This is a genomic window from Campylobacter rectus (assembly GCF_004803795.1).
GTDB classification, from domain to species: Bacteria; Campylobacterota; Campylobacteria; order Campylobacterales; family Campylobacteraceae; genus Campylobacter_A; species Campylobacter_A rectus.
The window spans coordinates 1,265,244-1,322,914 of record NZ_CP012543.1 but is presented as its reverse complement, the minus strand read 5'-3'; the positions used below and the strand labels follow the sequence as shown (position 1 = coordinate 1,322,914).

The following is a 57,671-nucleotide window of genomic DNA, read 5'->3' as shown; positions in this document are numbered from 1 at the left end:
GTGGCTTGAAAACGTGCCGTTAAAATCGTAAATTTGACGCCTCAAATCAGCCTTGCTAACGCCGCTTAAAGAGACGTTAAAGTCCTTAAACTCGAGCCAATAAACGTTCGCCGTTACGCCGTCGTCGGTGTCTTTAAAATTTGAGCTAACCGCTAAAAACGGGCTATCCAGATAAAAAACGTCGTCTTTATAAAAAAGCATCGACTCGCTGTTTAAAAATTTGACGCGCTCGAGTAAAATTTCGTCAAACAGCCTATCGATCCAGACGATGTTTTTGGAAAGATCTAGCAGCGCGGCCTCGGAGCTATCCTTGGCGCTTTGTTTAGGTATCTCTATATTTTGCGCGCGTAAAATTAATTTTTTATCGAGTTTTATATATAATTGCTCTATTTTAAAGTCGCCCGCGTCGATATTTTCTATCTTGACGCCGTGCTTTAGGACGGCTATAAATATGACGAATATCAAAACCGCGGGGATCAAAATGCGCCAAATTTTCTTCATTATCAGCGAGATGATTTTCATATTTTTTCTGAGCTTTCTTGTTTATCTTAGCTGCCCGGTGAGCGTGAGCGAGGTCATTTTCGTGCCTCAGGGCAGCACGCTTGGGATTATATCATATCTAAGCGAAAAAAATACGGACGCGAATAAAATAGATGCCGTGATCTTGCGCGTTATGGGGCACGTGCAAGCAGGCTGGATAGACCTGGGTGCGGCAAAGCTTAGCAAGCTTGATTTTTTATATAAACTCACGACCGCAAAGGCTGCTCTAACGCAGATAACGCTGATTCCGGGCGAAACGACGGCCGTATTTTTGCAAGAGGTCGCAAAAAAGCTAAATTTGAGCGAGGCCAAGCTAAATGAATTTTACTCCAAATTTGCTCCGCTAGAGGACGGCTTTTTGGTACCCGAAACCTACAAAGTACCGCTTGGCATAAACGAAGAGCAGCTAGCGGCGCATCTGGTAAATTTATCTAAAAAATCCCATGAAAAAACGGCGACTGAGCTACTCGGTAACTACGACGAAAAGCGCTGGAGCGAGTATCTCGTGACGGCCTCGGTCGTACAAAAAGAGGCTGCGAACGAGGATGAGATGCCCCTCGTCGCATCCGTCATCCAAAACCGCCTAAAAAAAGGCATGAAGCTGCAAATGGACGGCACGCTAAACTACGGGCTCCACTCGCACGAGACGGTTACGGCCGAGCGCATACGAAGCGATAAAAGCAAATTTAACACCTATCTAAACGAAGGTCTGCCGCCAAGCCCAGTCTGCACCGTGGGTCTAGCGGCGATACGTGCGGCGATAAGACCTGCGCAGAGCGAGTTTTTGTACTTTGTGCGAGATAAAAAGACGGGCAAGCATAAATTTAGCGCGACGTACGAGGAGCACGTGGGCGCGATAAACTCTCAAAAATAACGAGCCAAAAGGCGTTTTAATATAAATTTGGATAAGATTTTGCGAAATTTAACTAGGAGGAAAGATGAGCGACATCGTCTATACTAGAACCGACGAATCCCCGCTGTTTGCTAGCTACTCGTTGTTTCCGATCTTGCAGGCGTTTTTGCGCGCGGGCGGTATAGAGATAGCCCAGGCCGACATTGGGCTAGCCGCGCGGATCATCGCCGCTTTTAACGACAAGCTGCCGCCTGATCTGCGAGTGAACGACGACCTTGAGATGCTGCGAAATTTGACGCAAGAAAAGCGCGCGAATATAATCAAACTACCAAATATCTCTGCAAGCTTGCCTCAGCTAAACGCTGCCATCGCCGAGCTTCGCGCTAAGGGCTACGATCTACCCCCGTACCCCTCAGATCCAAAAACGCCGGAGGAAAAAGACGCGGCCGCCAGATACGCCAAAGTGCTAGGAAGCGCTGTAAATCCGGTGCTGCGCGAGGGTAACTCCGACCGCAGATGCGTCGGTGCGGTAAAACGCTACGCCCGCGAAAACCCATATAAAATCACCCCTTTTGAAAAAGATAGCAAAACCGAAGTCGCCTATATGAAAGGCGGAGATTTTTACTCCTCCGAGCGTTCGATTAGCTTTGAAACGGATGAAAATTTACGCGTCGAATTTATCTCAAAAAGCGGCGAAAAACGCGTGCTAAAAGAAAATTTAGCGGTAGAAAAAGGCGATATAATCGACGCTAGTTTTATGAGCGCTAGTAAGCTAGACACCTTTATAAATGAGCAAATTGCGGACGCGAAAGCTAAAAATTTGCTCTTTAGCGTGCACTTAAAAGCCTCGATGATGAAGGTGAGCGATCCCGTGATTTTCGGGCATTTCGTGAAGATTTTTTTCTCGGAAGTTTTTGAGGAGTTCGCAGGCGAGCTAAAAAGCGTAAACGTAAGCGAAAACAACGGGCTAAAAGACATTTTTGCGCGGATTTTAAATTTACCTCAAGCTACGCAGGAAAAAATCAAAGCCAAATTTGAGGAAATTTACGCAAATAGGCCAAATTTAGCGATGGTAAATTCTGCCGCAGGCGTTACAAATTTACACGTGCCTAGCGACGTTATCATCGATGCTTCGATGCCCGCGATGATGAAAAACGGCGGCAAAATGTGGGACAAAGAGGGCATAGCCAGGGAAACCAAAGCCGTGATACCCGATAAAACCTACGCCGTGGTTTATGAAGCAGCGATCGCGGATATCAAGGCAAACGGCGCGCTAGATCCTGCTAAAATCGGCAGCGTCTCAAACGTCGGACTGATGGCTAAAAAGGCCGAGGAGTACGGCAGCCACGATAAGACCTTCGTGATGAGCGAAGCGGGCGAGGCGCGCGTGCTAAATGCAAAAGATGAAATTTTATTTAAATTTGAGTTAGAAAAAGGCGATATATTTAGGATGACGCAGGCTAAAGACGTCGCCGTGCGAAACTGGGTCGAGCTAGCGCTCAAACGCGCGAAAATCACGGGACAAAAGGCGATATTTTGGCTGGATGAAAACAGGGCTCACGACCGAGAAATCCTAAAAAAAGTAAGAGCGCAGCTAGATAGTGCGGATACCGACGGGCTTGATATAGAGATATTGTCTCCCGCGGTCGCTTGCAAAAAGTCGCTTGAGATCATGAGGCGCGGCGAGGACTGCATCAGCGTCACGGGCAACGTCCTGCGCGACTATCTGACCGATCTTTTCCCGATCTTGGAGCTTGAAACCAGCGCCAAGATGCTTTCTATCGTACCCCTACTGGAGGGCGGAAGTATCTTTGAGACGGGAGCGGGAGGCAGCGCACCTAGGCTCGCCGAACAGCTGCTGGAGCAAAATCACCTAAGCTGGGATAGCCTGGGCGAGTTTTTGGCTCTGGGCGCTAGTCTCGAGCAGTTAGCTAGCTTTAAGCAAAGCCCTGAGGCGCAAATTTTAGCTGACGCGCTAAATGCGGCCGCCCAGCGCTATCTAAAAGAAAACAAGGTCCCGCGGTTTGAGGTCGGGCAGCTAGATACGCGCACGAGCCATTTTTATATCGCGCTTTACTGGGCGAGCGAGCTTGCCGCTAGCGGTACGCAGCTGGGCGATAAATTTAAACTCGTCGCCCAAAATCTCGCGCAAAACGAGAGCGCGATAGTGGCCCAAATAAATGCGGCGCAAGGACGAAAGGTCGATATCGGCGGATACTATAAGCCGGATGATAAAAAGGCGAGCGCGGCGATGAGGCCGAGCGCGACGTTTAATCAAATTTTGCAAAATCAAATTTTATAAAAAAGGAAAAAAATGAAAATTTCAGTTATCGGAGCCGGAAACGTAGGCGCAAGCGCGGCTAGCGCTATTTTGCTAAGAGGCATAGCAGACGATATCGCGCTAGTGGATATTTTCGGCGACGTGGCGCGCGCAAAGGCGATCGACCTATCTCAGAGTGCGGCGGTTTTCGGCCTGGATGCGAGCGTCGCGGGCGGTGATGATTTTGAGCTGATCGCGGATAGCGACATCGTGGTCGTGACCGCCGGAAGTCCTAGAAAAGAGGGGCAGACTAGAGAGGATTTGCTGCTAAAAAACGCAGGCATCGTAAAAGGCACGGTGGAGAAAATAGCTAAATTTGCCCCAAACTGCGTCATCATAAACGTAACAAACCCGCTCGATGCGCTCACGTATCTAGTCTATAAAACTAGTGGTTTTGATAAAAACAGGGTGCTAGGGATGGCTGGCGAACTAGACTCTGCGCGCCTAAAATACGAGATCTCTCAAAAAACCGGACTAAAAAACAGCGCATTTAGCGCGCACATAATAGGCTCTCACAACGACGATATGGTGGCGCTTCAAAGTAACGTGAGCGTGGATCTGGGCGGCGAATTTGACGCGGTAGCGCAGGAGGCTAAAACTGGCGGCGCGAAGATCGTTAAGCTGCTTGGCACGTCGGCGTATTACGCTCCGGGCGCGGCTGCGGCCAAGATGTGCGAGGCGATAAAAACGGATAGCGAGCAGTGGCTAAGCTGCTGCGTGATAGAGGGTGAGTGCGCGGGCGGTAGGCTGGTTAGGCTCGGCAAAAACGGCGTTCGCGAGATAAGAGAGCCAAGCGCGGAGGAAAAAGCAGCACTTGAAAAAGGCGAATCGCAAACGGCTGTAAATATCAAATTTTTAAAAGAGAGCGGGGTAATCGCGTAGCAAGGAAATTTGGCATATTTTGTCACCGATGGGCAAATTTACTTTATATCGAAATTTTTTGATTTACGGTAAAACGGCGAAATTTGATTTCAATTTGCGTCGTCGTTACCGTAAAATTTGCCTGTTCGGTGCATCGTAGATTTTGGGCGCGACGGTTAAAATTTTTATTTGGCTCAATTAAACTTAATCGGATTTTTAGCTGCGACTTGCGTTGCTACTTACAAGACCTCTTATCAATTTCAACAGTTTCTGATATAAGTTTTCCTGTGTAGTTTTAGTATTATATCTAAACTCTACTTCGCTACACTCGTAGCCTTTCAGGAGGCAGTAGCAACGCAAGTCGTAGTTCTTGTGTTTAGCTTCACTTCGTTTGCTAGTGATAGGACGCGCTCTCTTTGAGAAAAAGTTTTCTATACCGTTGATATGATTTTTACCGTTAATAAGGCTTCGCTCGTTACTTTTCAAGAACATAGTACCCATCGTAACTTACTGCTCCTTTGCATAAGCTTAAGTTAAAGAGAGCCATTTTTTTTTAGCAAACCGTAAAAGTTTCGGCAACCAAGCATAAGGTTTGCCGCCCGGTCGCTGCGTCTTTAAAATTTTTAAAAAAGTCGAATTTTAGTCGTCACGGTAGTTGATTTTATATCTCGCTTACGATTTTTAAAAACGCGAGTTTCTATGATCCGTCGCCGCTTTTGCGCAAATTTTAAAATCCGACGGCGTAAATTTGACGGTTTGTTATGATGCATACGCGGGCGAAAATTCGGCTATCGAATTTTAGACGGCATTATAGCCTTGCCGATGAATCTTTTCTAAATTTTACTTTGCTTTCCGCACTTTACGCCGAATTTACCGTGGTCGCCATCTAATTAGCTTGATTTTACAAGTGCTAAATTTCATGGTTTTATAAAATTTTCAAATTTATCCGCAAAGCCGCCAAATTTAAAAAAGCTAAGATCAAATTTGCAAGCCTGTGTCAAATTTTCTCGCAAAAATCTCTTAAAAAATAAAAATTTTCCTTTAGTGTGTATTTTAAAAGCTAAATTTAACTAAATTGCTATAAAATTATCGTTATGAGTTAAATTTGATAAGGAAAAATATGCTGATACGAAACGACGTTCCCGTTTGGGTCGATATCTCGCGCTGTAAGGCATGCGATATCTGCGTGAGCTGCTGTCCTGCGGGCGTGCTGGCGATGGCCGTAGAGCCGCGCGCGGTGCTAGGTAAAACGATCGAAGTGGTGTATCCGGAGGCCTGTATCGGGTGCAGAGAGTGCGAGCTGCACTGCCCGGATTTTGCTATTTACGTGGCGGAGAAGGGGTTTAAATTCGCCAAACTGACCGCCGAGAGTAAAGAGCGCGCTACCGCCGTAAAAGAGAATAAATTTGAAAAATTAGAGGCGGAGCAATGAGCGAATTTTTAAATAATAACGGCGATAAAAGAGAAATCATCGCTAGCGGCAACGAGCTAGTCGCGCTTGCGGCGGTGGAGTGCGGGTGTAACTTTTTCGGCGGTTATCCGATCACGCCAAGCAGCGAGATCGCGCACGAACTAAGCGTCTTGCTGCCAAAGCACGGCGGTAAATTTATCCAGATGGAGGACGAGATCGCGGGCATCTCGGTAGCTCTTGGAGCCTCGATGAGCGGGGCAAAGGCGATGACCGCAAGCTCGGGCCCAGGCATCTCGCTAAAGGCCGAGCAGATCGGGCTTGGCTTTATCGCGGAGGTACCGCTAGTTATCGTAAACGTCATGCGCGGCGGGCCTAGTACGGGGCTGCCTACCCGCGTAGCGCAGGGTGATCTCCTGCAGGCAAAAAACCCGACTCATGGCGACGTAAACAGCATCGTTATCGCGCCATCTAGCCTAGAGGAGTGCTATACGCAGACCGTTCGCGCGTTTAATCTCGCCGAGAGGTTCATGACGCCCGTGTTTTTGCTACTGGATGAGACGATCGGGCACATGCACGCAAAGGCCGTGTTGCCACAGACTAGCGAGCTAGAGATCTACTCGCGCAGACAGTTTAGCGGCGATCCGGCGGACTACCGCCCGTACAGGGCCGCGGCGGACGAGCCTGCCGTGCTAAATAAATTTTTCGGCGGTTACCGCTATCACGTCACGGGCCTGCATCACGGCGAGACGGGATTTCCGACCGAGGACGGCGCGGTCGTGGACTACAACATCAAGCGCCTTTTTAACAAAATAAACGCGCACGCGCACGAGATCGAGCTTTACGAGGAGTTTATGCTAGATGACGCGAAGATTTGCATTATCGCGTTTGGCTCCGTGGCTCGCGCGGCAAAGGAAGCGGTGCTAAATTTACGCGAAAAAGGCGTGAAAGTAGGGCTTTTTAAGCCTATCACGCTATTTCCGACGCCAAGTGCGAAACTACGAGAAATATCGGCTAAATTTAGCAAAATCTTAATCTGCGAGTTAAATTTAGGCCAGTATACGGGCGAGATAATCAAAGCCACGCTAAGAGAGGACTTTAAGACGCTGCTAAAAGCCAACGGCCGCCCGATCAGCCCGCAAGAAATAGCGCAAAAAATAGGAGAATTTGATGGCATTTAACTACGATGATTATCTACGCACGGACAAAACGCCGACTCTGTGGTGCTGGGGCTGCGGCGACGGCGTGATACTAAAGGCGCTAATCCGCGCAATCCATAAGCTAGGTTGGGATATGAACGACGTTTGCGTGGTCTCTGGTATCGGTTGCTCGGGACGCTTTAGCTCCTACATCAACTGCAACACCGTCCACACGACGCACGGGCGTGCTATCGCCTATGCTACGGGTATCAAGCTTGCAAACCCGGATAAACACGTCATCGTAGTAACCGGCGACGGCGACGGGCTAGCGATAGGCGGCAATCACACGATCCACGGATGCCGTAGAAATATAGATTTAAACCACGTTTTGATAAATAACTTCATCTACGGGCTAACAAACTCCCAAACCAGCCCGACCACGCCGATAGGATTTTGGACGGTGACGGCGCAGCAGGGCAACATCGATCCGAATTTTGACGCGTGCAAGCTCGCAACCGCCGCAGGAGCGACCTTCGTAGCGCGCAGTAGCGTGATAGAGCCCGCAAAGCTGGAAAAGATATTTGCCGAGGGCTTTGAGCATGACGGATACAGCTTTTTTGACGTATTTTCAAACTGTCACATAAATCTGGGCCGCAAAAACAAGATGGGGCAGGCTACGCAGATGCTAGAGTGGATCGACGGCCGCACGACTAGCAAGGCTAAATTTGACGCGATGAGCGAGGAGGAGCGAGAGGGTAAATTTCCTCTGGGAGTGCTGCACAAAGACGAGTCGCGCATAGAGTACACCAAGGCTTACGACATGGTGATAAAAGCCGCCAGAGACGGCGAGGAAATCGACTTTGGAGCGCTAAAATGAAAAGGCAGTTAAGATTCGTCGGAGTGGGCGGCCAGGGCGTGATATTAGCGGGCGAAATTTTAGCCGCGGCCAAGATCGAGGAGGGCGGATACGGCATCAAGGCCTCGACCTATACCTCGCAGGTGCGCGGAGGACCGACGAAGGTCGATATTATCCTCGATGAGCGCGAGATCTTCTATCCCTATGCAAACGAGGGCGAGATCGAGTTTATGCTTGCTACCGCACAGGTTAGCTTCGAGCAGTTTAAAGAGGGCGTAAAAGATGGCGGCATCATCGTCGTCGAGCCAAATTTGGTGCGAGCTAGCGACGAGGATAAAAAACGGTGGAAAATCTACGAAATACCGATCATCTCCATCGCTAAAGACGAAGTGGGCAACGTCATAACCCAAAGCGTCGTCGCGCTCGCCGTCGCCGTGCGGATGAGCGGCTGCCTGGATGTCGGGCTCGTAAAACGCGTGATGCTCTCAAAAGTGCCTAAAAAAGTTTACGGCGAAAATGAAAAAGCCTATGAGCTGGGGCTTAAATACGCCAAAATTTGCTAACAAAATATGACGTAAAAGTGCGATTTTAATAAGATAGATTAAGTATTATTTCGTTATAATCGCGCTGTTAATTTATTTAAATTTAAGGAGAAAAAATGAGTATCGGGATTTTTTACGCGAGTGCGAAAGGCCACACCAAGGCTGCGTGCGAGTATCTAGCCGGTAAGGTGAGCGGCGCGCAGCTAATCGACGTCAAGGACGCCAAGGCGGCGGAGGATTTTGCCAAATTTGACGTCATAATAGTAGCCGCGCCAAGCTACGGCGACGGCGAACTGCAGGCGGACTGGGTGGAGAAACTGCCGCTTTTAAAAGCCGGCTGCAAAGGCAAAAAAGCGGCGATCCTAGCCGTCGGCAATCAAGCCAACCACCCGCAGACGCTTTTTAGCGGTGCGGTGGATTTTCTGCCGTATCTAAAAGATGCGCAAATTTTCGGCGCTAGCGACGTGGACGGATATAAATTTAACCACTCCGCGTTTTTTATTAACGGCAAATTTATCGGCCTAGCGCTTGACGTTAAAGGCGATGAAAATTACTCAAAACGCATCGACAAGTGGGTCGAGGAAAACAAGCCTATTTTATTCTAAATTTTACTTCTTGCCGCTTCGCTCGTTGAATTCGGGCGGGGCGGACGATTTTTATTCTACATTACGGCGCAAAATTTGGCGCGCTACCTTTTTAAATACGACGATTGCTAAAATTTACCACTATTGTTTGATTAAAATTTGGATAAATTTAAGTTACGCAAACCAATATATTTTTCGTATTTCTAACGGCTAATTTAAAATTTGAGTCTTAGTTCTTAGAAGCTTGTAAATTTAAAAAAGAGAAAAGGGGCTAAATTTAGCCCCAATAAATTTACTAAATTTAGCCTAGCAGCGTCGTATATCCGCTATCTACGTCGCTAAAGCCGGTGCCATAGCCTACGCCTGCGATTTTGACTAAGGTATCGCTACCTTCTTGATAGCCCTCTACGCCGTCGGTGTTTAGTGCCAGATACGCGTCAAATTTATTTCCGCCTACATTTTGTAGGAAATAAGCGCCCTCGCCGTTTTTCAAATTTGCTAGATTTTTCGTCAAATTCGACGAGTCGGTGCCGTCTGCGGCCTTTGAGATTTTAGCGATATTTTCAGGCAGCTTTATCTTCTCGCCTTTTGATATCTGCGTTATCTTGTTGCCGGCTTCTATCGATATATTTTTGATGTCGGGATTTTGAGCGATAGTTTCCTTGATATCAAATTCCTCCTTGCTCAAAAACGATCCGCTTTTACCCTGCGCTTTTGATATGAGCTTGATTTTATTCGAGTTTATATTCTCATAAAATTTAAAGACCGTTTCGGTATTTCCCACGTTCGCCACTATTTTTGAGTTTAGAGCTTTGTCGGTTACGGTTGCGGTGCCGTTAAAGCTTTTGGTTATATCATTTAGCGGATTTAGATTCCAAGGTGTAGATAAATCCATTAAAAGAGGCGATTTCGTAGCTAGCAACGAAGCGTCGTTATCGGCGCTAACGTCAAATTTTACCGTTTTATTGGCGTATTGCGCGCTCGTTGCCGTAGCCGATTTTATCTGTTCGTTTTCGTAGGTTACGTCTATGGTTCTATCGTTTTGACAATACTTAGTGCCTTGCAGTACCTGTTTTATTAGCTTGTTTGTAGCGTCGTAGGTTTTGGTTACGGTTTGAATAACCCTGCCGCCTTCGTTATTGTCTAATGTTTTTTCAACTTCGACGTTTGGAGTGGATTTGTCTATCTCGTAGACTTTGGCTCTAGTTTGCCAGTTTGTTACGTTTAGCACTTTTCCGTTTTTATCGAAAAATACCCCATCGGCGAATTTAAATCCGCTATTTTCGTCTTGCTCTTTGTCAAAAACGATTCGATATGTTTTTTTAGCCGCCGTATCTTCGTATTCCCAGATTGTGGCTTTACCGCCTGCTACGTTTTTGGCTACGGCGTTTTCGAAGCTGGACGGATTAGGAACGGTAAAATCAGGCGTTGATTTCATATAGATTGAGGTCGCACCGTCTTTTATATTTGTAAAATAACTTCTGTATTCGACGTTTTTTATCTCTATTAAAGTATCGCTGCCTTTTTGGTACCCCTCTACGCCGTCGGTATTTAGCGCCATATAGGCGTTAAATTTATTATCTCCGACGTTTTGCAAGAAATACTGCGCCTTGCCGACCCCAAGCGTAGATAGCTTTTGCTCGATGTTTTCTAGATTTACGCCGTCTTGTGCTCTTGTTAGCTCGGTGATATTTGAAGGAAGCGTGATTTTATCTTTTGTATTATCCAGCACCGCCATCTTTGAGCCGCTTGTTAAGTGATCGGCATCGGCATTGATACTTATCTTTTTCAAATTTGCATTTTCTTGTAGCGTTTGAGCTATGTCGAAGTTATCGTGTCCATAGCCATTGACGGTATATGCGGCCTTTGATACTAGAGTCACATTATTTGACGACTTTCCATCGTATGCTCTATATACCACTTCGTCTTTTCCGATATCGGCGGTCCATTTCGTATTTAGCGCGCTATCGGTTACCGTGACTTTGCCTTTGTAATTGAAATTCGGATTGAGCGTGAATAAACGCTCGGGCGATTCTGCGTTTAGATACAGCTTGCCTTTGTAGTCCAGATTTTCGCTATCTTTGCTGACCTTGAAATTTATATCGGTATTTGCGTATTCGGGATCGGTTTTGCTAGCGTGGCTTAATTTGCCGTCCTCATAGGTCAGAGTGAGCTTTTCGCCGCCGGATCTTTCTAGGATTTTTTCTTCCAGTATGCCGTTTACGTCAAATTTATCTCTAGTGATATCGCCTGATTTCGAGGTGCTGGGAGTGTATTCTTCGGTTACTTTGTAGCCGTCTTTTTCGTAAATTTTATAAGCTGATATCTTGTAGTCCTTAATCATATCTTCGCCGTTATAAAATTTACCGTCCGGCATATCGACTTTTATATCGGAATTTTCAGGCTGAGCATGGTGTTTGCCAAATTCTATCTTATAAGTGATACCCGTAGTATCGTTTGTGTATTCCCAGGTAAGGGCTTTTCCGTCTTTTACGTCGATAGGCTTCATAGCTGCCTTGCCGGTTTGTTCGTAAACTTTATTGTCCTTATCATCCTGCGACACTATATCTTTTATAGCTTCGTATTTTGATTTTTCGATTTTTATTTTTGCATTATCGGAGCTATCTAAAATTTTGATTTTAGATAGATGTTTTTGTATATTATCAAGGTTCTTTGATATATTTTCCGACGTATCCTTTATGTCGAATTTCTTATCCGCATTCTCGGGTTTTGCGGCTTGTTGTAAAAACGTAGCTACATCGACCTCTTTATTCGGTTCAGGATTCGGTACCGGCGGTTGAGGAGGATTTGGGTTTGGTTCAGGCTGCGGATTTGGCGCAGGAGGAGTAGGAGGAGTAGGGTTATCGGGTGGAGTAGGGGTATCCGGAGTACTTGGATTATCTTCTTTAGGCAGTATCTGTTTTATCTCATCTTCACTCTTACCCGTTACTTGAGATAAAATCTTAACCTTATTGTTTTGTTTTGCGGATTCATCCAGTTTGGATTCGTCTACGGTTAAATTTCCTTTATTGTCTTGTATAACCTTTTTTATATCATTTGCTTTTAAAGTAGAGGATATATTGCTATTAATATCCGTAAAAGATTTTAAAGCGTTTTGTATGCTTGAGTTAGGAACGTTTTGTATGCTATCTGCTACCATATTTGAAGCAAGTACTTTATTTACTAAAAGATTGTGAGCCGCTTTAGTAGCTTCATCGGTACTGTTTGAGTATTTAGGATCAAGAGCTTCTTTAAGAAGCTGGCTTGCTATAAAACCTTTATTAGCTCCTTCTTTTAATTTATTTATCCAAAAGGCTTTACCCTCTTTATCTATACCCGCACCTTTACCCAGTACGTTTTCATAGATATGGTTTATAAACTTTTCGTCGGTATTTAAATTACCTCCGAAATACTCTTTTGCCGCACCGGTATTAAGCATAGCATTTGCGATATCCGCCATACTTAGGTTTTGAGTATTTGCGGCATTTAGCCAGAATTTATTTCCGGCGCCTTCACTGGCTCTACCAAACAGTGCTATATATAAAGCAGAGATATGGGACTGGGTTAGGGACATGGAAAATCCTTAAATGTTAGAATTTTTCAAATACGAGCACTAGGTATTTGAAATTTTATTATTATATATTACAAATATAAAAATAAAACTTATATTTTAACCAAATATAAAATAAAGAAAAGGTCAGGTTGTTAAAATTTTACAGATAATTAAAATTATATTATTTAAAAAATATTTAGCTTGCAAAGCAAATCGATAAAATTTTTCTCAAAGCGGAGTTTTAAAAAGGGGCGCGGAAGCAAAGTTTGTAGCTTTACTTTCCAAACAGACGCTTTATAGCGCCGAAAAAGCCGCCTGAGCTCTCGTTTTTATTGCTTTCATTTTTTTTACCCAGCTTCATCGCTTCGCTTAGCTGCTGCGCCGCCGTATCGGCGTAGATAAACGCGCCTTGGGGGTCGCAATTAAAAAGGTTTGAGTAGCACTCGGACTTGTTTAAATCAAGCGGGTTTGGCATAATGACATCGGTTGCTTCAAACAGCCCGTAGCCGTTTTCTACGCTAAATTTAACCGCGCTCAAAAACGCAGGCAAATTTTGCGCGTAAAAATTATCCGTTTTTTGCTTGATATTTTCATCGGCGTTGTAATCCTGCCAAAATTTAGCCAAATTTGCCGCGCTTATAAACGCGCCCGATGAGTAATTTCCGTCAAATTCGCCCGTAAATTTAGCTTTTATCTCGGGCGGTATAACACCGCTTATGTCGCTTAGATACCGCTTAAATTCGCCGTACTCCTCCGCCAAAAAGCCAAACGCCGTGCCGCGCGTGTAGAAGTATTTTCTAAAAAATCCCTGCACGGCGGCGAGTATGTAGCCATGACCCGTCGAAAAGCTCTCGTCGTCCTTGGTTTCAAGCGCGATTTTGAGAGTATCGATGTATTTTTGCGCGTAAAAATCCTCTATGTCGTACTCTTTTGCAAGCCTTTTTACGAGCAACCAGTCGCCTTCTCTCGCGCTTTTTAACGCGTCAAAATACCACTGCTTGATCTCGTTTTCGTTGATCGGATGATAACTCACGTCGTAGCCCATTTATCGCTCCTTTGTGTTTTTTTGGTTTTTTGCTTTAAATTTGTCGTAATTTGATAGATAGTAAGTCGCCCTAGATAAGAAGTGTAAAAATGAAACATACAAGGCTATCGGTATAAAAAATAAAAATGCGGATATCAACAACAAAAGACACAGCGCATCGCTAGCCGGTTTGAAAAAGTATACGTAATAGTATGTTCCGCTCCCGCTTCCCTCATTCCAGCCTTCAACATTGCATAGAAGTAAAAAATTTATAAATATCAAAATACCAAAAAGTATAAAATACTTACAATTTCTTAGCTTGGGCGTCAGGCCGTAAATAAGGCATATGACGACGTCGGTAAGCATTAAAATTTTATATCCCATCGCCTCTGCGCTATCGTCTGAGGCGACAAAAGATAGAGTAAAAAGCCCCGCAATAAACCCGACCATATCGACTATTATCAAAAAAGCCTTAGCGTTTTCGTTACTCTGCTTATTTTTTAAAAGTAGCAGCTCAAGCTCGTCTCTTCGTTTTTCCATATTTCAGCCTTTCAGCTATATAAAATCGACCCCAAACGAATCATATTTGACCCACTTTTTATCGCTAGTTCAAAGTCGCCGCTCATACCCATCGAGCAAATTTTTGCGCCGCGAGGTTGCAGATTTTCGTAAATTTTACGCGTAGTCTCAAAGCTCTTTTGCACGACTCTTTCGTCTATGGCGTGCGCGCCGATACTCATCACGCCGATGGGTTTTAGAAATTTACACTCCTGCGCGATTTGTAAAAACGCATCCTGCGCGGCCTCGGGCGAGATGCCTTGTTTTGTGTCTTCATGCGCCGAGTTTATCTGCAGCAGGCAAGGCAGCTCGCAAATAAGCCTCTTATCCACCGCAAGCGCGGCCTCTACGCTCTCGCAGCTTTGCCAAAGAGCGGGTTTGAGCGCTAGTAGATGGTTTATTTTGTTGCTTTGAAGTCGCCCGATGAAGTGCCACTCGATCGGCAAATTTGATAAAATTTCGCTCTTGTTTTTGAGCTCTTGCACGCGGTTTTCGCCAAAGCTCGTTTGCCCTTGCTCAAAAAGCTCCAAAACCTCTTTAGTCGTTACGTTTTTGCTCACGGCGATTAGCTTCACGGCTTCGCCCGTGCGCGCATTTTCGATGCGTTCTAAAATTTGCGCGAGCTTCATTGTCCCGCTCCGCTTAGGCGCATCACGTCGTTAAAGGTCGCAAACGCCATCAGGCAGAACAAAAACGCCCAGCCGCAGTAGGTGAGGCCGATATAGACTTTTTCGTTCATCTCGCGGCGGAAAATCATCTCGTAAAGGTTAAAAAATATATGTCCGCCGTCAAGCGCGGGGATCGGGAGCAGGTTTAGCACGCCTAAATTTACGGAGATCAGCGCGGCGATGATGAGTAGGGTCGAGACGCCGATACCTGCGGCCTTTGAGGTGATGTCGGTGATCTGGATGATGCCGCCCATCTCTTTTAGCGGCACGACGCCCGCGATGAGCTTTTCAAGTCCCGTAAATATGAGCTTTGAAGCGTTTATGGTCTCAACGAGCGCAAATTTGAGCGAGCTAAATCCGGTATTTCGTATCGTGACGGCCTCGCCTGATGGGGAAATGCCGATGAGCGGTTTTTCTATCTTTTCGCCAAATATCGTCACGCTCTGCCCGATTTTAGGCGTCAAATTTATCGTTTTTATTTCACCCGCACGCTCGAGCGTGATCGCTGTGGAGGTTAAATTTACGTTTTTGCTTATCTCGTCCCATTCGCTGATTTTGATGCCGTTTATGTTTAAAATTTTATCGCCTTTTTGCAGTCCGGCGCTTGCTGCGGCGGAGTTTTCCAGTACTTTGCCGACAGTCGGTGCTAGCCTCTCGACCCCGATGTGTCCGAGCGCGATAAAGATAAAAAATGCCAAAGCGAAGTTAAAAAACGGTCCGGCAAAAAGAATGAAAATGCGTCCTAGCGGGCTAAGCCTCGTGTAGCTGTCGGCATCCTCGTTTTTTAGCCCCGGCTTGTCGTCCTCTTGCCCTTTTAGGCTCACGTAGCCGCCAAGCGGTATCGCGCCGATTGCGTACTCGGTGCCGCCGATGGTTTTTGAATAGATGCTTTGCCCATAACCCACGCTAAATTTTAGTACGCCGACTTTTAACATACGAGCGGCGAGAAAGTGGCCCAGCTCGTGGAAAAATATAAGGAAGCTAATCACCAAAACCGTGATCAAAAAGTGCCACGAATACGCATAAATGCCGATCACAAGGATAGCGGCGGTAAATATAATGCCTTTCAAAAATTGCCTTTTAAGTAGATTTTAAATGCGATTTTAGCGAAATTTTATAAATTTAGACTCAAATCGCGGGCGGAAGCTGACTATGCGTGGTAGAGCGAAAGCGCGGCGAGTCGTATGGGGCTTGAAAAAAGAATTAAGCGCGGCGACGGTAGGAGCCGGCCGAGCGGGAAGCAAAACAAGACGCAAGAAAAAGGCGGGATAAAGCGTAGCAAGAGCGGGCGGACCGAGTCGAGTAAGGCAAAAGCGATAAGAGCGAAGCGGTGGAATTCGGCGTAAATTTGGCACGGATAAATGGGGCAAGACGAGCAAATCCGCGCGGAAATAGCTCGGCTTTAAAGCCGCAAGACGCAAATAAAACCGAGCCGCTTTTTAAAGCTGCGATGCTAAAAATCGCAAAAAAAGCCATACTAAATATATTTAAATTTAGCGCAATCTCGCTGCGTTCGGGTCTAAATTCGGACAAATTTTAGCTAAAACATAAGCAAAATTTAGTTAAAAATTTCATTTAGCTAAGCGAGGATTTTGGCTCTGCTTAGCCCTTTGTCGGCGGTTAGGCCAGTCGGCGAGGCCAAAATCTATGTCAAAATGCAACTTCGTGCTCGCGATAAACGGCTTTAAATTTAAAATATCCGGGCAAGGCAAGGCGTCTTTTGGCGCTTGCTACAAAAAGCTCACGCCGTCATCGTTAAAGTCTATGCGCGCACGCGGGACGTAGTCGTTGCGAATTTCTTTTCAAATGCGCGGTCACTTATAAAGGGTGCAAAAAGGCGAATTTCTAAGTGAAATTTGCGCTTTTTTCGTTGCTTAAGTCCGCATTGCTAAACAGGTAGCCAAATTTTACGGCGTTTAACGTAATATCGAAGTCGTAAGGATCCGCAGGCGTCACGCCGATGCGGTGTAAAAGCTCGTATATCGGCAGCTTTTCGCGCGTAATACCCGTAAAGCTCGGTAGGTAGCGGATGCGTGCGGCCGGCCTTTCTTGCAAGCGCAAAATCTCAAAATATACCTGTGCGCAAACGAGCGATGCGCTATAAAGCGGCGAGTTTTGCACGGACGATATTCTAAATTTCAGGCCCATCGGAAAAAACCGATCGCGCTCCACGCTCATCGCAGCGTTTCGATATCGTTGTCTGCGGTTTTAATTCGTCTGCGTGCATCTTGTCGTAGTTTAAGGCGCGGCTTGGTAAAAAATCATTTAACTCACGAGCTGCGACGCCGGCGATCTTCGGTAAAATTTTAACGTTGCGGCAAAAGGATGCGTTGATAATCTTTTGATTTAGCTTGGCGGCTTAGTTTCTAAGCGCCGGTTCTGGGGCCTTTTGTGCGTTCTACGATGATGCTTTGTAGTTTGTAGCTTATTATCGTTTTCTTGTTTAAATTTATTTTTAGTTTCGGTCGGTTATTTGACCAAGCTTAGTCTAAATTTTTCATCTATTAAATTTGGACTAAAGCCTTCCAGGCCGCTTTCGCGAGCGGATCTAAACATTTTGCGTATTAGTCGTTTTATTTCGCCTTGCGTCGGAGTCGCGCTGCAATCTCCTAAAATTTCTATCTCTTTTGTTTTGTAGCTGATTTCACTTACTCCATCTATGGCTTTATTTGAAATCTGCTCTAGTACTATATTTGCGTGGTATTTGTAATAACCGTGATTGTAACGGGTAAGCGTAAAAAGATCATTGCTACTGTCCGAACCCACTTTTATAAGAAAAATCTCGTTCAGCTCCTTTGAGATACACCACAGATGATCTATCTCGTCTCGGCTTAAGCTAGCTAAAGCGTATCGATTTCTAAATGGATTTATGATTTGCTCCAGGTTATCCTCAAAGCGGTATCCGTCAATCAAAAACCTACCTACGTAATCAATGTTGTAATCCAGGGCGTCTATTAGCAAAACATTTTCATTTTCGGCGTTAAGGGCGTCTTGTAAAATTTTAAAAATATCGCTTTGACTGAGCTTGCCGCTGCTTCTCGGTTCAGTGCATAGAGCTTATGGATACGTCGCTTCTGCCTGTTTATCATCCTAAAATCGCCGAAGTAAGCGCCGTAAGTAATGACTGCATCAAACATTTTGCCTTGATAATACAATCTATATACGTCAAAATCTAAATCGCAATGATCCCAAAAGCAGCTATGTACCGTAGCGCATCAGCCAAGCGTCAAGCCCTCCGTTTATTCGCCAACCGGGTGCAAAATATAATAGACTACAGCGAAACGGGAGCAATCCTTTGTCGATTTTATCTCTAGCATCGGCTTTAACTTTGTCGAAAATATTTTCTTCGCCGATTTTCTCTTCAAATACGAAAGCCATATCTAGCCTAAAATTTAACTCTTTTTCGTCGCCTTTATATATGCCGCGACGTACTCAAAGCCCGAATATAGCGTCAGTGCGACGCTAAGCCATAGTAAAAACTCGCCAAGAGGCCACTGCATAGTTAAAAAACCGATCGCGATCATCTGAAAGACCGTTTTGACCTTGCCCGCCATAGATGCGGCGACTTCTACGCCTTCGCCCGCCATCACGACGCGAAATCCCGTGATAAAAAACTCGCGAACGAGGATGAGATACACCGCCCACGGGCTCGCGCGGTCTATCATCATAAGCCCTAAAAATGCGCCAAGAGTCAGCATCTTATCCGCGAGCGGGTCGATCACGGCTCCGAGCTTGGTCTTTTGATCCCACGCGCGCGCGATAAATCCGTCGAAAAAGTCCGTGACACTAGCGATCACGAAGACGAGCGCGGCAAAGTAGTTCATCCAGCTAACGTGCACGCCTGAGAAGGAATTTACGCTAAGTAGCAGCCAAAACATCAGGGGTGCGAGAAATACGCGCAGGAAGGCTAGGGCGTTTGGTAAATTTAGACTCATTTATTTGTTCTTTCTTTTTGGATTTCGGATTGATTTCGCAACGATGCAGATCGGGTTTGAGCAAAAAATTTAGCCGCCGAAATCGCAACGGCTAAAAATTCGCTTGATAAAAATTTGACGGTCAAAACCTCGTTTGTTAAAAATCTTTCAGCTGAAATTTTAGCGGTAAAATTGCGGCCGACCGGAAATTTAGCCGCCAAAAAACGTATGGTTAAAAAAATTTCGTCGTCTAAAATTTTACTCATTTGAGGCGTCCGTATCGCTTTTTTGCCTAGGCTTTTGTTTGCGTTTGTCGTCGTTTTTTCGGTTATCGCTTGCGCACGAGGCTCTTGATATTTCGGCATTTGGTTAAATTCGGCGAGCGTTTCGTTAAATCTATAAAGCGCGGAGTTTGTTAAATTTGAGCTAAAATTTAACGACGCGAAACGCTTTTTTATTTGCAAATTTGATTTAAAATTCGGCGTATCAAAGCGCGGCGATATATGCGCGCAAGCTTGCGTATTCGTCAAATTCGGGTCAAATTTAGTCAAATCTCTTGGCGGATTGATAAAAAAAGAGGCGTAAATTTTATCCGAAATATGCGCATTTAAACCGGCTTGCGGCTTGTTTTTGGGATTTATAAATTTCGCTAAAATTCGTCCCGCCGTTTGCCTATCCGTCAAATTTGAGCCAAATTTTACGAAATCGTTTGTTAAATTTAGCCTGGCGAATTTTACGACTTTTGTAAAAAATATTTTGATTTTTTCATCAAATTTAGCCCAAGAGTTCGTTAAATTTACGCTACGAAAATTCGGCGTAAATTTAACGTCAAATTCGCCGAAAATACCGGTAGGACGAAGCCAAACGGCACCGGCCAAATTTGCTTTTTTCATTTAAAAGTCGTGCCACCGTCGATGATGAAGGTGTGGCCCGTGACCCAGCCGGCTTTTGAGCTGCACAGAAACAAGCACGCTCCGGCGATATCGGTAGGCTGACCCATGCGATTTAGCGGGCTTAGCTCGGCGGTTTTATCGCGCACCTCTTCGTAGTTGGTAAAGGCTCGCAGCGCGTCCGTCTCGATCGGGCCGCCGCTAACGACGTTTACGCGGATATTTTTTTCGCCTAGTTCGGTTGCGGCATATCGCGCCATCGCCTCGACCGCGGCTTTTGCGGTGCCGTGGCCTGCGTAGTTTTCGATATAGACGAGATTGCCGGTCGATGAGAGCGAGATAATGCTGCCGCCGCCCGTTTTTTCCATACGTTTTGCGGCCTCTTGCGCGCCCACGACAAAGGCATTTACGGTCGCGGTGAAGATGTTATTGATACCGCGAGGGCGGAGTTTCATAAATTTCGTATATCCGCCTGCTACTGGGCGACCCGAGATGATGGCGTTTGAGACGAAAAAATCGATCCTATCGAAGTCCGCGTCGATCTCTAAAAATAGGTCTTTGTAGGTCTCCGGCTCAAGTATATTTAGCGCGTAGGTCCTAGCTTTGATGCTGTAGTTTGCCTCAAGCTGGGCGGCCTGGGTTTTGGCGAGCTCTTCGTTTGAGTTGTAGGTGAAAGCGATATTTACGCCATTTGCGGCGAATTCCTCTACGATAGCTCGTCCGATGCCGCGAGTGCCGCCGCTGATGACTAAAGTTTTGCCTTTAAATTCGTTTTCACGGCTCATCAAAATCCTTTTATGTCGTATTGTTTCATTATTTCTTCGATTTTTGCCAGATTTTCTTTGCTCGGTTCGCAAAGCGGCAAGCGATACTCTAGGCTTGATATCAGCCCGGCGATATACATCGCCGCTTTGACGGGGATCGGATTGCTCTCGCAAAACATTATTTTATTTATCGCATAAAGTTTGTCGTTTATGGCTTTTGCTCGTGCAAATTCGCCCTTTAGCGCCAAGTGGGTTAAATTTGAGATCTCGTCCGGGAGCAGATTTGCCGTGACCGAGATCACGCCTTTGCCGCCGTTTGAGAGGATCGGGTAGTTTATCGCGTCCTCGCCGCTAATAACGACTAAATCGGGCTCATGCGCGAGCAGGTCGACGCAGCGGTCTATGCTGCCCGTGGCTTCTTTGATACCGTAGATGTTGGTGCAATCCTGAAACAGCCTAAAGACCGTGCATGGTTGGATATCCACGCCCACGCGTCCGGGGACGTTGTAGAGCAGCACCGGTATATCGACGCTTGAGGCGATCGCTTTATAGTGACGATAAAGCCCTTCTTGGGTCGGTTTGTTGTAGTAAGGCGCGACCGAGAGGATGCCGTCCGCACCGTTTGTCTCCGCGAATTTTGCCAGCCCTACGGCTTCGTGCGTGGCGTTACTGCCGGCGCCCGCGAGCACCTTGACGCTCGTGTTTTTACACGTTTGTACGGCGATCTCGATGCAAATTCTATGCTCGTCGTGCGTCAGCGTCGCGCTCTCGCCCGTGGTGCCTACGGGGATGACCGCGTCGATACCGTTTGCGATCTGTCTTTTTATCAGTTTTTCGTAGCCGATTTCGTCTAATTTACCGTCTTTAAAAGGCGTGATAAGCGCCGTCATAGCGCCTATTATGGCTGTTTTATTCACTTTTTTCCTTTCTTAAGATGATAGTCGTGGATTTTTCTTTTCTTATGTATTTTTTGCAGATTTCGCTTATGTCCGCAGGTTTTAGCGCGGCGGTTTTTTCCGGTAGCTCAAAAAGCGGCTTTATGTCGCCTTTGACAAGATAACTGCCGTATAAATTCGCCATCCTCGTCGTGTTATCCAGCGAGTAAATCAGATGGCTTTTTAAGTTATTTTTTGTTTTAGTTATCTCGTCCTCGTCTATTTTTTGCGTTTTTGTCTCTTCGATTACTCGCCAGATCTCTTCCTCGACCGCCTCGGCCTTGATACCGGGGTTGCAAACGGCTAGCACGATAAATAGACTCTCGTCGATATTGTCCATATTATAAACATACACGCTATTTACGAGGCATTTTTCATCTATCAAAACACGCTGCAAAACCGAGCTTTGTCCGCTGCCTAAATACTCCGCAAGCGCGCCTAACGCAGGCTGATCCTCGTGATTAAACGGCGGAATTTTAAAGGCGAGCGCCAGCATTTCCACCTCGCTATCTTTGTAAATTTCAGCCCTTTTCGCACCGTTTTGCACGGGTTCTACGCAGTGTGGTTTCGGAATCGGCTTTTTGTTTTTTATGCGCTCAAAATGCTTTTTACCCAGCCCAAACGCGCTTTTTTTGTCGATGTCGCCGGTGATTAGCAAGAGCGCGTTTTGCGGTTGGTAATACGTCTCGTGAAATTCTTTTATATCCTCGATGCTCCAGCTCCTGATGTCGCCGATAAAGCCGATCGGAGTCCAGTGATACGGGTGGTAACTAAAAGCGACGTTAAAAAGCGTGAAATATAAAAAGCCGATCGGAGAGTTGTCTGTGCGCCACCTGCGCTCCTCCGTCACGACGTCGCGCTCGGGCTGAAATTCTTTATCTTTTAGGCTTAAATTTTCCATTATATCAGCGTAGAGTCTGAGCGCCTCGTTTAGGTTGCCTTTTGAGCATTTGACGAAATAATGCGTATAATCAAAGCCCGTGCTGGCGTTATTTTTGCCGCCGAAACTCTTCACGATCCGGTCGAATTCTCCGGCTTTCATATTTTTGGTAGATTTAAAATTTAAATGCTCCAGCATGTGCGCGATACCGCTTTTGCCCATCGTTTCGTTACGCGAACCCACACGATAAAACACGTCTACGCTGATGACGCCGGAACCCTTACTGACGGGGATATGGTAAATTTCAAAGCCGTTTTTGAGCTTTGTTTTTGAGTATTTTATAAACATATTTTTCCTTAAATTTTATTTTTTATTTCGCAGCCGACGGCTTCGCCGATAGAAGCGAAATTATCTTCTTTTAAAAGTTTTAAAATTCCCTCGTTTATCCGCTTTGCGATACTTGGCCCTTTAAAGATAAAAGAGGTATAAATTTGCACCAAATTCGCGCCCGATTTTATGCGCGAGTATGCCTCCTCGGCGCTGTCTATGCCTCCGCTTGCGATCAAAACCGTCTTGCCGTAAAGCTCGCTTGCAACGGCTTTAAAAAGCTCGCGCGAACGCTTGGCGATGACCTTGCCGCTTAACCCGCCGAAATTTTGTAAATTCGCCGATTTTGAGAGCGAATAATCGATGCTCGTATTATTTACGATGACGCCTTTTGCGCCGCTTTCTACGGCCGTTTTGCAGATTTGCACGGCTTTACTCTCAGCCATATCGGGCGCGATTTTAAAGATTATCGGCTTTTTTGCTATCGGCAAAAGGCACGCAAAAAGCTCTTTTATAAAGTTTTCTTCTTGCAGTTCGCGCAGATTGGGAGTGTTTGGCGACGAGACGTTGATGACGAAGCAGTCGCAAATTTCGTTAAATTTAACGACTAAATTTTCATAGTCTTTGATTGCTTCTTCATTAGGAGTGATTTTGTTTTTGCCGATGTTGGCAAAAAGCGGTATCGCAAACGGATAAAGCCTACCGACGCGCGCGCTCACGGCGTCGGCGCCTTCGTTGTTAAAACCCATCGCGTTTTGTATGCTTTCCTCTTCTATGAGGCGAAAAAGACGCGGTTTTGCGTTGCCCTCTTGCGCTTTTGGCGTCACGGTACCAAACTCCACGTGCCCAAACCCGAGTGCGGCCAATGGCCGTAGCATCGTGGCGTTTTTATCAAAGCCGCCGGCGATTCCCACGGGATTTAAAAAGCTAGCTCCTAGCAAATTTTGCGAAAGAGCGGTGTCCGTGACGATACAGTTTTTGGCAACCGCGCTGTAAAGCCCCGGAAATACGCAGTCTGAAATGCTTAGCGTTTTTTCCGCGACTTTGTGAGCGGTCTCGGGCTCAAGCTTAAAAAATATGGATTTTAACGTATCGTAATTCAAATTTTATCCTTAAAATTTCTTTGGATTTTAGCAAATTTAGGCTTAAACAAGAGCTTTGCCTTTTAGCTTCTTGTAAATTTCGCAACTCTTGCTAAGCTGCTCGTCGGTGCCGCATCCGACCACCTTTCCGCCGCTGATAACGGCGATCTTGTCGGCGTTTTGCACGGTGCTTAGGCGGTGCGCGATGATAAATATTATCTTTTCTTTTTGCAGATTTGCGATGGCTTTGGTTATCTGCTGTTCGCTTTGGTTATCTAGAGCGCTCGTGGCCTCGTCAAATATCAAAATCTGCGGGTCGTCGTAGAGCGCGCGGGCTATGGCGATACGCTGACGCTGACCGCCGGAGAGATTGGTGCCGAATTCATTTAAAACAGTCTGCGCGCCCTGGGGTAAATTTGCGACGAAATCATACGCGTTTGCCGTTTTTAGCGCGAGCTCGACCTTGGCTTCGTCGTACTTGCGACCGTAGGCGACGTTGTTTGCGACGGTATCGTTAAAGATATAGACGCGCTGGGTCACGAGGCCGATATTTTGTCTGAGCGAATTTAGACTAAAATTTTTGATATTTTCGCCGTTTATCTCGATCGCTCCACCGTTTGCGTCGTAAAATCTCATAAGCAAATTTACGATCGAGCTTTTTCCTCCTCCGCTACTACCGACGAGCGCGATAGTTTGGGACTTTGACGCGCTTAGATTTACGCTTTTTAGTACCTCTTTGTCGTCGTAGTTTAGTCTGACGTCTTTAAAATTTATCAAATTTATTTCACGCGGCACCGGCTTGTCGCCGCTTAAAATTTGAGGTTCTTTATCGAGTAGCTCAAAGGTTCGCTCAGCCGCGACCACGGCGTCTTGCATCTTATTATAAAGGCCTGAAATACGTTTAATAGGCGTATAAAGCATAAAAAGCGCGGTGAGAAACGAAAAGAAGCTTCCCATCGTCAAATTTCCGTCTATAACCTCTTTGCCACCGATGATGACGACTGCTGCAACGCCCACGGAGCCGAAAATTTCCATCATCGGGCTTACCATCTCATTTACTTTTACACTTTTTAAATTTAGCTTGAAAAATTTAGCGTTTTCGGCGGTAAATTTAGCGTGCTCGAACTCCTGCGCGTTGTTTGCCTTGATGATTTCGATATTGGTAAAAATTTCGCTTAGTTTCGAGCTGATGTCGGAGGTTTTTTCCTGTGAGGCGCGGGAGATTTTTTTCATCTTTTTTGCGAGTTTTGAGAGCGGATAGACGGCTGCGGGCATGATAACCAGCGCAAAAAATGCAAGCTGCAAGCTCTGATAAAGCACGACGCAAAGTAGTCCCGCGATCGTGATAGCCTCGCGGATGAGTTCGGGGATCATAGAGCTAACGATACTTCTGATGCGGTCGATGTCGTTGATATTTCGGCTTATTAGCTCGCCCGTGCGGTAATCGTTAAAAAACTTCATATCCAAATTTAGCAGGTTTTTTAGCAACCGCTCGCGAAATCTCCTCACGATATCCTGCCCGATATACGCCGTAAAATACGCCTGCAAAAACGTCCCAAGCCCCTTTAAAACGTAAATCACGATGATAGCGTAGGGCAAAAGATAAAGCAGGTCTTTGTTTTTTTCGATAAAAATTTTATTTAGCACGGGCTCGATCACCCATGCCGACGCCGCAGTTCCACCGCTAGCCATCAGCATGCCTGCGATCGCGATGATAAAATACGAAATATAATCTCTAAAATAGGGCGCAAACCGCCGCAAAACCTCTTTTATGCTCATCTGCTTCATATCTTTTCCCATATGCAACCCTCCGGCGTATCCATGAGACTTATACCGTTTGCGGCTAGCATATCGCGGATTTTATCGGATAGCTCGTAGTTTTTAGCCGCTTTTGCTTCGTTTCTTTGATTTATCAGATCCTCGATGTAGGCTCGCTTTTCGTCGCTCACGCCAAACTGAAAATACTCAAACACGTCTATCTGCAAGATACCGAGCACTCTGGCGATGAGCTCCAAATTTGCCGCGATTTTGCCTTTTTTGGCCTTGTCTTTAGGATTTGCGTCTAGCTCGTCGTTTGCGCTGCGGACAAACTCATCTACGCTCGCAAGGGCTTTTGAGGTGTTTAGATCGTCCTGCATCGCAGACATAAATTCGCTCTTAAATTTCTCGTTCGCGCTTAAATTTGCCGCGGCGCCCAAAACTCGTTTTTTTAGGCGGTAAATTTTATCCAGCCGCTTTTTTGCCGCGTTTAGATCATCTTCGCTAAAGTTAAAATTCGCTCTGTAGTGGCTAGAAATCAGATAAAATCTCACCGCCTCGCCCAAGTTTCTCTCCAGCGCGTCTTTAACAAAAAAGCTATTTCCCAGGCTCTTGCTCATTTTTTCGTTATTTACTTGGATAAAGCCGTTGTGTAGCCAGTATTTAGCCAGGCTCTTACGCTCGGCGCAGCGGCATTGCGCGGCCTCGTTTTCGTGATGCGGAAAGAGCAGATCAAGTCCGCCCGCGTGGATATCGATCTCAAATTTTTCGCCGCTACTTAGGTGCTTTTTTATCATCGCGACGCACTCGGTGTGCCAGCCGGGTCGGCCGCGACCAAACGGGCTTTCGTACCATTTCTCGTCAAATTTCCATAGCACGAAGTCTTTTTCGTCTTTTTTTTCGTCACTACTAGCCACGCGAGCGACGTTTGCTTCGGTGTCAAATTTACCGCTAAGGCTCAGATACTGCGCGTCTTTTGCGGTGTCAAAGTAGATGCCGTCGCCTTTTATCTCGTAAGCAAAGCCGTTTTTTAGCAAAATTTCGATGTACTCTATCATCTCTTTTAGCGTCTGCGTCGCCTTTGGCTTGACGTCGGGCTCAAGTACGTTAAGCGCGCTCATATCGCGCTCGTAGCTTGCGATATACCTATCCGTGATCGATTTCAGACTCTCGCCGCTCTCACTCATTTTCTTTAAAATTTTATCGTCGATATCGGTGTAGTTTCGCACGAATTTGACCTTGTAGCCAAGCTCGCTTAAGGTGCGCCTAAGCACATCAAAGCTGATCGCGCTTTTAGCGTGTCCCAAATGCGCGTCGTCATAAACCGTCGGCCCGCAGACGTAAATGCGCACAAAGTCGCTTTTTACGGGCTCAAATTCCACTTTTTTTCTTTTTACGCTATCAAAAATTTGCATCTAAAAATTTCCTCAAAAATATCAAAATCACCGCCTCTAAAGCCAAAACCGCGCTTAAAAGCATTAATTTTTTAGGCTCGATTATAGCTAAAAATTTCCTCATCCCAAAAAATTTGACGTTTAAAGCTAGTGTCAAAAACCCGCCTAACGAGCTAGCTAGAGCCAGTCCGAACGCGCCGCACGCTTGCATCAAAATAACGGCCAAAACGAGGTTAAAAACGAGCGTGATAACGGCGATTTTGGAGGCTAGCTTTTGCTGTAAATGCGCATAAAGCCAGAGCGAAAAAAGTTTAGCAAGCCCAAAAGGTAAAAGTCCGATCATATAAGCGCTCAAAACGCTCGCGGTCGCCGCCGTATCGGCCTGCGTGAAGCTTCCGCGCTCAAAAAGCAGCTTGATGATAGGCTGGGCTAAAACGATGCCGCCGATAGCCGCCGCAAAGAGCAAAAAATATAAAATTTCAAAGCTTTTTCGCATCCATTTTAAGGCTTCGGCTTCGTTGCCTGCCTTGATCTGGCGTGTGATTTTAGGAAAAAGCGCGGTAGAAAGCGCGATCGCAAATATCGCTAAAGGTAGCTGAAAAATGCGGTTGGCGTAGAAAAGATAGCTGATCGATCCAGCCGCCAAAAACGACGCCAGCCACGTATCCATAAACGAGCTTAGCTGCATCGCGGATGATCCGACCAGACCGTGGAAAAAGTTGCTAAAAAAGCCCTTCGTATCGGCTCTTTTGCCGCGGGCAAATTTAACTAAGCCGCCGAAAAAGAGCTTTGAGATGCCGTTAAATTTGAGCGCGATAAGGTGCGCGATAAGCTGCAAAACGCCGCCTACTACGACGCCGAAACTCAAATAATAAGCCACGATTTTAGGCTCCTGTCCGCGAGCTAAAACTAAAGAGCCGATCATAGCTAAATTTAGCAAAGCCGCCCCAAACGCCGTCGTCGCAAAATGCCCGCGATACTGTAAAAGCGAGGCTAAAAAAGTAACGGCAAAGATGAGTGCTAGGTAGTAGAAGTTGATTTTTACGAGCGGGACGGCTTCGTTTATGTCACCGGGCGCTAAACCGGTGGCGATAACGGCGGTAAAAAACGGAGCGAATAAATTTACCAAAAGCGTGAGAACGCCGATAAAGGCTAGAAATTTAAGAAAAATTTCGGCGCTAAAGAGCGATTTTTTGTTTGATTTCGTAAAATTTGGTAAAAAAGCGTTGGCAAAAGCCCCCTCGCCAAAGATGCGGCGCAATAAATTGGGTATCTTAAATGCGATAAAAAATATATCGCTGTAAATGCCCGCACCCAAAGTAGAAGCCGTGAGTAGGTCGCGCACGAGCCCTAAAACTCGTGAAACCATAATGCCGATGCTGTTTGAAAAAAAGCCTTTTATAAGCATAAAATTCCCTATTTAAAATTGGCGTAATGATAGACAAAATTTGTTTTAAAAGACGTAAAAGCGGGCGCAAAGTCTCATATAACGTGTTTTTAATGAAATTTTGGAGATAATCGCATAAAAAATAATACAAGAGCATCACGTGACAGAAAATCAAAAAGCGCAACAAACTTTCCTCGCAGATATGGAGGTCGAGACCGCCAATCCTTACGGCGAGATATTAAATTTAGTAAAAAATCTCGGCGTAGATAGCAAATTTATAGATTTTGACATCATAAAGATCAAAACCGAGTGCAAGATCGCGGGCGAAGGTCAGCCGCGACAAATTTCCGAAGAAAAGCTAGATATCTTTGACGACGATAAATTTTACGTAGAAAGAGTAGAAAGCATAAAACAAAGCTACTTGGTCAAATTTTACGACATCAGACGCGCAAAACCCGTGCCGCTACCTAATGTTTCTTTAAACGCAAATAAAAATTTGACTAAAATTTTAGCCACCGTTTCGCAAAACGCAGATACGGTTTATTTTAAAGAATTTGACAAAAAGCTGATAAATTTCATCTACAAAAAATTGATAAAAGTAGGAATTTTAATCGGCATCAGAAACGGGTCGATGATCGAGGAAATTGCTAAAATTTCTTCGGTTTTAAGGGTTAAAGAATTTATCGATAAGGACTATACTTTTACCGTGACGGCGGGCGTAAACGTAAAGCTCTCCACCGATGACGCACTGATTTTTCACTATAAAAACAAAAATAAACCGATTGACGAAAACGACAAAATCGACTACGCAAACAGAGGCTATCTGCTCGGAGTCGTCGAAAACGAGCTAATAATCGAATACGTGAAGCTGGTGGAGGGCTCGGACGGCCGCGACGTGCGGGGAAATCTTTTGCCTGCGCAAAAAGCCAAAGCCACGATAACAAAAATGCCCGAGCATACCGAAAATATCTATCTAAAAGAGGACAAAGAGGGGATAAAATTTTACTCCAAAAAAGCGGGCTACGTTCACGAAGTAAAGGGCTTGTTTGATATCAAAGACGAGCTTGACGTAAATGAAATCACATTTAAAACCACGGGCTCGGTCGATACGGGACTAGATACCAACGTAACCCTAAACGTAAAAGAAAACGACCTGACAAAAGACGCCGTAGGCACGGGAATGACGGTCGAGGCAAACGAGATAAACGTCGAGGGAAACGTCGCCGCAAACGCCGTAGTAAAAGCAAATAAGGTAACTATCGGCGGGCAAACCCATGCAAAAGCCGTTATCGAAGCAAAAGAGGCTAAAATCGCCGTTCATATCGGCAGCTTCGAGGGGGAGGACGTCGAGATAGACCGCCTCGAAGGCGGCAAAGTAAAAGCCAAAAAAGTCGTTATAAAATCGGTAATCGGCGGCGAGATAATCGCCGAAAGCGTCGTCATCGATACGCTCGTGTCAAACTCAAACATCGTTATCGCCGACACTCTTGAGATAAAAAAACTAAAAGGCGTGAACAATAAAATTTTAGTCGATTTTAGTATGATAAAAAATACGGGCGAGCAGATAAACGATCGAATGGCGAAGATAAAAACCATCAGAGAGCAAATCGTAAAAATGCCGCGTATGCTGGAGTTTAAAAGATGGGTCGTCGAGGAAAATAAAGGCCCTATAAACGTCATAAAGGCAAAGATCGAGGAGCTAAAAAGAACCAATAACACTCCGCCCGTGACATTTATAAAAAAGCTAAAAGAGTATCAGCAGCTGGTGCACGAATACAACGCGCTTTTGAAAGAATTTCGCGAGAAAAAAGCCGCGATCGCCGAGCTAAAAGGCGAGATAACGAACATCCAAGAAAGTATTTTTAACTCAAAAGTGATAAATCACAGCAGCTGGCGCGAATTTAACGAAATCAAATTTAGACTCATCGACCCGGCTCGCGACATCACGTATAACACCCGCGAAAACGAGATCGCCCGCGTCATAACGGTCGCTAAAATAGAAACCGAGGAAGGCGATATAGACTACGTGATCAAGAAAAATAACAACGTCAAAAAGGCTTAAATTTGCCTCTTTTTTTAAAATTTAAAAGCGAATTTTACGAGTGCAGGCAAAGCGGCGGTAAGCTCGCTATAAACCTAAAAAACGACTGGACCTACAAGCTGCCGGCTCAAATTTGGACCCAGACAGCCGCGCTTATCGGCTCAAGGAAATTTGACAAAATCGTTTTAAATTTTAAAGACGTAAAAGAGCTTGACTATGCAGCGGCGCTGTTTTTGAAAAACACCCTTTTAAATGCGCGCAAAAACTACGAGCTCGTAAATTTAACCCCGCACGCGCAAAGGATTTTCGCCTCGATAAACAGCGAAGTAAATCCTAAAATAAAGCAGATCATAAACGCCAAACCCCACGAAAATCCGCTCTCTCAAATCGGCAAAAATTTGGCTGCGTTTTTTGCGGGATTTTGCGCGTTTTTAAATTTCACGGGCGAGTTTTTGGTTAAATTTAGCAAGATATTCATGCTAAAAAATATCCGCGTGAAGGAAATTTTGGCTTATTTCGAGGATGCGGGCATAAAGTCCGTTTTTATCGTGTGCCTCACCTCTTTTCTCATCGGTATCGTGCTAGCATATCAGGGTTCAAATTTGCTCGAGCGTTTCGGCGCCACGATAATAATCGTCGAGATGATGGGGCTTTTGACTCTGCGCGAGATAGCGCCTCTCATCGCCGCTATCATCGTAGCCGGGCGTCTGGCGTCAAGCTTTACCGCGCAAATCGGCGTTATGAAAATCACCGAAGAGATCGACGCGATGAAGACGATGGGATTTGATCCGTTTAAATTTCTCGTCCTGCCCCGCGTGATAGCTCTCATCGTCGCTATGCCGCTTATCGTGTTTTTAGCCGACGTGGCGGGGATTTTCGGCGAGATGGTCGTGATGGAAAACTACCTAAATATCGGCTTTGATAGCTACCTGGCCAGATTTGAGCAAGAGGTGGAGATCAAGCATCTTTACGTAGGGCTTTTTAAGGCTCCGTTTTTTGGCGTCGTGATCGCGTTTATCGGCTGTATGAGAGGCTTTCAGATCAGCGGAAACACCCAAAGCGTGGGCACATATACGACCGTTAGCGTGGTAAATGCGATATTTGGCGTGATCATGGTGGATGCATTGTTTTCGGTCATTTTCACGCATCTAGGCATATAAATGATAATAAAGGCAACCGATTTAACGACGAAATTCGGCGACCGAGTGATCCACGACGGGCTAAATTTTCACGTAAACGAGGCTGAAATTTATGGGCTATTAGGCGGTAGCGGCACGGGTAAATCGACGCTGATGAAAACGATGATATATCTAAAAGAGCCAAGCGCCGGCAAGGTCGAGATGCTAGGGCGCGATCTGTGGTCACTAGACGAAGCGGCCAGGCGGGAGATAAAGCTCGCTTGCAGCGTGATGTTTCAGTTCGGCGCGCTTTATACCTCGATGAACGTGCTGGAAAATATCTATATCTTGCTAAAAGAATATAGCAGGATGAGCGAGCGCTCGATGCGCGAGATAGCAATGTTTTGGCTACAAAAAGTAGGCCTTAGCGAAAACGTCGCGCTACAATACCCAAGCGAGCTAAGCGGCGGTATGAAAAAGCGCGTGGCGATGGCTAGGGCTCTTGTGCTAAGTCCTAAAATTCTGTTTTTAGACGAGCCAAACTCCGGCCTTGACCCAAGTAGCGCTCGGGCGTTTGACGAGCTAGTGGTAGAGCTACGAGATACGCTTGGCGTCACGGTCGTGATGGTGACGCACGATATAGATAGTATTTGCATGATTTTAGATAGATTTTTGATACTTCAGGATAAAAAGATAGCCTTCGAGGGGACTTTTGAGCAGCTGATGCAAATGCCCGAAAATCCGCTCGAAGAGCTTTTAAAAACAAGGAAAAACGGTGGGAAATAAAATAAATTACACCCTGATAGGACTCTTTTTCGTGCTCGTCGTGAGCGCGCTAGGTATCGCGGCGTGGTGGCTGGGCGGATACGGGAAAAAGGCCGATGATTACAGGTCGTATTTCATCAAAACCACAAGCCTGCCAAGCGGCATCAAAAAGGACTCCACGGTCAAATTTATCGGCGTAGACGCGGGCAGCGTCAAGGACATCCGCTTTGCCGACGAAAAAGAAGCCCTCATCGAGCTTGAACTCTCCGTGAGAAAAGATATACCGATAAGAACCGACAGCACCGCGTCTGCGGAGATACAGGGCATCACGGGCATCGGTTACCTAAATATCTCGCGCGGCAGTATGGATAGCCCGCTCTTTGATAAAAACGAAAAGGCCTACATAGGGCTTGAGGCCGGTTTTTTCGACAAAATCGGCGACAGAGCCGAGTACATAACGCAAAATTTAGAGTCCACATTTAAAAATATCAATAAATTTTTAAGCGACGAAAACGCGGCTAAATTTTCGTCTATCTTAGTTTCGACCGATGAAGCAATGAAAAAGATAAACGCCGGAAATCTCGATATGAACGCGACTATCGCAAACGCAAACGAGGTTTTGGTAAATGCGAATTTGACGCTAAACGAGCTAAAAAAAGCGCTAAAAAACGCCTCGAGTACGCTTGAGTTTATAAATTCATTTACCACTAAGGCCGCAGATGCCGCACAGGAACTAAAAAATCTACAAACCGCGATCTCTGAAAAGATAAAAAGTGGCGAATACGACGTAAAAGACGCGCTAAATACGCTTAGCGACGAGACGGAGAGGACGCTGCTTAGCTTTCAAAAGCTGATTTCGGATTTTAGAAATACCCTTTTTAGACTCGAGGACGACCCGTACGAATTTTTCTTTAAAGACACGCAGAAAAAGGACGAAAAATGAAAATTTTAAGCACGGTTTTAGCCGCTACGGCGCTGTTTTTTAGCGGTTGCAGCGTTTTGGCAAAGCCCGCGCCTAGGACGAATTATTTTATGTTAGGCGGCGCGGAGGATAAATTTAAAGAGTGCGAAAACAAGCCCGAAAAAACGGTTTTTATCGAGGAGGTGCGGGTTTTTGGCGCGTACGAGAGCCGCGAAGTCCTAAAGATAGACGCAAACGGCGAGATCCGCCCGCTAAAAAACGTCAAATTTTTAGCGCTCCCAAGCGAGATGGCAAGACGAAATTTGATCATAGCCGCGAGCGATCAGTGCGTGTTTAAGCCCTCTTTTAAAAACGCAGACATCAGCGTAAAGTCAAATTTACTCACGCTTCAAATCAAAGATCAAAAAGCGCAAATTTCGATGATGTTTAGCTTTTTTAAAGACGGCAAGGAGCTAAAAAGCATCGTGCTAAGCTCGCAAAAAGACGCAGGCGAGGACGAGGGCGAAATCGCGATGAAGGCGCTAAACGCCGCCTTTAGCGAGGTTACGGATAAATTTTTGCAAGAATTAATCAAATTTTAGAGATAATCGCAAAATTTAAAGGAAAACGATGATAAAAGCGATCGAGGGCGTGATAACCAAAAAAGAGCCCGCAAATCTCATCTTAAAGACGGCCGGCGGCGTGAGCTACGGCGTGGCGATCTCGCTTTTTTGCTCGGCAAAGCTCGAACGAGGCCAGAGCGTGGAGCTAAACATCACGCAGATCATCCGCGAGGATGCGGACTTGCTTTACGGATTTTTAGATAGCAACGAGCAAAAGATGTTTGAGACGCTGATAAAACTAAGCGGTATCGGCGCGGCGACCGCGATGGCGGTGTGCTCGAGTCTAAATCCCAACGCATTTTTAAACGCGGTTAAAAGCGGAGATGCGGCGGCGCTGCAAACGGTGCCCGGCATCGGCGCAAAGACGGCTAGACGCATAATAGCCGAGCTTAGCGACGCAAAGATGACGATGGACGAAAACCTGCCTAGCTATCAGCACGAAGCGATCTTGGCGCTTGAGAGCCTCGGCTTTAAAAGAGAAAAGATAACCAAGGCGCTTAGCGAGTGCGACGCGCAAAATACGGGCGAACTCGTCAAACAAGCCCTAAAAAAACTAGCATAAAAAAAGGAAAAAATATGAAATTTGCTGTGATATTCGGCGCTAAAAGCTACGAACACGAGATCAGTGTCGTGAGCGCCATAGCCTTAAAAAAGGTGCTAAAAAATGAGCCTTTGTTTATATTTTGCGATAAATTTAGAGAATTTTACTTGATAAACGGCGCCGATATGAAGGCGAATTTCTTTAGCTCGGGCAAGTATAAAAACGCCAAAAAACTCACTCTTAAGCAGGGCGGATTTTTCGCGGGCGGGTTGCTCGGAGAGAAAAAGATCGAGGCGGACGCGTTTATAAATTTAGTCCACGGTATGGACGGCGAGGACGGTAAGATCGCGGCGCTGCTCGAGTTTTACGGCCTTAGCTACATCGGCCCTCGCGTGGAAGCTAGCGCGCTAAGCTACAACAAGGAGCTAACCAAACTACTCGCGCAAAAAGCGGGCGTAAATACCCTAAACTACGAGGTTGTAAGCAGAGCAAAGGCGCCTAGCCTGCCGCTACCCGTGATCCTAAAGCCGCTTCGCCTAGGAAGCTCGATAGGAGTTAGCGTGATAAAAGACGCTAGCGAGCTGGAATACGGCCTGGACGTGGCATACGAGTTTGACAAAGAGATCCTAGTAGAGCCATTTATCGAGGGCGTGAAGGAGTACAATCTAGCAGGTTGCAAGGCGGACGGCGAGATCAAATTTTCCATCATCGAGGAGCCTAAAAAGAAGGAATTTCTAGACTACGAGCAAAAATATATGAGCTTTTCAAACGAGAGCAGGGCGCGCGAGGCCGACATCGGCGCAGAGCTAGCCGCCAAGCTAAAACAAAGCTTTGAGCGCATCTACAACTGCGGCTTTGACGGGGCGCTGATACGCTGCGACTTTTTCGAGGTAAACGGCGAAGTCTATCTAAACGAGATTAACCCAAACCCGGGCAGTATGGCGAATTATCTATTTGACGATTTTGAGGGGACTCTGGAGCGACTCGCCGCAAGCTTGCCTAAGGAGCGCGAGATAAATATCGACTATAAATTTATCAACTCCATAACGTCGGCAAAGGGCAAACTGTAAAATTTTGCTTGCCTTTTGCTAAATTTGACGTTTAGTTGCCGCTTTAAACGTCTTGTTTTTGGCGTTTTTCAAAAATTTGGTTGTGATTTTTGCGCTTTGAGATATCGTTACTAAATTTGGTCGTCGGTTCTTAAATTTTGAAGTTTGGCAGACGACGAGTGAGAGCTGATTGCGGTCTTTTAGTTATCCAAATACTATTTCTCGGATAGGCGGCATTTGTTTGGCGCATAATTTTTTGGCCTGTAGCGTTAAATTTTACGGCTAAGAGCGTTAAAATGCTGGTTTTCGGGCCCAAATTTAGCTTAATTTACAAACCGATCGGCTTGGTTTTACGAAATTTGACAAAGCGATATTTCTTCGAATTTGCCGCGTTTGACTCGGTTGTAAATTTAAAATCTTTATTTTAAAGTCCTGTTTTTTAGGTAAATTTGCCCATTTTTTTACACTAAAGCCAAATTCTGCCCGCCTTTTACATACTCGCAAATTTCACGCTAAAAACATAAAACGCTCTAAAATAAATTTTAACGAACATAATGCGCCATTATATTTTAATTTGAATTTAAAGATAATATGCTATATTTTACGTAAAATTTTACGTAAAGAGCAAAAATGACTACTTTTAGCAAAGATGAAATTTACACGGCGACCGAAGTGGTGCGAAATTTCAGTGCCGTCTTGGGAAAGGTCGGCAAGGCGCAGATGAAGCGCGCCGTGATCGTCAAAAATAATAAATTTGAAGCCGTATTGCTAAATATGGGCGAGTACGAGCGTCTATGCGAGGCCGTCGAGGTACTGCAAAGCATTTATGAGGCTAAAAAACGAGCCGGAAGCGGCGAATAATGGCAGTCAAAGAGGTAAAATACGGCGGCAAAATTTACCGCATCAGCTACGAAACCGTAAATCCGGCGCACAAGGACGTCGCGCTATTTTTGCACGGTTGGGGCGCGAACAAAGAGATTATGAAAAAGGCTTTCGGCACGTATTTTAAAGACTTTCGGCACGTTTACGTTGATATGCCGGGCTTTGGCGCGAGCAGTATGTACGGCGCGCTAGCGACGAAAGACTACGCAAAAATCATAAAATCCTTTTTAGACGAGCTTGGCGCGAGCCCCAAAATCATCTTCGGGCATAGCTTCGGCGGCAAGGTCGCAACCCTGCTAAATCCCGAATATCTCGCGCTTTTAAGCTCGGCGGGCATCGTAGCTAAAAAGCCGCTTTGGGTGCGATTTAAGATCGCTTTGTTTAAGTTTTTAAAGCTGTTCGGGCTTGGGTTTTTATACAAATTTTTCGCCACAAAAGACGTAAAAGGCATGAGCAAAACGATGTACGAGACCCTAAAAAATGTCGTCGATGAGGATTTTAGCTCTAAATTTGCGGATTTTGGCGGCAGGGCGTTTATATTTTGGGGCGAGGAGGATAAAGCCACGCCTCTAAAAAGTGGCGAACGCGTAAGTCGTCTCATCAAAAACAGCGAATTTCACGCGCTAAAGGGCGATCATTTTTTCTTTTTGCTCCACGCGCGCTACATCGACGGCGTTGTAAATGCGGGGCTAAATTTGACGGACTTGGATGATGAAAGCGGGATAGAGAGCGTGAAAATTTTAAGCCCGAAAAACTATGAAAATTTGAGCGAGGAAGCCTGGGGTGCCGACAAAAACGGCGATCTAAAAAACCATACCGAGCAAAATTTGACGGAATCTATCAGCGCGGTTTCGGAGCAAGAGGTCGCCATAAGCACAAAAACCGTCTCCCAAAGCAGCCTTTTTGACGAACAGTCGCAAGACGGTGGCCTTGCCGATAAAAACCCGCAGCTTGACGGTGCAAAGGATGGTGATTTGGCGGATAAATTTGACGGCGTTTATCAAAACTCGCAGGCAAATTTAGACGAAAACGAAGTCGGCGACGAAAGCGGTCGAGTTCCCTCAAAAAATATTTTTAAGGAAAAAGCTCAAAATAGTTTATTTGACGAGCAAGGAAGCGAGCGGAGCGAACCTGTCGCCGGGGTCGATGATGAAAATTTGCAAATTTTACCAAGCGAGACTTCAAACAATGCCGAGCAAAAGCAAATTTTATCAAAAATAGGCGGTCAAACCAAGGTTTTGTCTCGCGAAAATTTAGATAGCAAGCAAAATTTTGATAAAAAAAAAGAGCGAGAAAGCCGATCAAAAAATCTCCAAAAAACCGGTGCAACAGACATTTGATTTAAGTTAGCGTAAATTTAGGATTTGCGCGCGGTGATTTTAGGCTCGCAATCTTTATAAAAGAAGCGTAAAATGGGGTAGGGCGCAAGCAGGCAAGGTTAAGTTTAATCTACTTTTTGCAATCGTGGGCTTACTGGGCAGGCAAGACCGAATAAATTTGTTTTTGGCGTTAAATCTATGCCGAGCCTGCGAGTCTGCGTCAAATTTTGCGAGCTAAATTTAAGCCCAAAATCTGTAAAATCACGGCTGATAAATTTGCATTCGGCAACGTTAACAAAGCGGGCCGGCTAAATTTTAAAAATTTACAAGCCGTCAAAATTTGGCAGAAAATTTATCAAAGCCGTCCGCATCGTAACGAAGTAAATTTGTGTGAGCTAAAAGCAAGTCGCAAAAGCTCTAAATTTAAAAAGAATTAAAGATCTAAAAAGAGAAATTAGGCAAAACCAAAGTATGGGCGGTTTTACAAAATCGCGTCTAAAAACAGTAACCAAGCTCAAGAAGCCGACAAAAACGCCCGAATAAATCCAAATTCGGCAAAGCGGCAGACACAAAAAGCCAAGCTTGATGAAGCGACCAAAAGCGTGAAGGCAAATTTGGCAAGGCGGCGCAATAAAGCCCGCTTAAGCGAATCTAGGAGAAAAAATGAACGAAACCCTCATAAATATCGGCCTTGCCGCGACGCAGATTTTATTTACGTTTGCGCTCGGATTTTATCTCATCACCTGCCTTCAGTGGTTTTCCTACAAGTTCGAGCGCGTGCTGTTTCACTTCACCAGGCCGCTGTGGCACGTGTTTTTCCTTATCGTGCCGATCGTGCTTTTTTATGCGGCGGAGCGATTTTTTTGGATTTATTTTTACTTTGCGCTGGTGCCGAGCCTCGCTCTTTGGCACAAAAAACTCGATAAAAAGCTGGTTTTTACGCCGCGAGTCAAGCGATTTTTTGTTATCCTAGCGCTCGCGGTTATCGCTAGCTACGCTGTCTATCTCGCGACGCAGTACCGCGTAAATTTAGGCGTCGTCCTGCCGCTCGTGGCCTCTTTCGCGCTTAGTTTTTTGCTGGAAAAGGCTAAATTTAAGGCCTACGAAAACAGCGCGCGCAAAAAGCTAGCCTCGATGCCCGAGCTTAAAATCATCATGATAACGGCGAGTTTTGGTAAAACCAGCATCAAAAATTTCCTATTTGAGCTGCTTAAAAATGACTTCGCCTGCCGTAAAACCCCTCGCAGCGTAAACACGCTAGCAGGCCTCATCCAAGACGTAAACAACGAGCTTGCCGCCGGTACGCAGATATATATCGCCGAGGCGGGCGCGCGCCTAAAAGGCGACATCGCGCAGATCACGGAGTTTTTGAGCCCGCAGATCGCTATCGTCGGCGAGATCGGCGCGCAGCATATCGAGTACTTTAAGACGCTCGAAAATATCCGCGCTACAAAGCTTGAGGCTCTTGGCTCAAAGCGCCTAGAAAAGGCTTTCGTGCACAGCAGCATGCAGGCAAACGAGGGCACAAAGATAGAAATTTACGATAAAAACCTAAGCGGCGTGGAGGCTAGCTTGGATGGGGTTAAATTTAAGCTTGGCGAGAGGGAATTTGCTTCGCCGCTGCTTGGTAAATTTAACGCCGCAAACCTGGCCGTCTGCGTCAAAACCGCGCTATATCTGGGGTTAGACGAAGCTAGGATCGCCGCAGCTCTAGCGCGCTTAAAAAACGTCGAGCACAGACTCGAGCGTATCGATGCAGGCGGTAAAATTATCATCGACGACGGTTTTAACGGCAACTTTAACGGTATGAGCGCGAGCTACGAGCTAGCCGCAGGCTACGAGGGGCGCAAGGTGCTCGTGACGCCCGGCATCATGGAGAGCAGCGACGAGGAGAACGAAAAGCTAAGCAAAATCATCAACAAGACCTTTGATATCGTCATGCTAACAAGCTCGCTAAACGCCGTCGCACTGCTAAAGCACCTAAGCAGGCCAAAAGTCATCGTCATCAAGGATAAATCAAAAATGCAAGAAGTCCTGGCGCAAAATACCAAAGCGGGCGATCTGATCCTTTTTTCAAACGACGCTCCGAGCTTTATGTAGGCGTAGGCTTTACGGCGGGAGTTTTAGTTTAAATTTATGCGGTTTTGGACGGTTTGTGCAGGAGCTAAATTTGATGACGCCGTTTTTTAGTCTCGTAAAAACGCAAATTTGATTATTTTTATGGGTAGTTTTTGATTTTTGGATTTAAATTTCGCCTGTTTGTTCTCGGCTATAATCGCTTCGGCTTATTTTTTGGATAAATTTTGCAGTCGCGATTTTGATAGGCGGGCGATGATGCAACAGAAATATACAAGTTTTTCCTGGAGTTTATAAGGTGGCGATCAAATTTACACTTGCTGCGGCCTTTGCGGTGTTCGTCGCGATACTTCTGGCATCCGCCAAAGACCGCGTAAAACGATGCTTTCGTGCCCGAGTCCTTTAACATCAAAACATAAGCACATTTAAGAATATTCGTGCCTTTTGTCGGAGTCGGCGGTAAATACGGGCAAGGCGATGCCTCACGGAGTCTATATCCGAAAGCAAAATAAAGACGGTTTTAAAAATATCGTCGCTAAATACGCTCTACGGTAGGGTGACGGCGCCACAATCTACGTCAAAAACGCAGGTATCATCAAAAAAGTCGAACGAGGGCGGCAGGTATTTCGTCACGGTGCCGAGATTTGAAACCTACGACGCGAGATACAAATGGCTGAAAAATCGATTTTTTATCGGATATGCGGCCTGCACGTCGCACGGTACGCTACTGACTTTTTATGAGGTGTTGGGAAGCTTGGCTTGTTTTTGCCTTGCTTCGTCAAATTTACTTAAATTTACGGCGTCAAAATTTGATATAAATTTGCCCTGAAAGCTATACTAAATTTGACGCTTTCAAAAATTTGAAGAATACGCCTTCAAATCTGAAGTTTAGTTAAATTTAGCATTTTCAAGGTGCGGGTTATACCAAGCGCCAACAGCGACAGATGAAAGATAAAATAGGGCGGCTAAATTTAAACGACTTCAAATTTTACATCGGTCAAATTTGGCGATTTTGTCGTCAAATTTAAATCCCGGCGCTCGCCATCCCGGCCTCTATCAAAAACTGGCTGGGCTGGTAGTTTATCTTTTTGATTTTGTCGTATTTGGCGTAGCTTAAAATCAGCTCGTCGCGCGCCCTCGTAACCGCGACGTAAAAGAGCCGCCGCTCCTCCTCGAGCGAGCCGCCCATGCTCATTAGTTTGAGGTTCGGGAAGCGATTTTGCGCGAGATCGACTACGAAAACGAGGTCAAACTCAAGCCCCTTTGAGGCGTGCACGCTTAGTAGATTTACCCCTTCGCCGCTGCTCATCTCGCTGCTGCCCAGCGTGATAAAGTTATAAAATTTCTCCGCCTCCGAGTAGTTTTTGGCTAGTTCGCCCAGCACCTCTAGCTTGCCCGCGATGCGCTCCAGGGCCTCTTTTTTTAGCGTTTCGTCCACATTTCCGTTTTTTTGCGTGGCGCGTTTGGTCGCGAGACTATCCGCGATGAGGGCGTAAATTTTGCTATTTTTGAGATCTTCTATCAGCGAGGTCGGGCGCGAGTGGCGTTTGGCGGCGTTTAAGAAATTATAAATTTCATACAAAAACTGCCCGCCGCTCTCGCTTAGTTTTTGCATTTTTAGCACGGGATGCGCGAAAAATTTCTCGCTAAAGTTAAATTTAGCAAATCGCGACTTTTCCCCGACCTCGTCAAGCTCGTCAAAAAGCCCTAGCTGGTAGTTTTTGGTCTTTTTAGCAAAGGCCTCCACGCCATCATCGGGCTGCAAAAATCCGCGCACGACGTCGCCGTGTCCGACCTTGCTTAGCACCTCGAAAATCTCCTTGCTAAGCGCCGCACCCACGCCTTTTGCGTATTCGCACACGTGGATAAACGCCATGATGTCCTTTGGGTTGATGAGGATGCCTAGCAAATCCATCGCGGCGCGCACCTCGCGGCTTTCAAAAAAGCTCACGCCGCCCTTTCGCTTGGAGCCGATACCAAGCTCTCGCAGCGCGACTTCTAGGCCGTCGGCGCTTGAGTTGTTGCGAAAGATGATGGCGATGTTTTCTTTTTTGTATTTGCTGACGGCGATGATCTGCGCGATGTTTGCGTACTGGTCGAAAAGCTCGTTATAAACCAGCAGCTTTGGCAAGGTAAATTTACCCTCGCGGCCGACAACTAGCTTTTTTTCGTAAAGGCGCGGGTTGTTTGCGATGACTTTGTTGGCAAGGGCTAGGATGGCGGAGCTGCTGCGGTAGTTGATGTTTAGCGCATAGATTTTGGCGTCTGCGAAGCGATCCTTAAACGAGCCGATGATCTCGATGTTTGCGCCGTTAAAGGCATAAATGCTCTGGTCAAAATCCCCGACGCAAAAAAGGCTTTTCGTCTCAAAAGCGCTGATTAGCGAGCCTTGCAGCGAGTTTGTGTCCTGATACTCGTCGACTAAAATTTCCTCAAATTTTAGCGGCGCGCCTCTTTTCAGTTCGTTACGCATTTTGATAAGCAAGTCGTTAAAATCCGCGTAGTCGAATTTGCTCTTTTCCTCCTCAAATTCGCGCAAAACGTCCTCGTAAATCTCGGCGTAGACGCCTTGCTCGTCGCTTCGCTCTTTTAGCCATTCGCCAAACGTCTGCTTTAGGGCTAAATTTTGAAATAGCGAATACGCGTCGTAAAGATAGGCGCCGCCGTAGGGCTTAACGTCGCTTAGGTGGTTAAATTTACGCCTCTCGACGAGCGATTTTAGCAGTGTTTTTAGCTCGCTTGGCTGCTTTAGCGTGACGGGTTTTTCTAGAAATTTAAGCAGCGAATAAGAAACCGAGTGAAAGGTGCCCGCCGTGATGCGCGAGGTGATTTTTTTATCAAAATGTCGGTTTAATCGCTCGATCATCTCGGCCGCAGCCTTGTTGGTGAAGGTTAGCAGCAGGATTTTTTCCGGCTTTACGCCTAAATTTAGCAGATGAGCGATGCGCGCGACGATGGTGCTGGTTTTGCCGGTGCCGGCACTTGCTATGACTAGATTGTGCCCTGCTGGAGCGGTCGCGGCGGCGTATTGTTCTTGATTTAGTTTTGAAAGGGGCATATTTTCCTCGCGTTAAAAGGTTTGATTATACCCAAACGGGCTTAAAGTTATAGAAAATCGAGCAGGCGAGGAAGGCGGGTTTGTTTTGCTTTGTGAGCGTGAAGTTAAATTTGCCACCGATATAAATTGGCTTAAATTTGAAAATGCGGTATTTAAATTTTAAAATTTGACGCACCCCGACCCGCACCGCGAAAATGCCGAATTCGGCTTTGTTAAATTTGGCGTCGCGCGGTTAATTCCTTGCGTATAAAATTTATCAAGAGGGAAGGGATTTGAATTACGCTCTGCGCGCAGCCCCCAAAGAGAGTGCGAGCGCAAGGCAAAGCCTCACGTATGGCGACGAAAATTTTAAATTTGTATTTGATTAAATGCAATTTATCCACAATATTATTTAAATTTAAAAAATTATGTCTATTTTTGGGCTTGCGCGGCTTAAATTTGAGCTTCGTTAAATTTAAGCCGACGAAGGCAAGACGAGGCGCTAAATTTAAGCTCGAATTTTTAGGCTTAAATTTAAAGATTAACATCTTTGTAAGTCATAGTTGAGTAAAATCAGCCCTTAATTTAACTCGGGGAAGGAAAAATGCAGGCGGATAAGTGGATATTTTACTCTTGCGTTGCGCTGATAGCTATCGGCGTGGTTTTTTCGCTCTCCTTGCCCGTTTTTACCGTGCTTTTCTTTAACTACGAGCCTTATCATTTTTTCATCAGGCAGCTCATTGTGGGCGTCGTCGGGATATTTTTGATGTGGGGCATCTCGCGCTTGGACCCGGATAAATCAATGGTCTGGATCGGATTTTGCCTGTTTGGCTTTTGCGCTATCGCGATGGGGATTATGCATGCGCTGCCCAGCTCGCTGGTTACCGATGCGGGCGGAGCCAAGCGCTGGATACGCTTGCCCGGCTTTTCTCTAGCGCCTGTGGAGTTTTTTAAGATCGGCTTCGTTTATTTTTTAGCATGGAGTTTCGCGCGCAAGATCGACGGGAGCAAAAAGAGCCTGAAAGAAGAATTTAAGCTTATTTTGCCCTATATGTTTTTGTTTTTGATAGCCGTTTATCTCATCGCCATCCTTCAAAACGACCTCGGCCAAGTCGTCATTTTAGCGCTTACGCTTATCGTGATGATGCTTTTTGCCGGCACGAGCAAGCGGCTTTTTATCATCGGTATGGTGGCTGCGTCTTTGATCGCTTTTGTAGCCATTTTTACCTCCGAGCACCGAATCTTACGCATAAAATCATGGTGGGGCACCGTGCAAAATATGGTCACCTCGCTCATCCCCGAAAGCATAGCGGAAGCGATACGCGTCGAGGGCGTGCCGGAGCCCTACCAGATCTCGCACTCGCTAAATGCGATAAAGCACGGCGGATTTTTCGGCGAGGGATTGGGAGCCGGCGTGTTTAAGCTCGGCTTTTTGAGCGAAGTGCATACGGACTTCGTGCTTGCCGGCATAGCCGAGGAGATCGGGGTGCTTGGGATATTTATCATCACTATGCTCATTTTGTTTTTGCTTTTTCGCATCTTTCGCGTCTCCTCAAGGAGCGAAAACAAGGTCTATCATCTATTTACTCTGGGCATCGGGCTTCTTATATCGTTTTCGTTTCTGATGAACTCCTACGGCATCACCTCGATCACGCCCATTAAAGGCATCGCGGTACCGTTTCTGAGCTACGGCGGCAGCTCTATTTTGGCGCTTTGCATAGGTATCGGCATGGTGCTGATGGTGAGTAAAAAAGTAAAAGATCAAGCTTAGTTTTAACGAGGCGAAATTTGGGCTTGCAAGGCGTAAAAGCGGCCTTTACGGCGAAATTTGCTTGCCTTGGATTCTGCCCGAAACGGACGTAAAATTTAAAGCTAAATTTCGAGCGCTTATAATTTAAACTGCAAGGAGTAAAATTTGACACCTAAAAATTTACAAGGCGACAAGCGAAATTCGGCTGAAATTTCGTCGTCAAATTTGACTAACGGCAAGGCTCGAAACGAAGCTCAAATCGATCTGCAAAGCGGTACCCGCAATGACTCCGAAAACGGCTCAATAATCATCTGCGGCGGAGGCACGGGCGGACATCTGGCCGTCGCAAAAGCGCTAAATGAGGAGCTGGTCTCGCGCGGATGCAAGACGATATTTGTGGGCTCTAGCGGCGGACAGGACAAGATGTGGTTTGAAAACGACGACGCATTTAGCGAGAAATTTTTCCTACCGAGCAGCGGCGTGGTCGATAAAAAAGGGCTTGGCAAGCTTTTTTCACTTTTTAATATCCTAAATTTAGCGCTCAAATGCCGCGTAATTTTTAAGGCTCGCGGCGTAAAGGCCGTCGTTAGCGTGGGCGGATATAGCGCGGCGCCCGCGGCCTTTGCGGCGATCATCTCGCGCACGCCGCTTTTTATCCACGAGCAAAACGCGGTGATAGGTAGCTTAAATAAGCTTTTAAAACCGCTTGCAAAGGGCTTTTTTAGCTCGTATTTTAAGCCTGTTTTTAGCTATCCCGTAGCGGAGAGATTTTTTAAGACGGCGAGACTTCGCAGCGAGCTAAAAACAGTGATATTTTTGGGCGGTTCTCAGGGTGCGGCGGCGATAAATTCGCTAGCTTTAAAACTAGTTCCGACTCTAACGCAAAAAGGCGTAAAAATCATCCATCAATGCGGCAAAAACGCGCTTGAGAGCTTGCGTAAGGAGTATAAAAAGCTGGGTATCGGCGGCGATGAGCTCGAACTTTTCGACTTTGATCCTAAAATAGAGCTTAAGATGAACCGCGCCGATCTGGCGGTGAGCCGCGCAGGGGCGGGCACACTGTGGGAGCTCACGGCAAATGCGCTGCCTAGCGTTTTCGTGCCTTATCCTTACGCCGCAAACGATCATCAGGTTTTTAACGCGAAATTTCTCGTGGATCAAAATTTGGCCGAATTTTGCTTCCAAAAAGACGGCGAAGTGGATGCGGATGAGATGTTAAATTTGATAAACGAGATGGATTTAAAGCAAATTTCAAGCAAACTTGCTAAACAGATAGATAATGACGGCGCTAGAAAAATCGCGGATGAAATTTTAAAAAATATTTAAATTTTCTGGATGTCGGAAGTTAAATTTTATGATATTTTTAAAATTTGAATGCTTTGAAGCTTTAAATTTTTAAGGCGGATAAAAGCGGATTGGTCCGGACTGCAAAATACGGTAATTTGAACTTTTTAGCATTTAGCCGCTTTTGCGAATCGACGTTAAATTCGGCAAATCTTAAAAAATTGTAAATTTATAAAGAGTGCGTAATCCATATAAAATTTATCGCCGTTTCAAACGTGTCAAATTTCTAAATCGAACTAAATTTTAGTCTTTAAATTTTAAAAATCGCAACAAAATCAGCATACATTTCCAAAAAAGCCTTTTGACTAACGACATCCGGTTTTGCCGATGCTGCGCGCAGCGCGTGCGTCCGAAATTAAATCTCGCACCGATTTTACGGCTCGTTTCGTCACTTAGGACTACAAGCGCTGCTAAATTTGTCTTGAAGCGTAAAATTTATAATGTCTTTCCGGTCGATGCGGCAAAAACCAAATCGACACGAAAAAAAAGAGGATTAATCTATAAAATTCGCCTTAAATCCCCTTAGCTCATAAACCAGGTAATAATAGATAAGTTCGTCTGTTTTTAGGCTTTGGCCGCCAAATACAGGCTCTATCATCGCCGCGATCTTGTCGCAGACGCTGATTATTTCGGCCAAAAGTAGCTGGTCGTCCCTTTTTTTGGCGATGAAAACGGCGTATAGAAAAAATTTATACATTATCTTAAACTCGCCCAAAATCACATTTGAGATTACGCTGGCTTGCGTTTTTAGTATCTTATCCAGCCTTGCTTGCGCTTTGAGGAGCTCGGCTAGCTGCGTCTTTACGGCGCGCAGACGACTCGCGTCTTTATTAAAGAGGCTTCGTCTTTTGTATTTTTGCATTATGGCGCTTTGAGCTTGCAGGAGCTCGGTTATATCTTTGATATTTTTCGCGGCGACCTGTAGCTTGAGGTTTGCCCTCAGACTGATGCCTTTCTTTTCGCTTTTTATCGATATCGTTTGAAGTACCTGCGACAAATAGGCGCTGATGTTGGCATAATACTCCTTGCCGTCGCAAACGGCGGAAAAATACTCGCTGACTTTTTGCTCGACGCCCTTTATAGAGCTTGCCAGAGCGCTAAACTGCGCTGCATTCATGATCGCCGCCTCCAGCTTTATACCCATTTTCTCAAGCTCGCTAAGCTCGTTTTTTAGCCTATTTATATCGCCGGAGATAGGATGCTGCCTCATAGCTGTCCTCGCTGCAGTTTGTGCACTAGTTCGTCGTAGCTCATACCGGCGTCTGCTAAAATTTGCTCCAGCAGCTTGCCCGAAGCCTTCATGCCGCCGCTTTTTTCAGCATCAAGCAGCTGTTTATACACTCCTTCGATAAATTTGACTCCGTCTGCGTTTGGCTTGCGGCGGACGGAGTGATAGCCGATGATCTCGCCTTTAGCGTCCAGCGACGCCGTGACGTTAGCAAATACCCAGTAAAAGCCGCCGTCAAAGCTTCTGTTTTTGACGAATGCGAAAACTTCCTGCTTTGCCTTGATGCGATCCCACAGCAGCTTAAACACGATGCGCGGCATATCCGGGTGCCTGATAATGTCGTGCGGCTTAAACAAGAGCTGCTCTTGCGTCGCGCCGACGATTTCTAAAAACGGCTGATTGCAATAGGTTATCTTGCCCTTTACATCGGTTTTCGAGACGATAAAGTCATCTTCTTTTACGAAATATTCCTTATTCTCGTTCATTTTACGTCTTAAATTTTTTAGCGATTATAACCAAATATTATGCAAATTTAGCTTACTAATTTTTTAAATTCAGTATTTTTTAAGTGAGCTTGAGTAGGCGAGACGCAGGTTTTTAAAAAATTTGACGCCGTCGCCAAAGGAGTTTAATTTGCCGCTTTTTTCCGCCTTAAAATTTAAAGGCAAAGCGAGCTATTTTATAGTGTAAATTTAAGCATAAAATTAATTTTTTTAAATTTAAAAGTTTTAAATTTGCTAAATTTCGTGCCTATCCCGTAATCACGCAAAGACGGTTCGCGGTCCGGATAGACCCAAAAACACCGCTTTACGATCTAAATTTACTCGCCTTTATTTTTTGCAAATTCGGGCGCAAGCAAAACATCCGTAAATTTAAAAGACAAATTTAAAAGACAAATTTAAAAAGCAAAATTGAAAATTTATTAGGATCGCGCGCGTATGCAAAAAATTAAAAGCAAAATTTAAGCGGGTAAAACCAAGCTCGGCGGCGGAGTTAAATTTGCCGCCGAACCGAAATAAAATTTAAGCCCAAAAAGGCTTAAATTTAGATCGCTTTTAGCAAGATTTTAGTTAGCTTTTTGCTAAACGCCGACGGATCGTCGATAGCGACGCCTTCGTTTAGCTTGGCCATATCCAAAAGCAGCTCCGCCGCATCATAGATCATCGCCTCGTTTTGAGAGAGTTTTTCAAAGAGCTCGTGCTTTGGATTTATCTCCAGTATCGGTAAAATTTTACCTGCATTATGCCCCATCTGCTTTAGCATCATCTGCGTAGCGTAATCCGGATCGTTTTTATCGTAGACGATGACGGCAGCGCTTTCGCTTAGGCGCGAGCTTAGCTTCACATCCTTGACCTCGTCTTTTAGTATCTCTTTCATCTTGGTTAGTAGTGCAGCGAATTTACCCTCGTCGGCTTGGCATTTTTCCGGCTTGATCTCTGCGTCGATATCGGTGTGATTTACCGCTTTTATCGGCGTTTTGTCATAGTCTTGCACCATCGGCATGACGATAGAGTCTATCTCCTCGTCCATGATGAGTACTTCTATGCCTTCAGCCTTAAAGCTCTCTAAAAGCGGCGAATTTCTTAGCATCGTTTCGTTGTTTCCGCTGATGTAGTAGATCGATTTTTGACCTTCTTTCATCGCGTCTTTGTACTCTTTTAGGCTGACCAGCCCCTCGCGTTTGCTTGATTTAAAGAGGCAAAGGTCTAAAATTTGCTCCTTTTCGCTGCTAAATCCATAAAGCCCCTCTTTGATCACCTTGCCGAATATTTTATAAAATTTGATGTACTTTTCTCTGTCTTTTTCTTTTAGCTTGGCTAGTTCGCCCAGGATTTTCTTGACGCTTTGCTCCTTGACGCTACGCATTATGCTGTTTTCTTGCAGGATTTCGCGGCTGACGTTTAGCGGCAGGTCCTCAACGTCGATTATGCCACGGACGAATCTAAGATACGGCGGCAGCATCTCTTTGGCGTCGTCGCTGATAAATACGCTTTTAACGTAGAGTTTCACGCCGCTTTGATAATCCACGCGAAATAAATCAAACGGCTCTGATGCCGGCACGAAAAATAGGGTAGTGTATTCGATCTTGCCCTCGGCTTTCGTGTGAACGTAGAGTAGCGGATCTTCGCTGTCGTGCGAAATTTGCTTATAAAAGTCGTTGTAGTCGGCATCTTTTAGCGCGCTTTTACTCATTTTCCAAAGTGCGGAAGCCTTATTTATCTGCACGTTTTTGGTCTCGTACGAGCCCTCTTTTTCGCCCTCTTTAGGCGGCACGTACTCTTCTTTATCCGCAAATATCGCATACGGGATGTGGTTGGAGTATTTTTTGACGATGTTTTCGATGCGGTAAGACTCGGCAAACTCGTCATCTTTTAGATAAAGCGTGATCGAGGTGCCGTGGCTATCTTTTTGCGCGGGCGAGATTTCGTAGGTTTTTGCATCCGAGCTCCACATAAAGGCCTCTTCGCCAAGCGCTTTTTTGCTCACGACTTCGATTTTATCCGCGACCATAAACGCCGAATAAAACCCGACGCCAAACTGTCCGATGAGCGCGCTATCTTTTTTAGCTTGGCCGCTTAGCTTGTCCAAAAAGCCCTTCGTACCGCTTCTAGCGATGGTGCCGAGGTTGTTTATCAGCCCCTCTTTATCCATGCCGATGCCGTTATCGCTGATGGTTAGCGTCTTTTTGTCCTTGTCTATTTTGATATCGATTCGCGGAGAGTAGCTTAGACTTTTGTAAGCATCATCCGTGAGGCAGAGGTAGTTTAGCTTATCCAGCGCATCGCTTGCGTTTGAGATGAGCTCGCGCAAAAATATCTCTTTGTTTGAATAAAGCGAGTGTATCATCAAATTTAACAGCTCGTTTACCTCGGTTTGAAATTCAAATTTTTCGCTCATTTTTTCGTCCTTTGTTTTTAAAATTTTTAGCAGATTATAGCACAAAGTGCTAAGAATATCTTTAAACTTGATATGATTACTATCAACTAATCTAAAATTTGTTTCTCAAATTTGATTTGCCGTTGAGGCTAAAATTTGACGTTTGCTTGGATGGTAAATTCTGTCAAATTTGGAATTTGATTTTTTAAAATTCGGACGTCAAATTTAGGATTTGGACTTTTTAAATTTTGACGACCGGTTTTTAAAATCGACTAAAATTTAAGCTTTAAAACTTCCGCCGCGCCGTAAATTTTTGCCTTTTTTCTTAAAAACTCGCACTCTTGCAGTAGCTCGCAAAGTCCGTTTTTTAGCAAAAACTCTATCGCTTTAGCGTTATCAAGCGCCAAATTCGTTTCTATAAAAAATCTAAGCCCACCTTTGTTAATCTCTTTTAAGCTTTTAAATTTTAAAAACTCCTCGAAATATCTTATTTTCTCGCGGTAAAACTCCATAAATTTCGCGCTTTTTCCAAACCGCGCCGCCTTTAAATTTATGGCCTCGCCAAACTTTAAAGTAGCGCCGTTTTCATAAGCAAAGGAGCGCATATCGACCGCGATCTGTAGCGTTATCTCGCTCATATCGGCGTTCATGCTAAGCAGCTCTTTAAAAATCCCAAAGCCGTCCGCGCCGTAAACGCAGCTTAAAACAAATTTATCGTTCGCGTCTGCTCCGTGCCTAACCAGTAGCTTTACGAGGCGGATGACGTCAGCTTCGCTAAGATTGGACTTTTGTCCTGAGGGAAGCGGCATCAGTAGCAAAGCGGAGTTGCAAATAGGGCTAGCAACGACGGTTTTGTAGTTTAGATCGGGCTTAAATTTGAGCGCTTTTTCTATCCGCTCAAAGTTGGTTTCGCCGGCATTGTGCATCTTGACATTAAAGATAAAAGGCGTAAAAGGGCGATCACAATACTCGCCCAGCTCGTCGTTTACGCGGTGCGGGTTTTGCCGCAAAAAATCTAAAATTTGATCAAGCCCGGAGTCTATTTGCTCGCTTGTGGCGTTTTTGTCGTAGAAAATCCTAAAATCAGGTACGGATTTTAGCTGCTCGCAAACCTTGACCGCTTCGTCTTGATCTAGCGCAAAAAGCGGCACAAATAAAAAGAGCAGGGCGAGCGGCAAAAATCGTAAAGAAATTTTCATCATCTATCCTTCAAATTTACATACGCCGCGGTAAAATTCGAGCCATTTTGTGTTAAGCTCGCAAGCCAAAATTTGAAGTGATAAATTTAACTCGGGCCGTCTTGTTTAAATTTGCCCTTAAATTTAGCTTCATGCCGCTCGCTTACTGCGTTATGTTATTTGACTTCTATGAGCTTTAAGCTCTCTTTTGCGTCATAGTGCGTCGCGTATTTTTTGAGATTTTCGCACGAGGTTTGTAAATTTTCTTGCTTGCAAACTCCGTTTTTTAGCAGAAATTTAACCATATCCTCGCTATCTAAAACGGCGGCTAGTTTTGCAAAAATTTCCAGCTCTTTAGTCTCAAATTCGCTAAGCGGTTTAAATTTTAGCAGCTCCTCGAGGTAGCGCATTTTATCTCGGTAAAACTCGGCAAATTTTGCGGTTTTCGCAAACTGCCTTATTTTTGGATCAAGCGGAGCGTTTGCGATCGGCGGGGCGCCGTTTTGACCCATAAAAATAGCTATCCCACCAGCCACGCAAAGCATCGTTTCTTTGTTGCCGCGCGCGCCTTTGCTAAGAAGGTGGCTAAAAATCTCAAACGCTTCGGCATTGCAAGCCGTGCGCAAAAGCTCGGGCGAGCCGATATCCGCGCCGTTTGCTACGAGCAGGTCGATGAGGCGTATCGCTTCTTTTTGATCAAATTTATATTTGCCCTCGGGATCTATGCCAAGCGCGATAACCGCGTCAAGAGGCGTGAAAATCATAAATTTATAGTTAAGACCCGGCTTAAATTTGAGCGCCTTTTTTATGCGTTCAAAGTCGAATTCGCCTGTTTTTATGATTTTTACATTGTAGATAAACGGCGAAAAAAGACGGTCGTCAAATTCGCCGTATTCGTCGTTTATGCGGTGCGGGTTTTGAGATAAAAACTCCAAAATTTGATCAAGCCCCGCGTCTATTTGCTTGCTTGTGGCATTTTCGTCGAAAAAAATCTCAAAGCCCGGCTCTGGCAAATTTGAAGCAAATAAAATTTGAGTTAAAATCATAAATATAACGGCGCACTTTTTCATAAATCCTCCTAAATTTACGGCTTTTTACGAGGCGGTCAAATTTAACTTGCAGGCTTTAAGAGCTAAAATTTGAGCTAATTTGCTCACGGTAAATTTGACTCGAATTTAGCCGAAAGTCCATCAAATTTACCCGCGCGGCAAATTTATGATAAAACGCCGCTCTAAATCGCCGCTTTTTGCCTCTCGTTATCAAGCGTTTCTTGCATTTTCGCCCTTGCGTTTTCCAGCCACTCGGGCTCGGCGGTGTCGATGAGATCTAGACAGATGATTTTGATTTTGCCGTTTTTAAAGCTGAATTTTTTAACATCCATAATATCTGAGCCCATGATCACGACGGGCTGGATTTTTAGATTTAGCTTGTCGGCGATGATTTTCGCGCCGCCTTTAAAAGGCAAAAGCTCCTTTGAGTGCGAGCGCGTCCCCTCGGGGAAAATCGCCAACACGCGCCCTTTTTCGACGCGGTCCTGCGCGTCTTTTACGAGCTTGATGAGCGAGCGTTTGTTCTCGCGCTCGACCGAGATCATCTGCGGTATGTGGATGATCTGTCCGATGACGGGCAGGTCAGCGATCTCCTTTTTGGCGATCCAGCAAAGATTTTTAGGATAGACCTCCTCTAAAACGACGATGTCTAGCATACTTTGGTGGTTTATGATGATCATATTTGCGCGCTCGTCGAAGCTGCCGACGACTTCGAGCGAATAAAAGCCGAAAAATCGCTGACTCCTGCCCCAAAATTTCCTCACGGCGTGGATGTGTTTTTTAAAAAGCCACATAAAAAGTATGACTAAAAGTATGCTTATCAGAAACTCGACTGCGAAATACGCGGCTTTTGCCCTAGAAAATATCATCTTTTTTTACCCAGCCTATCTTGTCGTCGTCCAGTAAAATTTTGACGTAGTCCTCGCGTTCGCCAAGGATTTCCACTTTTTGCTGCGCTTTTGAAGTATAAAATACGCTCGAGTTTTGCGTAGGCAAAATTTTTACGTTTATATTTTGTTTTAATGTCGCGCCGCCAAACGGATTGTAGCTATAAAGGATATAAGCTCCAAGTCCGACTACAACGATAAGGAAGATCGCATCGCGCTTAAATAAAAAGGTAATTAAAAATATACCGAAAAGCGCATAAACTCCGATATTTTTGTAAATTTCAAATTTACTTTGCTTTGGATTTAGTCCGATTTGCGTGCTGATCTCGTCGTCTTCGACGATAACCGGGAGCGAAAAGCTCACGAAATCTTTTTTGGCGAGGCTAAAATAGTTAAAATCTATCGAGGTTTTTTCAGGCGAAAATATCGCAAAATAATATCCGCTTTGTGCGTCGAATTCGCCGCTAGCAGAATCCACGCCTTGCTTGATGATGTCCTTATCTTCGATGAAAAAGTCCGCGATGTTGCCTTTTTGCGCATTTACTTCGACGATCATTATTAGATTTTTGTCGTCAAATTTATTGGTTTTGTATTTTTTGACTTCGAGATTTTGAGCGACGACGTGGTTGTATTTCTCGCCGCTTTTTAGCGCTACGATTTGAGGTAGCGAAAGCGTCAAATTCGCCGTCTGGAAAAACTCGCCGTTGCGCTTTAAATTTACCGTGATTTTGGGATTTTGCACGGCTTTGGCGGAGGCTTCGGCGTAAATTTGAGCCTTATAAACGCCCTTGCCGTCGTTGTCCCAGCGTAAATTCGAGCTTAGCCATTTTAGATTTTCAGTTTCGGGCAATACGGTTTGCAAATCGACCGTGATGTTATCCTGGATATCGACTGAAAGCGTAAAGCTAAAAATTTGCCCGACATAGACTTGTTTGGGCGTATTTAGAGCCTTGATAATGATCTCGTTTGGCTGCACGCGCTCGTAGAGCTGGCTATCTTTTAAATTTAGCTCGGGTTCATTTGTCGGTGCGATATCTTGCAAGATAGGCTGGCGCAGATGCGTGCCTGCTCGGTTACCCGTTGCTTGATTTTGCGTTGAGGATGCCCTGTTTTGAGCGGTTCCGCTTTGCTCCGCGCCAGGGGCCGCATTTTGTAAATTTTGGTTTTGCTTAGGCTTTTGCGGGGCGGACTTGATCACTTTTTGATTTTGTTCCTCACCCATCATATCAAACACGCTAGGCTCGGTAGCGCCGACGCCATGAGCTAAAAAAAACAGAGCAAAAAAGGCTAAAAAGGGCTTTAGCAAACTAGCCCTTTTAGCATCCTTAGTCCGTCGTCCGTGCCCAAAAATTTCTCGCAGGCGCGCTCTGGGTGAGGCATAAGACCGAATATCTTTTTGCTCTTATCGCAAATTCCCGCGATCGCATCGACTGAGCCGTTTGGATTTAGCGGGGCGCCGTTTGCGTCGCAGTATTTTAGCAGCACCTGGTCGTTGTCGTATAGGCTTTTTAGCGTATCATCGCTCGCATAAAAATTACCTTCGCCGTGAGCGATCGGGATATTTACGACCTCGCCGACGCTTAAATTTGAGAGAAATTTATTTGCGTTTGAGACCACTTTTAGGTGGTGGTATTTTGAGATGAAGCTCAAATTTTCGTTTCGTCTCATCGCGCCCGCGAGTAGTTTTAGCTCGCACAGCATCTGAAAACCGTTGCAAATGCCAAGCACGTATCCGCCTTTTTGGGCGTGTTTACGAGCGGCGTTCATCGCGGGGCTAAATTTAGCGATAGCCGCCGTGCGTAAGTAGTCGCCGTAGCTAAATCCGCCCGGAAGCACGATAAGATCGGCGTTTATCTCACTTTCTTTATGCCAGATTATCTGCGTTTGGCAGCCCAAAAGCTCGAAGGCGTACTTCGTATCTTGCTCGCAGTTCGTGCCGGGAAACAAAACGATGGCGACTTTCATTTTTTGCTCTCGTAGTCGCACAAATTTATCTCGTAGTCCTCGATGACGGTGTTTGCTAGCAGCTCTTCGCACATTTTGGTTAGCTCGGCGCGAGCCTCGTCTTTGGTTGCGGCGTTTATATCCAGCACGATTTGTTTGCCTATTCGCACGCCGCTTACGTTTTTAAATCCAAGCGAACCAAGCGCATGCTCGACGGCCTTTCCTTGCGGATCCAAAACGCCGTTTTTTAGGGATACGTTGATGACGGCTTTCATTTTAAACCTTAGATAAAATTCTTTTTAAAACTTCTTCATAGGCGACTTTTACGCTGCCAAGATCTTGGCGAAATCTGTCCTTGTCGAGCTTTTCGTTCGTAGTCGCGTCCCAGAATCGGCAGCTATCGGGACTGATCTCGTCCGCTAGCAGGATATTTCCGTCTTTGTCGATGCCGAATTCCACCTTAAAATCAACCAGCTTTAAATTTCTATCCGCGAAAAATTTAAAGAGGATCGCGTTTATCTCGCGACCCATATGTTTTAGTCTGTCAAGGTCGTTTTCGCTTTTAACCAAGCCCATGATTAGGCAGTGCTCGTCGTTTATGAGCGGGTCGTGAAGCTCGTCGTTTTTGTAGTAAAATTCCACTAAAGTAAATGGCAAAACCGTGCCTTCTTTTATAGCAAGGCGCTTTGTTAGCGAGCCTGTGGCTATGTTTCTAACTACGACTTCAAGCGGGATGATTTTGCATTTTTTGACTAGCTGTTCGGTGTCGCTTAGAGTTTCAACCAAGTGGGTCGGGATGCCTTTTTCTTTTAAAAGATGAAAAAGCTGCGTCGAAATTTTATTATTTAGCGCGCCTTTACCGGCTTCGTTGCCTCTTTTTTGCGCGTCAAAAGCGGTTAGGTCGTCTTTAAACTCCGCTATGAGCAAATTCGCGTCGTCGGTTGCGAACATCTTTTTCCCCTTGCCTTCGTAGATCAGCTCCTTTTTTTGCATTTTTGCACTCCTTATTTTAGCTGCAATATTTTAATCGCGTCAATCGCCGATTTTAGCTGTATATCGTCGTTTACGTTAGCCTCGGTTATTATCGTTTTGTTGTCGGTATTTTTAGTCGCGTTTTTATCGCTGTTGCCGTTAATCTTACTTAGTTCGTTGGTTAGGTGTTTTTTTAGCTCGCTCTCTTTTATGGAAAAAGCGTTTTCATTTTGCTGAGGCACCTTGCCTGGAAATACAATGATATCGGGCTCTACGCCGGTTGCTTGGATAGTTCGGCCACTCGGCAAATAGTAGCGCGCTATCGTTAGTCGTATAGCCTCTTTGTCATCGACGGGCAGGATGATCTGCACGCTGCCTTTTCCGAAGGTTTTTTCGCCGATGACGACGGCGCGTTTATGATCTTGTAGCGAGCCGCTTACGATCTCGCTTGCGCTTGCGCTTCCGCCGTTAACTAGCACGGCAAGCGGTAAATTTGTGATTTTATTTGCTCTAGCGGCTTTAAATTCGCTGTTTTCGCTCTCGTTTCTACCTTTTTGAGATACGATCACGCCGCTATCTATAAATAAATTCGTTAGTTCCACGGCTTGGTTTAAAAGTCCGCCCGGGTTATTGCGAAGATCGAGGATGATACCCCCGGCTTTCGGATATTTTTTGATAAATTCCCCGGCCTTTTCGGTTACGTGCTTGTCAAAATTCGTCACGCGAAGATAGAGTATATTTTCCTTTTCGATCATCTTGGCGTAAACGGACTCGACCGAGATGATGTCGCGCACGAGCTTCACGTCAAACGGCTTTTGTTCGCCTTTTCGCACGATAGTTATGGTGATAGGGGTTTTCGGTTTGCCGCGCATTTTATTGACCGCTTCGTCTATGGTGGTGCCCAGAGTCGCGTTGCCGTCGATGCGAAGGATGATGTCGCCGCTTTTTATACCCGCCTTATCCGCAGGCGTATTTTCGATAGGCGAGATGACCGTTAGCGCGCCGTCTTTGATGCCGACCGTGATACCCAAGCCGCCGAATTCGCCGTTTGTTTGCACCTGCATATCCTTAAACGCCTTTTCGTTTAAAAATCCCGAATGCGCGTCAAGGTTGTTCAAAAGCCCTTCTATGGCTTTATCCACGATCTCTTTAAACCGTAAATCATCAACATAGTATTTTTCGATAGTAGAAATGGTTTTTGTGAGCTTTGAGAGCGATTGTAACTTGGAATTCGACCCGTCCTCGGTGGCTTTAGCGTTTAAATTTGCGCCAAAAACCGCTCCGAATATCATCGCGCCGGCAACACCCGAAAACAAAAACATCTTTTTTTTATTCAAAATTAATCTCCTGCCTTTTAAGTGGGGCTATTTTAGTTAAATTTGCCTAAAAATAGGATAAAAGATTTTTGTAAAATCAAAATTATTTTATATGTATTTATATAAAACCACTAAGATAACTTGACATTATATCACTAAAGCTATATAATATATTCATTATAAACTAAAGGAGAAAAAATGGCTAATTTAAGCGAAAATTTAACCGCACAAATGCAAGAACTGGTAGAAAAGGGCGTCGCACTCGCGATCCACGCGAAAAATCCGCAAACATTTCCGCTCCATTTACTTTGGGCGCTGGTCACGGATAGCGGCTCGCTGCTTAACCAAGTCTTTAACAAAATGAACGTCGGCAAGGACGCAGTGGAGCTTGAAGTAAAAAGCAAAGCCGCGCAGCTGCCGACAAGCTCAAACGTGAGCAAAGAAAACGTGCAAATTTCAAAGGAGCTCATAAGCTCGCTTGAAAGCGTAAAAGCCCTGATGGTGAGCCTAGGAGACAGCTATATCGCGGTGGATACG

General features: G+C 45.4%; 54 protein-coding genes and 1 pseudogene (2 of these 55 cut by a window edge). 24 read left to right on the top strand and 31 right to left on the bottom strand.

Features of this window, described 5'->3' with window-relative positions:
* Window positions 1-522: the beginning of a YhdP family protein gene (locus CRECT_RS06205; RefSeq protein WP_002944839.1), read on the bottom strand. 2,028 nt of this gene lie to the left of the window's left edge; only the first 522 of its 2,550 coding nucleotides appear in the window; the start codon lies at window positions 520-522; its stop codon lies beyond the left edge, outside the window.
* Here CRECT_RS06205 and mltG point away from each other — a divergent pair.
* From mltG to CRECT_RS06190, 3 genes are all read left to right on the top strand, one after another.
* Complete coding sequence (gene mltG / locus CRECT_RS06200; protein WP_227932225.1) at window positions 452-1,414, top strand: endolytic transglycosylase MltG; 963 nt, start codon at window positions 452-454, stop codon at window positions 1,412-1,414. The two genes, CRECT_RS06205 and mltG, sit on opposite strands and share 71 nt — an antisense overlap.
* A gap of 64 nt (window positions 1,415-1,478) precedes the next feature.
* A complete protein-coding gene (locus CRECT_RS06195) occupies window positions 1,479-3,695 on the top strand; it encodes an NADP-dependent isocitrate dehydrogenase (protein ID WP_002944776.1) in 2,217 nt (738 codons plus the stop codon).
* 12 nt (window positions 3,696-3,707) lie between these two features.
* The gene (locus tag CRECT_RS06190; RefSeq protein WP_002944755.1) at window positions 3,708-4,595 is read left to right on the top strand and encodes a lactate/malate family dehydrogenase; all 888 of its coding nucleotides are present in this window, start codon (window positions 3,708-3,710) and stop codon (window positions 4,593-4,595) included.
* A 195-nt stretch (window positions 4,596-4,790) separates the two neighbouring features.
* On the opposite strand, the pseudogene CRECT_RS12595 reads toward CRECT_RS06190, so the two are convergent.
* A pseudogene (locus CRECT_RS12595) lies at window positions 4,791-5,060 on the bottom strand (hypothetical protein); the annotation flags it as partial.
* A gap of 634 nt (window positions 5,061-5,694) precedes the next feature.
* On the opposite strand from CRECT_RS12595, the gene CRECT_RS06185 reads away from it, so the two are divergent.
* From CRECT_RS06185 to CRECT_RS06165, 5 genes are all read left to right on the top strand, one after another.
* The gene (locus CRECT_RS06185) at window positions 5,695-6,006 is read left to right on the top strand and encodes a 4Fe-4S dicluster domain-containing protein (RefSeq protein WP_002944842.1); all 312 of its coding nucleotides are present in this window, start codon (window positions 5,695-5,697) and stop codon (window positions 6,004-6,006) included.
* A complete protein-coding gene (locus CRECT_RS06180) occupies window positions 6,003-7,163 on the top strand; it encodes a 2-oxoglutarate synthase subunit alpha (protein ID WP_002944754.1) in 1,161 nt (386 codons plus the stop codon). Before CRECT_RS06185 ends, CRECT_RS06180 begins: the two co-directional genes overlap by 4 nt.
* Window positions 7,153-7,998 (top strand): 2-oxoglutarate ferredoxin oxidoreductase subunit beta, encoded by an 846-nt coding sequence (locus CRECT_RS06175; protein WP_002944743.1) that lies wholly within the window; start codon window positions 7,153-7,155, stop codon window positions 7,996-7,998. The genes CRECT_RS06180 and CRECT_RS06175 overlap by 11 nt, the downstream gene beginning before the upstream one ends.
* Window positions 7,995-8,540 carry a 2-oxoglutarate:acceptor oxidoreductase subunit OorC gene (locus tag CRECT_RS06170; protein WP_002944758.1) on the top strand — a complete coding sequence of 182 codons (546 nt, stop codon included), beginning with the start codon at window positions 7,995-7,997 and terminating at the stop codon, window positions 8,538-8,540. Before CRECT_RS06175 ends, CRECT_RS06170 begins: the two co-directional genes overlap by 4 nt.
* Window positions 8,541-8,635: 95 nt before the next feature.
* Window positions 8,636-9,124 (top strand): flavodoxin domain-containing protein, encoded by a 489-nt coding sequence (locus CRECT_RS06165; RefSeq protein ID WP_002944737.1) that lies wholly within the window; start codon window positions 8,636-8,638, stop codon window positions 9,122-9,124.
* Between the two features lie 280 nt (window positions 9,125-9,404).
* Here CRECT_RS06165 and CRECT_RS06160 read toward each other — a convergent pair whose 3' ends face one another.
* The 5 genes from CRECT_RS06160 to rseP all read right to left on the bottom strand — a co-directional run bounded on the left by CRECT_RS06160 (window position 9,405) and on the right by rseP (window position 15,976).
* Window positions 9,405-12,677, bottom strand: a complete 3,273-nt coding sequence (locus tag CRECT_RS06160) for a DUF4214 domain-containing protein (protein ID WP_171992693.1) — start codon at window positions 12,675-12,677, stop codon at window positions 9,405-9,407.
* Window positions 12,678-12,930: 253 nt separating this feature from the next.
* Window positions 12,931-13,701 (bottom strand): hypothetical protein, encoded by a 771-nt coding sequence (locus CRECT_RS06155; RefSeq protein WP_004319937.1) that lies wholly within the window; start codon window positions 13,699-13,701, stop codon window positions 12,931-12,933.
* Window positions 13,702-14,220 carry a hypothetical protein gene (locus CRECT_RS06150; RefSeq protein WP_004319946.1) on the bottom strand — a complete coding sequence of 173 codons (519 nt, stop codon included), beginning with the start codon at window positions 14,218-14,220 and terminating at the stop codon, window positions 13,702-13,704.
* Window positions 14,221-14,231: 11 nt separating this feature from the next.
* On the bottom strand, window positions 14,232-14,867 hold the full coding sequence (locus tag CRECT_RS06145; protein ID WP_004319992.1) for a YggS family pyridoxal phosphate-dependent enzyme: 636 nt from the start codon (window positions 14,865-14,867) through the stop codon (window positions 14,232-14,234).
* The gene (gene rseP, locus CRECT_RS06140) at window positions 14,864-15,976 is read right to left on the bottom strand and encodes an RIP metalloprotease RseP (RefSeq protein ID WP_004319961.1); all 1,113 of its coding nucleotides are present in this window, start codon (window positions 15,974-15,976) and stop codon (window positions 14,864-14,866) included. The genes CRECT_RS06145 and rseP overlap by 4 nt, the downstream gene beginning before the upstream one ends.
* Before the next feature lie 260 nt (window positions 15,977-16,236).
* Between rseP and CRECT_RS06135 the strand changes: the two genes are divergently transcribed.
* Window positions 16,237-16,446: a hypothetical protein gene (locus CRECT_RS06135; protein WP_039888280.1), complete on the top strand. Its 210-nt coding sequence runs from the start codon at window positions 16,237-16,239 to the stop codon at window positions 16,444-16,446.
* 107 nt (window positions 16,447-16,553) lie between these two features.
* Window positions 16,554-16,691: a hypothetical protein gene (locus CRECT_RS06130; protein ID WP_171992692.1), complete on the top strand. Its 138-nt coding sequence runs from the start codon at window positions 16,554-16,556 to the stop codon at window positions 16,689-16,691.
* A gap of 60 nt (window positions 16,692-16,751) precedes the next feature.
* Here the strand turns inward: CRECT_RS06130 and CRECT_RS06125 are convergent, their stop codons facing one another.
* The 12 genes from CRECT_RS06125 to murJ all read right to left on the bottom strand — a co-directional run bounded on the left by CRECT_RS06125 (window position 16,752) and on the right by murJ (window position 28,258).
* A complete protein-coding gene (locus tag CRECT_RS06125) occupies window positions 16,752-17,084 on the bottom strand; it encodes a hypothetical protein (protein ID WP_004320019.1) in 333 nt (110 codons plus the stop codon).
* 291 nt (window positions 17,085-17,375) lie between these two features.
* Entirely contained in the window at window positions 17,376-17,867 is a 492-nt protein-coding gene (locus CRECT_RS06120; protein WP_004320009.1) for a hypothetical protein, read from the bottom strand.
* A gap of 237 nt (window positions 17,868-18,104) precedes the next feature.
* Entirely contained in the window at window positions 18,105-18,284 is a 180-nt protein-coding gene (locus CRECT_RS06115; RefSeq protein ID WP_004319935.1) for a hypothetical protein, read from the bottom strand.
* Between the two features lie 14 nt (window positions 18,285-18,298).
* Window positions 18,299-18,841 (bottom strand): CDP-diacylglycerol--glycerol-3-phosphate 3-phosphatidyltransferase, encoded by a 543-nt coding sequence (gene pgsA / locus CRECT_RS06110; protein ID WP_004319974.1) that lies wholly within the window; start codon window positions 18,839-18,841, stop codon window positions 18,299-18,301.
* A complete protein-coding gene (locus tag CRECT_RS06105) occupies window positions 18,838-19,713 on the bottom strand; it encodes a hypothetical protein (protein WP_004319967.1) in 876 nt (291 codons plus the stop codon). Before CRECT_RS06105 ends, pgsA begins: the two co-directional genes overlap by 4 nt.
* Window positions 19,710-20,495, bottom strand: a complete 786-nt coding sequence (locus CRECT_RS06100; RefSeq protein ID WP_004320005.1) for an enoyl-ACP reductase — start codon at window positions 20,493-20,495, stop codon at window positions 19,710-19,712. The genes CRECT_RS06105 and CRECT_RS06100 overlap by 4 nt, the downstream gene beginning before the upstream one ends.
* Window positions 20,495-21,391 (bottom strand): 4-hydroxy-tetrahydrodipicolinate synthase, encoded by an 897-nt coding sequence (dapA, locus tag CRECT_RS06095; RefSeq protein ID WP_004320025.1) that lies wholly within the window; start codon window positions 21,389-21,391, stop codon window positions 20,495-20,497. Before dapA ends, CRECT_RS06100 begins: the two co-directional genes overlap by 1 nt.
* Window positions 21,384-22,637, bottom strand: a complete 1,254-nt coding sequence (locus tag CRECT_RS06090; protein ID WP_004319999.1) for a M16 family metallopeptidase — start codon at window positions 22,635-22,637, stop codon at window positions 21,384-21,386. Before CRECT_RS06090 ends, dapA begins: the two co-directional genes overlap by 8 nt.
* An 8-nt stretch (window positions 22,638-22,645) precedes the next feature.
* Entirely contained in the window at window positions 22,646-23,719 is a 1,074-nt protein-coding gene (locus tag CRECT_RS06085) for a quinone-dependent dihydroorotate dehydrogenase (RefSeq protein WP_004319972.1), read from the bottom strand.
* A 42-nt stretch (window positions 23,720-23,761) separates the two neighbouring features.
* A complete protein-coding gene (locus tag CRECT_RS06080) occupies window positions 23,762-25,486 on the bottom strand; it encodes an ABC transporter ATP-binding protein (RefSeq protein ID WP_050771501.1) in 1,725 nt (574 codons plus the stop codon).
* Window positions 25,483-26,871, bottom strand: a complete 1,389-nt coding sequence (cysS, locus tag CRECT_RS06075; RefSeq protein WP_004320023.1) for a cysteine--tRNA ligase — start codon at window positions 26,869-26,871, stop codon at window positions 25,483-25,485. The genes CRECT_RS06080 and cysS overlap by 4 nt, the downstream gene beginning before the upstream one ends.
* A complete protein-coding gene (murJ, locus tag CRECT_RS06070) occupies window positions 26,858-28,258 on the bottom strand; it encodes a murein biosynthesis integral membrane protein MurJ (RefSeq protein WP_004320003.1) in 1,401 nt (466 codons plus the stop codon). The genes cysS and murJ overlap by 14 nt, the downstream gene beginning before the upstream one ends.
* Before the next feature lie 139 nt (window positions 28,259-28,397).
* On the opposite strand from murJ, the gene CRECT_RS06065 reads away from it, so the two are divergent.
* From CRECT_RS06065 to CRECT_RS06015, 11 genes are all read left to right on the top strand, one after another.
* The gene (locus tag CRECT_RS06065; RefSeq protein WP_004320001.1) at window positions 28,398-30,299 is read left to right on the top strand and encodes a flagellar assembly protein A; all 1,902 of its coding nucleotides are present in this window, start codon (window positions 28,398-28,400) and stop codon (window positions 30,297-30,299) included.
* Window positions 30,300-30,301: 2 nt separating this feature from the next.
* On the top strand, window positions 30,302-31,438 hold the full coding sequence (locus CRECT_RS06060; protein WP_004320027.1) for an MlaE family ABC transporter permease: 1,137 nt from the start codon (window positions 30,302-30,304) through the stop codon (window positions 31,436-31,438).
* On the top strand, window positions 31,439-32,182 hold the full coding sequence (locus CRECT_RS06055) for an ABC transporter ATP-binding protein (RefSeq protein ID WP_004319942.1): 744 nt from the start codon (window positions 31,439-31,441) through the stop codon (window positions 32,180-32,182).
* Entirely contained in the window at window positions 32,172-33,104 is a 933-nt protein-coding gene (locus CRECT_RS06050) for an MlaD family protein (RefSeq protein WP_004319984.1), read from the top strand. The genes CRECT_RS06055 and CRECT_RS06050 overlap by 11 nt, the downstream gene beginning before the upstream one ends.
* Window positions 33,101-33,664, top strand: a complete 564-nt coding sequence (locus tag CRECT_RS06045) for a hypothetical protein (RefSeq protein ID WP_004319957.1) — start codon at window positions 33,101-33,103, stop codon at window positions 33,662-33,664. The genes CRECT_RS06050 and CRECT_RS06045 overlap by 4 nt, the downstream gene beginning before the upstream one ends.
* A gap of 28 nt (window positions 33,665-33,692) precedes the next feature.
* On the top strand, window positions 33,693-34,247 hold the full coding sequence (gene ruvA / locus CRECT_RS06040; protein ID WP_004320007.1) for a Holliday junction branch migration protein RuvA: 555 nt from the start codon (window positions 33,693-33,695) through the stop codon (window positions 34,245-34,247).
* Between the two features lie 14 nt (window positions 34,248-34,261).
* Window positions 34,262-35,296, top strand: coding sequence for a D-alanine--D-alanine ligase (locus CRECT_RS06035; protein WP_004320015.1), 1,035 nt, complete (start codon window positions 34,262-34,264; stop codon window positions 35,294-35,296).
* Between the two features lie 609 nt (window positions 35,297-35,905).
* Window positions 35,906-36,136 carry a type II toxin-antitoxin system Phd/YefM family antitoxin gene (locus tag CRECT_RS06030; RefSeq protein WP_002947827.1) on the top strand — a complete coding sequence of 77 codons (231 nt, stop codon included), beginning with the start codon at window positions 35,906-35,908 and terminating at the stop codon, window positions 36,134-36,136.
* Complete coding sequence (locus tag CRECT_RS12590; protein WP_004319976.1) at window positions 36,136-37,497, top strand: EstV family lipase; 1,362 nt, start codon at window positions 36,136-36,138, stop codon at window positions 37,495-37,497. The genes CRECT_RS06030 and CRECT_RS12590 overlap by 1 nt, the downstream gene beginning before the upstream one ends.
* 642 nt (window positions 37,498-38,139) lie before the next feature.
* Window positions 38,140-39,576, top strand: coding sequence for a Mur ligase family protein (locus CRECT_RS06020; RefSeq protein WP_004320021.1), 1,437 nt, complete (start codon window positions 38,140-38,142; stop codon window positions 39,574-39,576).
* Window positions 39,577-40,108: 532 nt separating this feature from the next.
* The gene (locus CRECT_RS06015) at window positions 40,109-40,381 is read left to right on the top strand and encodes a DUF3237 family protein (protein ID WP_050771500.1); all 273 of its coding nucleotides are present in this window, start codon (window positions 40,109-40,111) and stop codon (window positions 40,379-40,381) included.
* A 195-nt stretch (window positions 40,382-40,576) separates the two neighbouring features.
* Here the strand turns inward: CRECT_RS06015 and CRECT_RS06010 are convergent, their stop codons facing one another.
* Window positions 40,577-42,610, bottom strand: a complete 2,034-nt coding sequence (locus tag CRECT_RS06010) for an ATP-dependent helicase (protein ID WP_004319986.1) — start codon at window positions 42,608-42,610, stop codon at window positions 40,577-40,579.
* 583 nt (window positions 42,611-43,193) lie between these two features.
* Between CRECT_RS06010 and CRECT_RS06005 the strand changes: the two genes are divergently transcribed.
* Window positions 43,194-44,360, top strand: coding sequence for a peptidoglycan glycosyltransferase FtsW (locus CRECT_RS06005; RefSeq protein ID WP_004319970.1), 1,167 nt, complete (start codon window positions 43,194-43,196; stop codon window positions 44,358-44,360).
* Between the two features lie 282 nt (window positions 44,361-44,642).
* Entirely contained in the window at window positions 44,643-45,665 is a 1,023-nt protein-coding gene (locus CRECT_RS06000; RefSeq protein WP_039888282.1) for a UDP-N-acetylglucosamine--N-acetylmuramyl-(pentapeptide) pyrophosphoryl-undecaprenol N-acetylglucosamine transferase, read from the top strand.
* A 511-nt stretch (window positions 45,666-46,176) separates the two neighbouring features.
* On the opposite strand, the gene CRECT_RS05995 is transcribed toward CRECT_RS06000, so the two are convergent.
* The 11 genes from CRECT_RS05995 to CRECT_RS05945 all read right to left on the bottom strand — a co-directional run bounded on the left by CRECT_RS05995 (window position 46,177) and on the right by CRECT_RS05945 (window position 57,140).
* Window positions 46,177-46,893 (bottom strand): hypothetical protein, encoded by a 717-nt coding sequence (locus CRECT_RS05995; protein WP_004319944.1) that lies wholly within the window; start codon window positions 46,891-46,893, stop codon window positions 46,177-46,179.
* Window positions 46,890-47,396 carry a PAS domain-containing protein gene (locus tag CRECT_RS05990; RefSeq protein WP_004319965.1) on the bottom strand — a complete coding sequence of 169 codons (507 nt, stop codon included), beginning with the start codon at window positions 47,394-47,396 and terminating at the stop codon, window positions 46,890-46,892. Before CRECT_RS05990 ends, CRECT_RS05995 begins: the two co-directional genes overlap by 4 nt.
* 559 nt (window positions 47,397-47,955) lie before the next feature.
* Window positions 47,956-49,809 (bottom strand): molecular chaperone HtpG, encoded by a 1,854-nt coding sequence (htpG, locus tag CRECT_RS05985; RefSeq protein WP_039888281.1) that lies wholly within the window; start codon window positions 49,807-49,809, stop codon window positions 47,956-47,958.
* 251 nt (window positions 49,810-50,060) lie between these two features.
* Window positions 50,061-50,987 (bottom strand): hypothetical protein, encoded by a 927-nt coding sequence (locus CRECT_RS12585; RefSeq protein ID WP_004320012.1) that lies wholly within the window; start codon window positions 50,985-50,987, stop codon window positions 50,061-50,063.
* A gap of 155 nt (window positions 50,988-51,142) precedes the next feature.
* Window positions 51,143-52,036: a hypothetical protein gene (locus CRECT_RS05975; protein ID WP_004319929.1), complete on the bottom strand. Its 894-nt coding sequence runs from the start codon at window positions 52,034-52,036 to the stop codon at window positions 51,143-51,145.
* A gap of 161 nt (window positions 52,037-52,197) precedes the next feature.
* A complete protein-coding gene (locus tag CRECT_RS05970; protein WP_004319980.1) occupies window positions 52,198-52,884 on the bottom strand; it encodes a lysophospholipid acyltransferase family protein in 687 nt (228 codons plus the stop codon).
* On the bottom strand, window positions 52,871-54,208 hold the full coding sequence (locus tag CRECT_RS05965) for an SH3 domain-containing protein (RefSeq protein WP_004319990.1): 1,338 nt from the start codon (window positions 54,206-54,208) through the stop codon (window positions 52,871-52,873). Before CRECT_RS05965 ends, CRECT_RS05970 begins: the two co-directional genes overlap by 14 nt.
* Window positions 54,202-54,867 (bottom strand): phosphoribosylformylglycinamidine synthase I, encoded by a 666-nt coding sequence (gene purQ / locus CRECT_RS05960; RefSeq protein ID WP_004320014.1) that lies wholly within the window; start codon window positions 54,865-54,867, stop codon window positions 54,202-54,204. Before purQ ends, CRECT_RS05965 begins: the two co-directional genes overlap by 7 nt.
* On the bottom strand, window positions 54,864-55,121 hold the full coding sequence (gene purS, locus CRECT_RS05955; RefSeq protein ID WP_004319933.1) for a phosphoribosylformylglycinamidine synthase subunit PurS: 258 nt from the start codon (window positions 55,119-55,121) through the stop codon (window positions 54,864-54,866). Before purS ends, purQ begins: the two co-directional genes overlap by 4 nt.
* A 1-nt stretch (window position 55,122) precedes the next feature.
* The gene (purC, locus tag CRECT_RS05950; protein WP_004319955.1) at window positions 55,123-55,839 is read right to left on the bottom strand and encodes a phosphoribosylaminoimidazolesuccinocarboxamide synthase; all 717 of its coding nucleotides are present in this window, start codon (window positions 55,837-55,839) and stop codon (window positions 55,123-55,125) included.
* An 11-nt stretch (window positions 55,840-55,850) separates the two neighbouring features.
* On the bottom strand, window positions 55,851-57,140 hold the full coding sequence (locus CRECT_RS05945; RefSeq protein ID WP_375804296.1) for a S41 family peptidase: 1,290 nt from the start codon (window positions 57,138-57,140) through the stop codon (window positions 55,851-55,853).
* Between the two features lie 192 nt (window positions 57,141-57,332).
* Here CRECT_RS05945 and CRECT_RS05940 point away from each other — a divergent pair, with 192 nt between their 5' ends.
* On the top strand, window positions 57,333-57,671 hold the beginning of the coding sequence (locus CRECT_RS05940; protein ID WP_004319959.1) for an ATP-dependent Clp protease ATP-binding subunit. It continues 2,235 nt past the right edge of the window; the window shows 339 of its 2,574 coding nt (coding positions 1-339); its start codon is at window positions 57,333-57,335; its stop codon lies off the right edge, out of view.

Excerpts from the sequence above, each read along its gene's own strand:
- CRECT_RS06150 (WP_004319946.1), bottom strand. The coding sequence starts at position 14,220 with ATGGAAAAACGAAGAGACGAGCTTGAGCTGCTACTTTTAAAAAATAAG.
- CRECT_RS06170 (WP_002944758.1), top strand. The coding sequence starts at position 7,995 with ATGAAAAGGCAGTTAAGATTCGTCGGAGTGGGCGGCCAGGGCGTGATA.
- CRECT_RS06020 (WP_004320021.1), top strand. The coding sequence starts at position 38,140 with ATGAACGAAACCCTCATAAATATCGGCCTTGCCGCGACGCAGATTTTA.
- CRECT_RS06175 (WP_002944743.1), top strand. The coding sequence starts at position 7,153 with ATGGCATTTAACTACGATGATTATCTACGCACGGACAAAACGCCGACT.
- CRECT_RS06155 (WP_004319937.1), bottom strand. The coding sequence starts at position 13,701 with ATGGGCTACGACGTGAGTTATCATCCGATCAACGAAAACGAGATCAAG.
- CRECT_RS06035 (WP_004320015.1), top strand. The coding sequence starts at position 34,262 with ATGAAATTTGCTGTGATATTCGGCGCTAAAAGCTACGAACACGAGATC.
- CRECT_RS05945 (WP_375804296.1), bottom strand. The coding sequence starts at position 57,140 with ATGTTTTTGTTTTCGGGTGTTGCCGGCGCGATGATATTCGGAGCGGTT.
- CRECT_RS06195 (WP_002944776.1), top strand. The coding sequence starts at position 1,479 with ATGAGCGACATCGTCTATACTAGAACCGACGAATCCCCGCTGTTTGCT.
- CRECT_RS06125 (WP_004320019.1), bottom strand. The coding sequence starts at position 17,084 with ATGAGCGTGGAGCGCGATCGGTTTTTTCCGATGGGCCTGAAATTTAGA.
- ruvA (WP_004320007.1), top strand. The coding sequence starts at position 33,693 with ATGATAAAAGCGATCGAGGGCGTGATAACCAAAAAAGAGCCCGCAAAT.
- CRECT_RS06165 (WP_002944737.1), top strand. The coding sequence starts at position 8,636 with ATGAGTATCGGGATTTTTTACGCGAGTGCGAAAGGCCACACCAAGGCT.
- CRECT_RS06130 (WP_171992692.1), top strand. The coding sequence starts at position 16,554 with ATGTCAAAATGCAACTTCGTGCTCGCGATAAACGGCTTTAAATTTAAA.
- CRECT_RS06115 (WP_004319935.1), bottom strand. The coding sequence starts at position 18,284 with ATGGCTTTCGTATTTGAAGAGAAAATCGGCGAAGAAAATATTTTCGAC.
- htpG (WP_039888281.1), bottom strand. The coding sequence starts at position 49,809 with ATGAGCGAAAAATTTGAATTTCAAACCGAGGTAAACGAGCTGTTAAAT.
- CRECT_RS05995 (WP_004319944.1), bottom strand. The coding sequence starts at position 46,893 with ATGAGGCAGCATCCTATCTCCGGCGATATAAATAGGCTAAAAAACGAG.
- CRECT_RS06145 (WP_004319992.1), bottom strand. The coding sequence starts at position 14,867 with ATGAAGCTCGCGCAAATTTTAGAACGCATCGAAAATGCGCGCACGGGC.
- CRECT_RS05970 (WP_004319980.1), bottom strand. The coding sequence starts at position 52,884 with ATGATATTTTCTAGGGCAAAAGCCGCGTATTTCGCAGTCGAGTTTCTG.
- CRECT_RS12590 (WP_004319976.1), top strand. The coding sequence starts at position 36,136 with ATGGCAGTCAAAGAGGTAAAATACGGCGGCAAAATTTACCGCATCAGC.
- CRECT_RS06080 (WP_050771501.1), bottom strand. The coding sequence starts at position 25,486 with ATGAAGCAGATGAGCATAAAAGAGGTTTTGCGGCGGTTTGCGCCCTAT.
- CRECT_RS06185 (WP_002944842.1), top strand. The coding sequence starts at position 5,695 with ATGCTGATACGAAACGACGTTCCCGTTTGGGTCGATATCTCGCGCTGT.
- purC (WP_004319955.1), bottom strand. The coding sequence starts at position 55,839 with ATGCAAAAAAAGGAGCTGATCTACGAAGGCAAGGGGAAAAAGATGTTC.
- CRECT_RS06090 (WP_004319999.1), bottom strand. The coding sequence starts at position 22,637 with ATGTTTATAAAATACTCAAAAACAAAGCTCAAAAACGGCTTTGAAATT.
- cysS (WP_004320023.1), bottom strand. The coding sequence starts at position 26,871 with ATGCAAATTTTTGATAGCGTAAAAAGAAAAAAAGTGGAATTTGAGCCC.
- CRECT_RS12585 (WP_004320012.1), bottom strand. The coding sequence starts at position 50,987 with ATGAAAATTTCTTTACGATTTTTGCCGCTCGCCCTGCTCTTTTTATTT.
- CRECT_RS06005 (WP_004319970.1), top strand. The coding sequence starts at position 43,194 with ATGCAGGCGGATAAGTGGATATTTTACTCTTGCGTTGCGCTGATAGCT.
- murJ (WP_004320003.1), bottom strand. The coding sequence starts at position 28,258 with ATGCTTATAAAAGGCTTTTTTTCAAACAGCATCGGCATTATGGTTTCA.
- CRECT_RS06055 (WP_004319942.1), top strand. The coding sequence starts at position 31,439 with ATGATAATAAAGGCAACCGATTTAACGACGAAATTCGGCGACCGAGTG.
- CRECT_RS06160 (WP_171992693.1), bottom strand. The coding sequence starts at position 12,677 with ATGTCCCTAACCCAGTCCCATATCTCTGCTTTATATATAGCACTGTTT.
- CRECT_RS05975 (WP_004319929.1), bottom strand. The coding sequence starts at position 52,036 with ATGAAAAAGTGCGCCGTTATATTTATGATTTTAACTCAAATTTTATTT.
- CRECT_RS06045 (WP_004319957.1), top strand. The coding sequence starts at position 33,101 with ATGAAAATTTTAAGCACGGTTTTAGCCGCTACGGCGCTGTTTTTTAGC.
- purQ (WP_004320014.1), bottom strand. The coding sequence starts at position 54,867 with ATGAAAGTCGCCATCGTTTTGTTTCCCGGCACGAACTGCGAGCAAGAT.
- CRECT_RS06010 (WP_004319986.1), bottom strand. The coding sequence starts at position 42,610 with ATGCCCCTTTCAAAACTAAATCAAGAACAATACGCCGCCGCGACCGCT.
- mltG (WP_227932225.1), top strand. The coding sequence starts at position 452 with ATGACGAATATCAAAACCGCGGGGATCAAAATGCGCCAAATTTTCTTC.
- CRECT_RS05990 (WP_004319965.1), bottom strand. The coding sequence starts at position 47,396 with ATGAACGAGAATAAGGAATATTTCGTAAAAGAAGATGACTTTATCGTC.
- CRECT_RS06030 (WP_002947827.1), top strand. The coding sequence starts at position 35,906 with ATGACTACTTTTAGCAAAGATGAAATTTACACGGCGACCGAAGTGGTG.
- CRECT_RS06105 (WP_004319967.1), bottom strand. The coding sequence starts at position 19,713 with ATGAAAAAAGCAAATTTGGCCGGTGCCGTTTGGCTTCGTCCTACCGGT.
- purS (WP_004319933.1), bottom strand. The coding sequence starts at position 55,121 with ATGAAAGCCGTCATCAACGTATCCCTAAAAAACGGCGTTTTGGATCCG.
- CRECT_RS06100 (WP_004320005.1), bottom strand. The coding sequence starts at position 20,495 with ATGAGCCGTGAAAACGAATTTAAAGGCAAAACTTTAGTCATCAGCGGC.
- CRECT_RS06180 (WP_002944754.1), top strand. The coding sequence starts at position 6,003 with ATGAGCGAATTTTTAAATAATAACGGCGATAAAAGAGAAATCATCGCT.
- CRECT_RS06190 (WP_002944755.1), top strand. The coding sequence starts at position 3,708 with ATGAAAATTTCAGTTATCGGAGCCGGAAACGTAGGCGCAAGCGCGGCT.
- pgsA (WP_004319974.1), bottom strand. The coding sequence starts at position 18,841 with ATGAGTCTAAATTTACCAAACGCCCTAGCCTTCCTGCGCGTATTTCTC.